The sequence below is a fragment of the Paracoccus sp. S1E-3 genome (assembly GCF_013868135.1).
Taxonomy (GTDB): domain Bacteria; phylum Pseudomonadota; class Alphaproteobacteria; order Rhodobacterales; family Rhodobacteraceae; genus Paracoccus.
This window is the reverse complement of record NZ_JACEMU010000004.1, coordinates 446,974-504,334: the sequence shown is the minus strand read 5'-3', so window position 1 is coordinate 504,334 and position 57,361 is coordinate 446,974. Positions and strand designations below refer to the sequence as shown.

Here is a 57,361-nt window from a genome sequence, read left to right as displayed (position 1 = left end):
CCGGAACAGCGTCGTCGCGCACGACGACCCGCGGTGTCTTCACCAGCCCGGCCTCGATCGCGTCGTTCAGGCCGAAATCCGAGATGATCCAGTCGAACAGAGCCGTATCGGTGCTCTTCTTGCCAGTCGGCGCGAAGGGCGTGGCCGAGAGGTCGAAGCAGCGCTGGATGCGCCGGGTTTTGTGGATGCGGTCGAGGCCTTCGATCCAGCGCGTCGCCTCGTCGAGGTCGATGCCATGCTCCTCGGCATGCTTCTTGCTGATCTTCACCTCGGGCGGTTTGCGATAGGCGTGGTGCGCCTCGTCGTTGATGACGATGATGTCCTTGTGCGCCGCCAGCTTGCCCAGCACGCGCCGCGTGAAGGCCTCGTCGGACTCGCGCCCTTTCTTCACCACCGATCGGTCGGCTTCCTTCAGCGGCATCAGCGTGTGCCAGTTCTCGATCAGCACCTCGGCTTGGTTCAGCTTCTGGCGCAGGGCCTCGGACGGGCACAGGTTGAACTCGTCGTAGTAGCTGCCCTCGCTGGGCAGCAGCACCTGCAGCCGCTCCTTCACGGTCAGGCCGGGCGCCACGATGAACACCGCGCGGCTGAAATCCTTGTTCCGCTTCGGATAGGTCAGCGCGTTCAGCACCTGCCAGGTGATGATCATCGCCATCACCGTGGTCTTGCCCGCGCCCGTGGCCATCTTGTTGCACAGCCGCTCCCACGTCCCGCCGTCGCCTGGGATCGCGATGCCCTGCTTGTAGGCCTCGGCCCCCTCGACCCACCAGATCAGCGTCTCGATGGCCTCGAGCTGGCAGAAATAGAATGGATGCTGCCGCGCCTCACGGTCGTGCCAGTGCTCCAGCAGCTTGCGGGTAACGATGGTCACGCCGGGCCAACCGTCGTCGCGCCACTGATCCACGCGGGTGCGGATCGTGTTCACCAGATCAAGCACCTCGGTGCGCTTAGTGTTGTTGCGCGCGTCGAAAACCTCATAGCTCGCAGGCCGCCGTTCTGGCTTGATCTCCAGATTGCCGCCCTTGGCCTCGACCCAATGCTGCGCCGGGCAGACGAAGGGAGAATTGATGATGAGGGACATGGGCTTATCCCTCCAGCGACATGATCTTGAGCGACTCGATCCCGCGATCATCGACGATCTTGACCGCGATCCGGCGGTTCTCTCCCGCCTCGAAGGGCAGCGAGACGGTGCCGTGGAACTGCTCCAGCAGGTCCTCGTCCAGCTCCGCCCGCACGGCCTTGCGAAGGCGGTTCCAGCCGCCCTTCGCGTCCGCCATGGGGAAGAACACCTGGTGCGGCATCAGCGAGCGGTTGTCGTAGTCCACGTCCAGCGACCACATCGCGATCTGCTTTTTGCCGCCGGACACGAGGTCGCCGGCCTTCGGATCGAAATAGTCGAAGCCGTTCACCTCGACCTCCCACAGTCCATCCTTGCGCTTGCGCAGCTCCACGTCCGGCTGGCCCATCAGCCAGAAGGACTGGTTCGAGGCGCGCTTCTTCTTCAGATCCTCGGTCAGAAGGTCGGTGTTCATCTGCGCCTTGAGCAACGTGACACCCGGCCAGTTCACCTCATCGATGTCCTTCGCGGCCTCCGGGTCGAAGGTGAAGGCGCAGAACAAGATGAATTTGGGCGACGGGCGCAGGGTCTCTGCCTCGGTTAGCGCCAGTTCCACCTGCCGCTGCTCCAGGGCCGCGTGCTCGGGGCCGAAGCTGACAACGACGCGTTCGCCCGTTTCGGCCAGCGACCCGCTGGCATGAATGTATTTGAGTCCCGGTAACGTCTCGAACTCGGCGAAGCGGAGCATGGCGCCGCCCTTGCCGCGCACGCCGGTCTTGAGCAGTTCGTCGCGCCAGAGCGCCTGGCGAGAGGTCTCGCCAGAGCGGGCGACGGTCTCATCGGCCTCTTGCGGCGGGATGCTCTCGTCCAGCGACAGGACGGTCGGCGCCGGCACCGCCTCGACCGAGAACGGTCCGCAGATGCGCAGCTTGGATCTGTCAATGCGCGGCTTGTCGTAGAGCGTCTCCTGTTCGGCATGGTCGGCGATGGACTGGTCCATGCGGCGCTGCATCGCCTGACGGGCGGCGTGGAAGGCGTCGAAAGGCGCGCGGGCGGCCTCGGGCCAATCGTCGGGCCAGTCGAAGGGCACCTCCCATTCGTGCAGGGTGTCGCCCTTGGCGAAGTCCACCGGCTTGCCCTTGCGCACGCCCTGCGCGGGCTTGAGCGGCTTCGCCGGGGCGGCGGTCAGCGCGGCGTTCAGGTCGGCCAGCGCCGCCGCGATCTTCGGGTGATCCTCGTCATGGATCGTGTCGATGTCGGGGTTGTTGGCGATGGATTTGAGCGTGATATGCGGCACGGTTTCATAGTCGAAGCCGCCGCCGAGACCCTCATGCGGATAGCGGAGCGCGTAATAGTCGAAGCTGGCGGTCATCAGCCGCTGCTTGGCCAGCGTGATCGCCACGCGCGAGGTGTCGCAGGTGATCCAGCGCCGCCCCCATTTCTCGGCGACGAAGGCGGTGGTGCCGGAGCCGCAGGTCGGATCGAGCACCAGATCGCCGGGATCGGTGGTCATCAGGAGGCAGCGTTCGATGACCGCTGCTGCTGTCTGAACAACATACATCTTGTCCGGGCTTCCGGCGACATCTGACCAGATGTTCGAAATCTCGTATGCTGGAAAGTCGTCCAGAAAACGCTTGTATCGGAGAGTTGTAGCACTTCCGCTTACACGCCCTGCCGCAATGATCCGCTTGAAGCCGATCTCACCGGTTTTCCAGAAGCCCCCAGACGGCCCCCATTGCTTTCCCTGAAAGTCCACGGGGAATGAGCCAGGCGGGCGGTTCGAAACAAGGGCCGTCCATTGATAGTGACGATCATCGTCGTCAATCAGATTGTATCTCGCACCTGAGCCATGCCCTTCACCGGCGACTTTCTCGCGGTAGATCTGTCGGTATTTCAGCTTGGCCTTATCTCGGGAATACCAAACGGCATAGTCCGCAATATTGGCGAGGTTCTGAGATGCTTGACCACCAGTTTTCTGGATTACGATGTTGCTGATGAAGTTTTCAACGCCGAAAATCTCATCCATCATTTCCCGAACATGGTGCAGGTTCTCATCCGAAATCTGCACGAACACCGACCCGCTCTCGGTCAGCAATTCCCGCGCCAGCATCAGCCGATCGCGCAGATAGGTGAGGTAGGAGTGGATGCCGAGTTCCCAGGTGTCCCGGAACGCCTTGATCATCTCGGGTTCCTGGGTGAGGTCGTCGTCCGAGCGGTCCTTCACGTCGCGCTTGTTGGTGAAGGGCTGAAAGTTCGACCCGTATTTGATGCCGTAGGGCGGGTCGATGTAGATCATCTGCACTTTGCCGCCCATGCTCTCCTTGGTCAGGAGCGAGTTCATCACCAGGAGGCTGTCGCCCGCCACCAGCCGGTTCGACCAGCCCTTTTCATGGTGATAGAAATCCAGCGCCTGGCGCAGCGGCAGGTTCTCGAACGGCGCCGCGAACAGGTCCGGCTGCCGCCACTGCGTTGCGGATTCCTTGCCTTTCAGCCGCCTGGCCGCATTGGCAAGGATCGTCGCCGGATCCACGCGTTCATGGACATGGAGCGAGACGGTATCGACCGCGACGCTCGTCCGCTCCGCCTTGCCCGTCCAGTTGAGATAGGGTGCCTGCAGCCGCTTCAGCTCCTGCAGCGCGTCCCGCATCCGCTCGGGATCGTCGCTGGCCAGCGCGTCGTCGATCAGCTTCTCGATCCCCGCCCGCGCGCTGTCGAAGTTCAGCACCGGATCGAGATGCGGGTCGTAGGTCCAGACCGACTTCTCGCCATCCGGATCGGTGCCGGCATGTACCATCCCGACCTCGGGGTTGTTCACCCGCGTCTCGCCGTGGCGGTAGCTGAGCACCTGCGCGGGCCCGTCAGGCTTCCGAGCAGCCTTCTTCCTGCCTGCCGTCGCGCGTTGCCGCGGCGCAGCCAGAGTCGTGGGGGTCAGTTCGAACCCGTCCACCTCGTCGTCGCTGTCATCGTCCTCGTCCGAGGCATCCTCGTCCTCGTCACCCTCCATGTCGCCTGCCACCCGCATGATCGATCCGCCCCGCCCACGGCCGCGGGCCAGTAGCCCTTCATCGACCAACGCATCGCGCGCGGCGGCGTAGTCGTCATCGGTCAGGCCCGGCACACGCTCGCGCAGCAGCGCCATCATCGCGCCGTTGCCGATGGAGGAGCCATCTTCGGGGGTCAGGGAAAGGATCAGGTCGGTCAGGCTGTCGGACATGCGGGACGGGCACTCACGAAAAGGGCTTGTTTTCCAGAAGACTATCGCGCGAGTCTTTGTTTTGCACGCCCGATTCCGCCGCTTGCGCCGGACATCGCCCTTCATTGGCCCGAGAATTCATGCTGTACGACCGCATCATCAAGCAGGGGACGATCAACGAGCCGAAGGGCAAGCCGGCGCCGGACTTTGCGCTGCCGTCGACGGTCAACTGGATGCGTGCCCTGCGGACCCGCGTCGGTGGCGACCAGCGTGACGCCGTGGCCGTCCCCGCTCTCGCGCCAGACGGGCTCGCCCTTGCGCGTGTCGGCGTCGACCTCTTCGAGGAAGCCCTTGGCGAGCATCGCGCCGACCACCTTGGCGGCAGCGCCGCCGCGCAGGCTGTCGGGCAGCGGCAGGGCGATGTGCTCGGGCCGCTGGGCGGCGGTGCTCAGGATCAGGGCTTGGGTGTCGGAAAGCTTGGTCATCGTCGTCTCCCGTATCGGGGCGCGCGGGATGCGGGCCCTTCTACGAGGTCGAGCCCGCCAGTCGGCGGGCGGGACCGGGAGCGGGTCGTCTCACTCGGCGTGTTCGCCTTCGTGGAAGGCCATGTCGGTGATCTCGCGCAGCTTGGCGCGGTAGTGGTTCAGGGTGCCGACATGGCCCCAGTTGATCTCGTCGGGGCTGGTCTCGAAGTGGTCGGCGCTAAGGGCGGCGAGCCGCTCCAGCATCGCGTCGATCTCAGTCTTCGCGGCGATGAAGGCGTCGAGGGCTTTCGTGTTGTCGGTCGCGCGGCGGGTCATCGTGGTGGCTCCGTGGTGAGTTGCATCGTCCTTGTGGAGACACGTTCGCTCTGTCCGGGACGCTTATCAACTCGATAAGCACATGATTTTGAATGATAATCGGAGCTGTCGATGCAGGGCATGAGCGAGCGCCAGTACGCCGCCCATGTCGGGCTGTCGCGGGGTGCGATCCAGAAGGCTAAGGCCGCCGGCCGGCTCGTCCTGCACGAGGATGGCAGCATCGACGCCGCGGCTTCGGACATGCGGCGTGCAGAGACGACCGACCCGTCGAAGACCCGCAAGCCGCCCGCGCCGAAGCTGAAACCCGTGCCCGAGGCCGCCGTCGCCGCCGTCGGCGACACGCTACGGGAACAGGGGCTGTCCGCCCCGGCCGTCGGCGGCGGTACGACCTTCCTGCAGGCCAAGACCGCGAACGAGGTGCTGAAGGCACAGGAGCGGCGCATCCGGCTGCAGAAGCTGAAGGGGGAACTGGTCGACCGCGCCCGGGCGGAGACGCTGATGTTCCGGCTCGCGCGCGACGAACGCGATGCGTGGGTGACCTGGCCGGCGCGCGTCGCGGCGCTTATGGCCTCGGAGCTCACCGCGGCGCTGGGGGACGCGTGCGAGGTGGAGGCGGCGCTGATGCAGAAGGTTCTGGAGGCCCATGTCCGCGCCCAGCTCGACAGCCTCGCGGAGATCCGACCCGGGCTTGGATGACGATCTTGTCGGATTCGACGGGTCCGCCGCGCTGATCCGTGCCTGGTCGCGGGGCCTGCGGCCCGACCCGGACCTGACCGTCTCGAGCTGGGCCGACCGCCACCGGAAACTCGCTTCGCGCGCCTCGGCCGAGCCCGGGCAGTACCGGACCGCGCGCACGCCCTACATGCGCGAGATCATGGACCGGCTCTCGCCCGGCGATCCGACCCAGCGCATCGTTTTCATGAAGGCCGCGCAGGTTGGCGCGACCGAGGCCGGCAACAACTGGATCGGCTTCGTCATCCACCAGGCGCCGGGGCCGATGCTCGCGGTCCAGCCGACGGTGGAACTGGCCAAGCGGAACTCGCGCCAGCGCATCGACCCGCTGATCGACGAGAGCCCCGAGCTGCGGGACCGTGGCCGAGGGCGGGACCGGCGATCTGTTCTACACCATGAACAAGGAGGCCGCGGGCGACGATCTCGGGCTGACGCTGCAGACCGGCTTTTCTACCCGCGCGCTGGTCGGCCTCTTCGGCTCCGACCGCTTCCGCCTCGCGGTCTCCGCCGACGGCAGCACCTTCTTCGACGGACTCAGCGTCGACAACGCCACCGGCATCGTCGATCAGCCCCGGCTGCCGCGCTTCAAGGCATACACGAACTACGACAACTACGTCGGCGTAGGGACCTGGACGAAGATCGGCCTGAACAACACCGACTACAACGATCAAGGCGGGTTCGAGGCCGCCAATAATCACTTCGTGGCCCCGGTGGACGGCACCTACCTTTTCGGCGCAACGCTGCTCTACAAGATCAACGCCAGCGCCACGGCCCGCATGCGCGGGCGGCTGGTGCTGAACGGGGCCACGGAAATCCGCGGCTCCCTCGGCGAAATCTCCGCCACCCACGTCTCGCTCGCAACCGCGATCTGGCTGCAGACCATGGTGCCGCTCACCGCGGGCGATACTGTCGAGCTGCAGGGGTATTTCCGGGTCGCGGACGGCTACTTCGCCGCCGATCACACGTCCTTCTGGGGCTGCAAGGTCGGCTGCGTCCGGTGCCGGCGGCATGCAGACGATCATCTTGATCGGTCGTCGCCTCTTGTCCGGCATCCGGCTCGACCACGAGCGGGCGGGGCGGGCGAAGCGGCTGTCCGTGTAGAGAGGGAAGGAAGAACCAGCGCCCTGGCCCGAGCACGTTTCCCATCGCCGCCGGCGGCGCGTTGGGAGCCGCGACCGCCGGCCCAGGCGCGTCGATGTTGATCGCCACCAGGTCGGGCAACGTCCGTTCATCACCCGGTGCGCCATGCGTTCGCAAGATCACCCCATCCTCGGTCAAATGGGTCTCGCCAAGGAACCGCCGCACTAGGAGTCGGGGCGACTCGTGCCCGTCGGCGAGCGCTCGAAGCCGAACCTCCGCGTCCGGCCCGCCATGGGAGAGCAAGTCGTCCACAAGGTCTCGAATGCTCGACAGGGGCGCCTCGCCGTGGACGCGGACGGCCAGCGGCGACGTTATGCCACCAAGACCGGGCGCGACCAGCCGCAGGCTAAGGTCGGTCTGGCCGACGTGGGCTGGCAGCACCCGCCAGTCGCGCAGATCGTGCAGCGTGATCTCGCGCTGTGTCTCAAGGATCGACCCGTCTGGCCTTGCCAGATAGGCCCGCGTGGCCGGGAGCGCGAGTTGCCAGTCCAGCGTCTCCGCCCCATCTGGCGCAGCGGCGCGCAGGCGGAGCCGCGCCTTGCGGACCCCGCCCGCGGGCAGCGGAACCTGGGCCGACCCAGCCTCATTGATCACCGCCGGCGTGGCGTCTTCCACCCGCAGGGTCCAGCCGGCAGGGAAGCCGGAGACGCTCAGCGCCTCGCCCCCGGCATCCATCGAGAAGCGCGCTGCCGGCGGCAGGATTCGTAGCCGGAGCCGTGCGCCCACGTTCCCGTCTTCTTCCGCGGCCACGTCGAGCGTGCCGAGGAAGCTCTCCTCCGGTGCTGATCGCCGCCAAGCGCCGCGCCCGCCGGAACGGTAGAGACGGCGCCGAGTCGGAAGGGAGACGAACCCGTGCCCCGCCCGGCGCAGGGCGATGTCGGGTAGACCTCGGAACACTGGCACCCCTCGCCCGTCGCGCACCGTGCTGTCCTGTGCACCGAAAGCGGCGATTTCGTCTCGCTCGGTGCGGTCCGCGCCCGTCTCGACCGCGAGTGACCAGTCGCGCACACCGATCCGCCCTTTGCCCTCAAGCCGCAGAAGCCGGCCCTCCGCGCTCTCGCCGCCCGGCTGGGCGACCAGACCCTCGCTGCAAGTCACCCGCGCATTCGCCCCCACGAGCGCCCAGACGAACGGGTCGTGGGTCCGCAGAGATGCGCTGCCGGCCCAGGCCAGCCGCCGCGCCGCGCCGTCGTCACCGCTTTCGGCCAACGTCCAGAGTGTCAGGCCCTCGGCTGGGTCGACCGCCCCTCCGCCGGGCAAGGAGACAGGTTGCAGCAGCCGGCCGTCAGCCATCGCCACCAGCTCAATCGGCGCCGACAGGGGGAAGGGGAAGCGGGCCGTCCGGCGTCCGCTGATCCTGGTCGCGCTCCAGCCGCCCTCCTCACGGTCGAGGGCTAGCATCAGGTCCGGGCAGGCCGCTGCCAGCGCGCCGGTCGGGGCGAGGCGCACGCGCGGATAGGCCGCATCGATACCGTCCATCAGACGCGCGGGCAGGCGGGTCGCTGGGGCGACGTCGACGAAGGCCCGCCAGGCGCCATCCTCATCACGCACCAGCTGGCGGCCCAACGGCTCATCGACCTCGCCGCCGGCCCGCACGGTCATCGCTTCGGCGAAGAGCGCACGGGCGGCATCCCCGTCGAAGCGTAGCGTAAGGCGCTCGCGCCAGGCCGGCTCCGCGCGGTCGAGCCAGCTCTCGACGTCGGCGGCGGCCAAATCGCGCGGTGCCCGGCCGCGCAAGTCGACAAGCTCGCGAGCGAACTGCACGAAAAGACCGTGGAACTCCTCGGTGCGATAGCCCATCGGCAAACGTTCCGCGCGTCTCCGGGCGAAGGCCAGCGCCTGCTCCTCTGGACAGCCTGCGCCGAAGCGCTCCAGATCGGCGACGAGGCCGACGAGCGCCGCACGATAGCCGCCTTCGTTCGCCAGAAGCCTCACAGGAAGCCCGCCCTCGGCGGCGAGCGTACGCAGGTACTGCACGCCCGCATCGCTGCTGCGGGGCGGCGGGCGACGCAGCTTCCGCAGTCCTCTGGCTGTTAGGTCACGCAGTGTAGCTTGGTCGAGACTGAGGCCGAGCTCATCCGTGAGGAAAGCCCAGGAGAAGGATCCGCCGGCGAAATTCCGTCGATAGTGCTCTGCTGCCCATAGGACGAAGGCCGCGGCCGTTTCACCGTCCCTCGATCGTCCAAGGCCGCTGCGGAGACCGATCTCGAGTTCGTCGAAGCGGCGTTCCGAAAGCCGGTACAGATGCAGCGGCCGACCGTCGATCTCGTCTTTGATCGAAGCAGCGAAGTCCATCGGCATCACGCTACCTCGTCCCTACAGTAACAGAGACATGAGGCTTGAGATCGTGCGATCTTTTGCTTGGCTTCCGAACACGCCGCAAGCGTTGCGCGAACTGCTGCAACGCTACCCGGGACACGGCCAAATTCATAAGTTCCGCCAACACTACTGATGATACCGTCTGTCCCTTCGAATCAGAGATTTGCATCCACTGTAGCAACGACTTCGCCAGTGGAGAACGTTGAATCCCGGTCCCGTCCACTCCGCCACTTGCCCTCGCGAAAGCGTTCTCCCGATCCGACTCCGGCCGGATTTTTCCGTTGTATTCGGGGGTTATGCGGGAGGGGCTGTTAACTGGCCCACGCCCCGAAGGGCGCACACGCGTTCTCTCCGGGCCGGTATTCTCCGGACCTGTTAACCGCCGCGCTTTCGGTGAACAGCTTTAAGTCATTGCTTTCAAGCGATCTTTCGAAGTCCGTGATGCACGCGATTTAGAAAATCCATCTGGATGGCGGATGGAACAGAGATCGAACGCCGCCCGTTGCTCGCTGGTTCGGCTGCAGCTGGGACCAATCTCACCCCAGCCGCTGTTCGTGCTTTGTGCTGAGTCAACCGCGTGTTACCGTTGTGAAAAAGTGTGAGGCGAGCAGTTGGCCCAGAAGTCAGACATCGAATGGACGGACGCGACGTGGAACCCGGTGACGGGCTGCACCAAGGTCGGTCCCGGTTGTGACAACTGCTACGCCGAGCGGTTCGCAGAGCGCTGGCGTGGAATCCCTGGACACCCCTACGAGCAGGGCTTTGACCTGACACTCTGGCCGTCGAGGCTGAAGCAGCCCGTGCTCTGGAAAAAGCCGCGGATGCCGGAGCTGCGACATGGCTGCCTGACTTCGCGATCCGCAAGCCGCGCGAGAACCGCATCAAGATGCGCCTCATTCTCGGAACGCACAGCGCTCATGGGGTCGAGGTCTTCCGAACTGTGCAGCAGAAGGTCGAGAAGGAAGGGTTGACCCCTTTGGAATTCCAGCGTGCTGACCATAGCTTCCAGCAGATCTGGAAGGCGACGGCAGTCTTGCCCGCTCCGGTGCACAGTGTGAGAAGGGCCCGCTTCCTGCCCTGAAGGGCCACTTGGACCGCGCGGTTCACCGCGATTTCCTGATAGTAGCGAAGGGGTTTGGCTCGGTCTGGAAAGGTGGGCGTCAGCAGCCGTTCGGCCACTTGGTCGTCGACAATGCCCTCGGCGCGGCGGAGCCGAGCCCAAAGGTCATCAGGCGCCGGGAAATCCGAAATCGTCCGCTCGATGCCGGTCGTGTAGTCGAACTCGACAATCTCGATCCCGTTGGTCGAATACGCGAACCGAAGTCCAAGGATTTCTGCATATTCCTTGGCTTGTTGGAGGCCCTCCGCGGCGTGCCGGTAGCGGGATTTGGCCTCAACGACGGCGATCGGGAAATCCGGATAATATCGGAGCAGATAGTCTGAGCGCTTCTGCTTGCCACGGCGAGCCTTGCCGCCGACAAATACAACTCGGCCGTCAGTAAAAGTTCTCTGCTCGTTTATCGCGTGCGGGCGATCATCCCAGCCTGCTTCCTGCAGCTTCGGGACGACAAACTTCCTGCAGGTGTCGGCTTCGTTCATATCGGAAATTCTTCAAGGTGCGTCTCGGCGACTTCCTGAGATAGGTACCCAGGGACCTTCGCCGCTAGCTGTGCTGATTTCTTTGACGTACTTGTAAGAAGTAGCACTGGCGCGCCCGCCTTGCGTTCGAGATACACACCAATGAGGCGTCTTAGCGTGTCTAGATTCGCCCAGCCATCTCCATCAGGTCCTCTAGGCTCCAATGGGATACGCTTGTATTCGATTCCTCTTGCTCGAAAATCCGAAAATGCTTCATCGGTCGATGAAAATATTGAGAAAAAGTCCGGAAAAGTCCTCGTATCAATTATAAGTAACGGGTTCTTCTCTTGGATAGCCTTCCTGAATGAGTGAGCAGAAATCTCAGCAATAGGCACCAGAACAATGCGAATTTTATCAAAGCTGTCGAACAATTGCAGCTGACGTGCGTTTTGAAACCCCCACTCGTCTCTTTGCGTGTTGGCTACCTCTGACGGTGTTGAGCTGTATACTAAATGGAGCTTGCGATCACGCACTGTCGACCTCCAAGGCTAGCTCAGCCTCCATGGCCGAATACGAAACCTTATAGACTTCCGTCGGTCGACCCCAATCTGGGGTGCCAAATACAAATTCGCCCGTTATTTTATCCTTGTAACTTCTATCTTTCAGAAAGACCCTTCGATAAAGCTGGGGCGCAACACCAACAAAAGGTCGAAACAAGACATGAGTGCCTCCCTGCGATGGAGGTGTCCAATCGTTGGATTCGGTCGTTATCGAGTCACTGTGTAGTTCAGTGGCTTTGCTCTTGGGATACGGCTCGATGAACTGCACCTCATCGATTCCTGAAGCCACGATGTGGCGTGCGCAGTAATGGCAAGGATAAGTGGTCACGTACATTCGGCAGCCGCAAGGAGACGTGCCAGAAACTGACGCGGACAATATTGCGTCCATTTCCGCATGGACAGCGCGGCTGAATTCAATCAAGCCACCAATTCTTGTCCCGCGAATGCGCTTGAGCACTTCAAACTTATCTTTGCCCTCCATCAGTTCGGGAAATTCTTCAAGCAGCTCCTCGATGATCTTATTTTGCTCACGGTTGCTGCTACAGAACACTGAGTCACGGAAAGCGCATCTTTGATCCCCTTCGAGCTGTATTGTGAATCCCTCTCCGTACAAGCCACCTCCGGCTTGCGGCACGTCGTTTGTACCGGTTGCAACAATATTGCCGTTGGCATCCACGAGCGCAGCGCCAACCTGTCGCGACAAGCAAGCACTTCTCATCTGGGCGGAGCGTGCATGATGCATGGCTGTTTCGGATATGGTGGGGCGGACAATCTTGGACTGCGTGATTAGATTTACGAAGCGGCGAAGCTGATCATTCATGCCTGTAAAAGCAAGATCGTCGCCAGCATCGATTGAGTTGTCGACAAAGAAGTCAGCTTCATGAAATGTATCCGAGACATGTTGTCCATGCTTCTCGGGCGCATCTTCATCCCGTGTCAAGAAATCCCGGACCTGCTCCTTTACTGTCGGTTCACCCCATTGGGATCGATCGAAAAAGTTTTCACGGATTCGCTTCTCCCGTTTTACGGGATCACATACAATTCCAAGCAACGTAAAGGCATCTTGGTAAACCTCGCGGAGTATGGCGACTTCCGCAGGGTGTCGGAGCGAATCAATTATATAGGCCCTATGCTTCCCGTCAGGCTCTACTGGGGCACCCGAGAAAGTTTGCCCTTGAAGCGTCGCTCGCAGTTCGGCGATCTGCTTTAGGGCGAGACGTGCAATGGCTGAATGATCCTCTGGGCGAGAGTACAACTTTCCCTCCCGAAGCTCGTCACCGCGGTCCTGCATCATTTCGACATTTTCGATGGATTTACGCGCACCAGTTGGCGGCACGGGCCGCCCAGCGCGTTCGGCAGCGGCTCGAATTAGAGAGCTAGCCTTTACTATTTCGACCTCAAAGTCAGTCTCCTCGAGAAACGCCTTAAGGATCTTTGCCGCAGTCCCAGAACCGGACCCGGCGGGGCCAACTATGGCAACAAATACTTCATTGGTGCGCAAGCCCTTTAGGACATCTTGCCCGGAACGCTTGTCGACAAAAATAGCTGATCGAGCGTTTTCTTGAGGTTTAGGATCTGATGTCATGGTTGCCTGTAGGACCCATCGTTGTCACTCTTTTCTTCCTTCTTAGCTGAAGTCGGTGCGACTCGTCGATGGAGTTCGTGCGGGTCAGCCCTTGTCCATCGGTTTGGAGCTGCTGGTCCCACTCAACCGGGAAAGGCTCCCGCAACCGCTCCAGCGTGACCTCAGGCACCTGCTTCCCTTCCAGGATCGCTTCTACGATGTGTGGCGCAAGCAGTGTCATTCGAAGACTGCGGGAGAGGAAGGAAGACGCGATCCCCTCGCGCTCGGCCAGTTCGGTGATGGTGGCGAATTCGCCCGACTCCAGCAGGCGCTTCCAGCGGAATGCGCGGGCCAGCGCCTTGACCAACGTGCTGTCCGTCCGTCTTTGATGCGAGACGTCGTCCGGCAGCTGCATCTCCTTCCGTCCACCGCGCCTCACGATGCGAAATGGGGCGTGGAGCGTCACTGTCTCGGGGATGGGCGTGCCGCGGGTCATGCGGCCGCCCCCATGTCCCCAGCCAACATCTCACGCGCGAGGCCGCCGAGGCCGTCCACGCGCAGCCGGACGTTCAGGCCATCGGTGCCGACGTCCACCCGCTCGACCAGCAGCGCCACGATGCGGGCCTGCTCGGCGGGGAAAAGTTCGTCCCACAGCGGGTCGAGCTGCTGAAGCGCTGCGCGGGCGTCGGCCTCGGTGAGGTCGTCGGCATGGGCGCGCGCCGCCTTCCACGTCCCCGCAACGATCTCCGGCTGGCGGAACACGGCGCGGAGCTGGTCGATGACAGCGCCCTCGATCTCGCCCGCAGGCACGCGGCCGACCGGACACGAACCAGCACCATGCTTCAGCACGGTCTGACTGACATAGTAGCGGTAGAGACGATCCCCCTTCCGAGTATGCGTCGGTGAGAACGCGGCGCCATCGGGCCCGAACAGCAGCCCCTTCAGCAGCGCGGGCGTGTCGGCGCGTGTGCGGGCGGCGCGCTTCCGGGGGCTCTCCTGCAGCATCGCATGGACACGGTCCCACGTCTCTTGGTCGATGATGGCGTCGTGCTCGCCGGGATAGCTGTCGCCCTTGTGGACCGCCTCGCCGATGTAGGCGCGGTTGCTGAGCATGCGGTAGATGTACTTCTTGTCGATCCGGTTGCCGCGCGGTGTCCGGATGCCGCGTGCGCCGACTTCTCGCGCCAGTTCCGTGCAGGATCCGATCTTGAGGAAGCGCGCGAAGATCCAGCGCACATGCGTGGCGCTATCCTCGCGTGGGCGCTCGAGGGTTGCATCGAATGGCAGCGGACGGGGCTGCGCCCACCGCCCGCCGTGATGGCCGCCACCGAGGATTACTTCGAGGCCGAGGACGCCATCGGTCGCTGGATCGACGAGCGCTGCTCTGTCGGGTTGCACCTCAGCGCCAGCACCTCCGCGATGTTCGCCGACTGGAAGGCGTGGGCCGATGCGAACGGCGAGTTCGCAGGCTCGGTCAGAAGGGTAAGCCGGAAACGGCGGAATATCACTGCGAGGGCTGCGACGCGGCAATCACGGAACACCACAAGACGGCGATGCTGGAAGGCGGCGAGTGGCGGGCGACCGCCACGGCCGCCGATCCGACCACGGTCGGGTATCACCTCTCGGCGCTCTATTCGCCGATCGGCTGGCTGAGCTGGGAGCGGATCGTTCGGGCATGGGACGCAGCTCAGGGGTCGGACGAGGCGATCAAGGCGTTCCGCAACACCATCCTAGGCGAGACATGGGTCGAGACCGGGAAAGCGCCCGACTGGCGGCAGCAGGAGACCAACAGCGCGCCATCCCCGCGAACAGGCACGGAAGCTGTTTCCGAGTCGGGATTTCCATTGATCGGGAAAATGGAAGCACTCGCCCATCCGCAGGGCCTTCGATGGGGGCCTCTGCAAATGTTGACCAGGTGTTGACAAGAATTTCAAAAGCAAAAACCCGACGGTTTAAGTCGGGCTCCAACATTTTGATATCGTTGATTTGTTTGGTTGCGGGGGCGCGCTACCTACGAGACCGACACTCGATCCAAGCGGCCATCTGACCGACCGTATATAGCCGCCTGAAAGCACCTGAGGCGTCCGATCAATCGTGTTGAAATCTCCGCACGAAACGCGGAAATCCCAACATGACTTATACAGGATCGCAGTTGGCAAGCTGACTTAGATAGTGGTCTAGATGGGACGCCAGCCGAATACCCCATCTGAACAACCAGGCAGCATTGCGTTCATCAGGGCGGTTTGCAGCATCTGTCGCTGATCCGCCTCGGGGATAGCCAGCAAATCCGCAGGCCCGAAAATCGCACGATGGGTCACGAAACCGCTGAGAAGGCTAAGCGCGAAATGCGCCCGTCCCGGATCCGCATGGCCAAACGCCCTGCTTAGAGGCAGGGCTAGTGACGTGCCAAAGAATTGCGCAATGATCGCCCGCGCCTCGCTGCAGAGGATGGACTGTGTCAGTAAATGAAGCGGCCTGACATCTTCTACCTTGCGCGGATCACGCAGGAAGGCCAGATCGCAGATCCGGTTGATCATGGTCGCGCCATCGGGGTCCCCTGCGGCGATGTCATCGAGGGGCGCAAGCGCCAGCAAGGCCTGACGGAATATCTCGGCCTTCGACCCGAAGGCGCGATGGACATAGGCCACATCGACCCCAGCCGCGGCGGCGATGTCGCGCAGGCTGGTGTCGGAATAGGGCATCCGCGCGAAAAGCAGCATCGCCGATGCAAGAATGCGTTCTTTCCCGGTTGCCTGCCCCGGCATGCGGTCGGTCGAGTTGGCTGAGTTGAGCGTCCTTGGCATGGGTGGCTTGTGTTCGTCCGGTGGCTTCGACGCGAAGAAACTGAAAATGCTGCCCCGGAGCAGAGGTGCGGCAAAATGCTGCCCCGGAGCAGAGGTGCGGCAAGGTGCAGCCCACACCGGGTCGTGTTGTTTAGCTGGTTTTTCAACAGCAAACAACCAGCAGCCGCTTTTGCGCGACAATACAGGTTTTCACCCTGTCATCGAGCGTTGACAACAGGGGAGCGTAGGGCGAAAACCGCATCGGGACATGCGCGAAGCATCCATCAGCACAGCAATCAGAGGCAGATCATGGCAAAGCCCGGCAGAAACACCATTATTCTGGGCGGCCTGGCCGTTGTCGCCGTGCTTGGCTGGCTGGCCTGGGACCGGCTGCAACCCGCCGGTCTGCCGGCGGGTTTTGCCAGCGCCAATGGCCGGATCGAGGCGACCGAGGTGGATATCGCGGCGCTCACCGGCGGCCGAATCGCCGAAATCACCGCTGCCGAAGGTGACATGGTCAGCGCAGGCGATGTGCTGGTGCAGATGGACGTGGTGCAGCTGAACGCACAAAAACGTCAGGCCGAAGCGCAGCTTGCCCGCGCCGAAATCGGCGTCGAGACAGCAAGGGCGCTGGTCGCTCAGGCCGAGGCACAAGAGCGCGCGGCCCGGGCCGCGGTTGATCAGGCAGGCTCGGTTGCCGATGCCGCGTCGCGCAGGCTTGAACGCTCTGAGCAGCTTGCAAAGACCAGTGCGATCTCGCAGCAGGTGCTGGATGATGACCGCGCCCGGGACGCCCAGGCCCGCGCCGGTGTGGCCTCGGCCGAAGCCAGCCATGCGGCAGCGCTGGCGGGGGTCAGCAGCGCGCAGGCGCAGGTGGTCGATGCAAGTGCGGCCGTCGAGGCGGCAAAGGCGTCGATTGATGCGATCCAGGCCTCTCTGGACGACGCCACGCTGAAAGCGCCGCGCACGGGCCGGATCCAGTATCGCATCGCACAAGAGGGCGAGATTGTCGGCTCTGGCGGGCGGATCCTCAGCCTTGTCGATCTGGGCGATGTCTATATGACGGTTTTTCTGCCGACATCGCAGGTCGGCCGGGTGCAGGTCGGATCAGAGGTGCGCCTTGTCATGGATGCGGCGCGGGAATTCGTGATCCCGGCCACGGTTTCCTATGTTGCCGATGTGGCGCAGTTCACGCCAAAGACGGTCGAGACCGCCGATGAGCGCGAAAAGCTGATGTTCCGCGTCCGTGCCCGCATCGACCCCGAGCTGCTGTCGCGGCATATCGAATATGTCAAAACCGGCCTGCCGGGCATGGCCTATCTGCGGCTTGATCCGGATGCCGCCTGGCCTGACTTTCTTTCCAATGTCGTGAAATGACCGGCTCAGTTGCCGGGGTCTCCGGCCTGACGCTGCGCTATGGCAAGGTCACGGCGCTTGACAATGTGACGCTGGAGATCCCTGAGGGGCGCATGGTCGGGCTGATCGGGCCAGACGGGGTCGGAAAGTCCAGCCTTCTGTCGCTGCTGGCCGGGGCACGTGTGATCCAGCAGGGCAAGGTCGAGGTTCTGGGCGGCGATATGCGCGATGTGGCGCATCGCAACCGCGTCTGCCCCCGCACCGCCTATATGCCGCAGGGTCTGGGCAAGAACCTCTACCCGACGCTTTCGGTCGAAGAGAACCTTGATTTCTTCGGCTCGCTTTTCGGTCATGACAAGGCCGAACGCGAGCGGCGGATCACCGATCTGCTGGCTGCGACCGGCATGACGCCGTTCCGGTCGCGCCCGGCGTCAAAGCTGTCGGGCGGCATGAAGCAAAAGCTGGGTCTGTGCTGCGCGCTGATCCATGATCCCGATTTCCTGATTCTTGACGAGCCGACCACCGGCGTCGATCCGCTGTCGCGCCGCCAGTTCTGGGATCTGATCGACCGAATCCGCGCGACACGGCCGGGGATGAGCGTGATCACCGCCACCGCCTATATGGAAGAGGCCGCGCGCTTCGACTGGCTGGTTGCGATGAATGCGGGCCGGGTGCTGGCCACCGGCACCACCAACGATCTGCTGTCGCGGACCGGGGCCGACACGCTTGATGCAGCCTTCATCGCGCTTTTGCCCGAAGAAGACCGGGGCGAAGACAGTGCCGTGGTGATCCCGCCGCGGACCACCGATGACAGCGATATCGCCATCGAGGCCGAGGGGCTGACGCAGCGCTTTGGCGATTTCGTGGCGGTCGACAATGTTTCCTTCCGCATCCCCAGGGGTGAGATTTTCGGCTTTCTGGGTTCGAACGGCTGCGGCAAGACGACGACGATGAAGATGCTCACCGGGCTTCTGGAGCCGAGTGAGGGCCGGGTAAAGCTTTTCGGCCATGAGGTCGATGCAAGCGATCTGTCGGTGCGCCGCCGGGTCGGGTTCATGTCGCAGGCCTTCTCGCTCTATTCCGAGCTGACGGTGCGTCAGAACCTTGATCTGCACGCGCGGCTTTTCGATATGGCGGCCGAGAAGATCCCCGCCAGGGTTGACGAGATGATCGCCCGGTTCGATCTGGGCGACGTGACCGACAGCCTGCCTGAGGCGTTGCCGCTGGGTATCCGCCAGCGGCTTTCGCTGGCGGTGGCGATGATCCATGCGCCCGAGATCCTGATCCTTGACGAGCCGACCTCGGGGGTGGACCCGGTGGCGCGCAACGGCTTCTGGCGCATTCTGGCGGAACTATCGCGCAAGGATGGCGTGACGATCTTTGTCTCGACCCATTTCATGAACGAGGCGGAATGGTGCGACCGCATCAGCCTGATGCATGCGGGCAAGGTGCTGGTCTCGGACACCGCCGAGGGGATCACGAAAGCCAAAGGTTGCGCCACGCTGGAAGACGCGTTCATCGCCTATCTTGAAGAGGCGATTGGCGAGACGGCACCCGCCCCCGCCGCTGCGCCCGAGGCCGCGCCCGAGGCCCCCGCAGCCGGGGTGACCCATCACGCGCAGCAATCCGGCTTCAGCCTGCGGCGACTGCTTAGCTATTCGCAGCTGGAAAGCCTGCAATTGCAGCGCGATCCGATCCGGCTGACCATGGCGTTGGTCGGCAGCCTTCTTCTGATGATCGTGGTGGGGCTGGGCATCAACATGGATGTCGAGGATCTGACCTTCGCCGCCCTTGACCGCGACCAGACCACCACCAGCCGCAATTATATCGCCGATATTGCGGGATCGCGCTATTTCATCGAACAGCCGGCCCTGACAAGTTACGACGAGATCGACGCAAGAATGCGCTCGGGCGAGCTGGCGCTGGCGATCGAGATCCCGCCCGGCTTTGCCGCCGATATCGCGGCAGGCAGGGATGTGCAGGTCGGGGCCTGGTTCGACGGCGCCAACCCCAGCCGCGCCAATACGGTGCAGGGCTATGTGCAGGGCATGCATGCCGACTGGATCACACGTCAGGCGCGTCAGCTTTACGGTGACAAGGCGAGCGGCGGCAGTTTCGAACTGGTGACCCGATACCGCTACAACCCCGACGTGCGCAGCCTGAATGCGATGGTCCCGGCGATCATCCCGCTGCTTTTGCTGATGATCCCGGCGATCCTGACCACGCTTTCGGTCGCGCGTGAACGCGAACTGGGCTCGATCATCAATTTCTACGTCACGCCGGTGACGCGGCTGGAATTTCTGCTTGGCAAACAGCTGCCCTATATCGCGCTGGCCATGCTGAATTTCTTCCTGATGATGGCCATGGCGGTCACATTCTTCGCAGTGCCCTTCAACGGCAGTTTTCTGGGCTTTACCCTTTCGGCGCTGATCTATGTCACCGCGACCACGGCGCTTGGTTTTCTGGTGTCGGTCTTCATCGCAAGTCAGGTCGCGGCGCTGTTCGCGACCGCCATGCTGACGATGATCCCGGCGGTCAGCTATTCGGGTTTGATCTACCCGGTCTCTTCGCTGTCGGGTTTTGGCCGGGTTCTGGGCGAGATCTACCCCTCGACCTGGTTTATCACCGCCGCGCGGGGGGCTTTCTCCAAGGCCTTCGGAATGGCGGAACTGGCCGGGCCGATGCTGGCCATGGGCATCGCCATTCCGGTGATTATCGGGCTGGCGGCGGCCTTCCTGGAAAAACAGGCGAAGTGAGGGGCGGATGAACCTGCGCAACACCTTCAATCTGGGCGTCAAGGAATTGCGCGGGCTCTGGCGCGATCCGGTGATGCTGGTGCTGATCGTCTATTCCTTTTCGCTCTCGATCTGGACCTCTGCGAACGTCTCGCCCGAGGCGCTGACGAATGCCGCGATCTCGATCGTGGATGAGGATCAGTCGCATCTCTCCGCCCGCATCACCTCGGCCTTTTATCCGCCCTATTTTGTCGAGCCGCAGATGACCACGACGGCCGAGATGGATCGGCGGATGGATCAGGGGCTGGATACTTTTGCGCTGAACATCCCACCGGATTTCGCGCGCGATGTGCTGGCCGGAAAAAACCCGGCGATCCAGCTGAATATCGACGCGACAAGGATGAGCCAGGCCTTCACCGGCGGCGGCTATATCCAGCAGATCGTGTCCTCCGAGGTTTCGGAATATGTGGCGGGCTACCGGGCCGAGACCGCGCTGCCGGTCGATCTGGCGCTCCGCGCGCGGTATAATCCCTCGCTGGATCCGAAGTGGTTCGGCGCGATTTCCGCCGTGATCCGGTCGATCACCATGCTGTCGCTGGTGCTGACCGGCGCGGCGCTGATCCGCGAAAAGGAACATGGCACGGTCGAGCACCTGCTGGTCATGCCCGTCACCACGACCGAGATCATGTTTTCCAAGATCTGGTCGATGGGGCTGGTGGTGCTGCTGGGGTCGATCTTTTCGCTAAGTGTTGTGGTGCAGGCGCTGATGGCGGTTCCGGTGCAGGGCTCGGTCGTGCTGTTTCTTGCGGGCGCGGTGCTGATGGTTTTCGCCATGACGGGGCTTGGAATTTTCCTTGCCACCATCGCCGGGTCGATGCCGCAATTCGCGCTTTTGCTGATGATGGCGCTTTTGCCGCTGCAGGTGCTGTCAGGCGCGATGACGCCGCGGGAATCCATGCCAGAGATCATCCAGACCATCATGCTTGCAGCCCCCAACACGCATTTCATCATCCTCTCGCAGGGCATCTTGTTCCGAGGTGCGGGGCTTGACGTGGTCTGGCCCCAGTTCGCGGCGCTGGCGGCGATCGGGGTGGCGCTGTTCTGGGTGGCACTGATACGATTCAAGAAATTCCTGCGGTAAGGCATATGTTGGGCCGCCTGCTTCTGATCCTGACGCTTGCGCTTGCAGGCTGCGCTGCGCGTCCGGGGCCGGAAGTTCTGGCCCCCGATGCCGGTGCCCTGCCCGAGGGCGCCCGCCTTGTCCGGGTGCTGACCATGACCACCCGCGCGCCCGAGGCAAATCTGCCGGGGGCCTTTGGCGACTCTCGCTCCATCCGGCCAAGCTGGCTGGAATACGAGGTCTCGGTGCCGCCTGGCCATCGGCCGGGAAAGATTGAATGGCCGGATCGCAATGGCAGCAGCGCCGACCGGAATTTCGTGATGCGCAGCCGGCAGACGCTTAGCCGTGACGCCTTTGCAAAGCGTCTCTCGCGCGAGGGGGTCGGGCTTTATGTCCACGGCTTCAACACCCGCTTTCATGAGGCCTTGTTCCGTACCGCGCAGCTTTCGGTCGATGCGCATATCGAGGAAAAGCCCGTCCTTTTTACATGGCCCTCGGCAGGCTATCCGGGCGCCTATCTGGCTGATCGTGACGCGTCTGACTTTTCCCGCGCGGCGCTTGCCGATCTGCTGCGGCTTTTGACAAAGGGTCGGTCCGCTTCCGACGCGGTGCCGGTGCTGGCTCACAGCATGGGCGCGCGGCTGACGATGGAGACGCTGGTGCAACTGCGTCTTGCCGGGCGGGACGATGTGCTGGACCGGATCGAGGTCATCCTTGCCGCCCCGGATATTGATATCGATCTTTTCCGCGCCCAGATGGTCAGCCTTGGGCCGATGAAGCATCCCATCACGGTGCTCGTCTCCTCGGACGATCTGGCGCTGAAACTGTCGTCGCGGCTTTCGGCACGTCGGATACGGCTTGGGCTTGTCGATGTGCGTGATCCGGCGGTCCAGCGCCTGGCGGTCGCGACCGGAATACGGATCGTGGATATTGCCGATATTCCGACCGATGATCCCGCCCACAGCCGCTATGTCGGCCTGCTTTCCGGCGAGGCCGGGGCTGTGGTTGAAAACACCCTTTTCGGTGAGGTACGCTTGGCTGGGGCCTTTGTCTTCAATCAGGTCGGTGGTGTCTTCACTGGCATCGGTGATGTGCTGGCGGATTGAGGCCGCGGCCTTGGCCCGGCGTTGGTGCCAGCGGAATTGGCCGGGTCATGGCCTCGACGTCGCGCGGTTTTGCCGGTAATCGTCCATGATGATCAGGGCAGGGACAGGGGATTCCGTGTCCGCCGCCGGACGCCGATGCTTTGCCTGTTCAGTCCGGGGGCGGCTGTTTCGGCGGTTTGACGGCGCTTTACGACATGTCGTCGGCATCGGGCCTTGGGCGCAATGCCTATGTTCAAGAAAAATCTTGAACTCTTTGATTTCGATCAACACTCGTTGATAGTTCTGTGCTAACTTCCGCCGGTAAATTGGAGACGCGACATGGCCCTTACTCCCAAATCAGATGGCTCGGGTGCAACCGGCGATGAAAGCCTTGGCATCGAGGCTTTTCAGGCCGTTGACCGCATACGAGAGGCGCTCTCGGGACAGCTCAGCGGCGGGGTCTCGCCCGGCTCGCTGATGATGGCCTATGTCGACTGGGCCTTTCATCTGGCGCAGGCACCGGGCAAGCAGATGGAACTGGGCGTCAAGGCGGGCCGCAAATGGCAGCGTCTCATGGCGCATCTGATGGCCTCGGCGATGGATCCGCAGGCCGCGCCGGTCATCACGCCCTTGCCGGGCGACCGCCGTTTCGCCGGTGAAGCCTGGGCGAAACCGCCCTTCAGCTGGATGTCGCAGGCTTTCCTGCTGCAGCAGCAATGGCTGCATAACGTCACCCATGAGGTTCCGGGCGTGACGAAGCACCACGAGGATGTGGTGTCTTTTGCCGCGAAACAGATCCTTGATGTCTGTGCGCCTTCGAACAACCCTTTTACCAATCCCGAGGTTGTGGCACGGACCTGGGCTACCGGAGGCATGAACCTTGTGAAGGGCTGGCAGAACTGGCTGCAGGACGTCGTCCGCCAGATCCGGCAGGAGCCGCCAGAGGGTGTCGAGGCCTTTACACCGGGTCGCGATGTGGCGGTGACGCTGGGCAAGGTAATCTTCCGCAACCACCTGATCGAACTGATCCAGTATACGCCCACGACAGAAACCGTGCACCCCGAGCCGGTGCTGATCGTTCCGGCCTGGATCATGAAATACTATATCCTCGACCTCAGCCCGGAGAATTCACTGATCCGCTGGCTGGTGGCGCAGGGCCACACGGTTTTCGCCATTTCCTGGCGCAATCCGGGTGCAGAGGATCGTGATCTGACGCTGGAGGATTATCGCCGGCTGGGCGTGATGGCCGCGTTGGATGAGATCACCCGTCTAATGCCCGATCAGAAAATCCACGCCACCGGCTATTGTCTGGGTGGCACTTTGCTGTCGATCGCGGCGGCTGCCATGGCGGGGAAGGGGGACGCGCGTCTCGCCTCGCTGACGCTGCTTGCCGCGCAGGTCGATTTCGCCGAACCGGGCGAGCTTGCGTTGTTCATCGACCCAAGCCAGCTGCATCTTCTTGAAAGCATGATGTGGAACCGCGGCTATCTCTCTGCCGATCAGATGGCGGGGGCGTTTCAGCTTTTGCGCTCGAATGACCTAATCTGGTCCCGGATGGTGCGCGATTACATGATGGGCGAGCGGACGGCGATGAATGATCTCATGGCCTGGAATGCCGACAGCACCCGGATGCCCTATCGGATGCATGCCGAATATCTGCGCAGGCTTTATCTGAATAATGAGCTTTCTTCGGGACGCTTCACCGCCGGGGGCAAGACAGTTCTGTTGCAGAACATCCGGGTGCCGATCTTTGCCGTCGGGACCGAGCGCGATCATGTCGCACCCTGGAAGTCGGTCTACAAAATCCACCAGTTCACCGATTGCGAGGTGACTTTCGCGCTGACGTCGGGCGGGCATAATGCGGGGATCGTCTCTCCTCCCGGTCACCCGCGCCGCCGCTACCGGCTGGCGACCCGCGCCCATGACGACGCGCTTTTGCCGCCCGAGACCTGGGTCGAGGCCAATCCTGCAACCGAGGGTTCGTGGTGGACGCCCTGGCAGGCCTGGCTTGCCGCGCGTTCGGGTGCCCCCGCCGCGCCGCCCGCAATGGGCAACGCGCTGGCAGATGCGCCCGGCACATATGTTTTCCAGAGGTGACAAGATGACCGGCACTCTGACCAACTATCTGTTTCACCAGATGAAAATCGGCGACCGCGCCAGTCTTGTCCGCCACGTCGGTCCCAAGGATATTGAATTGTTCGCCGCTGTTTCCGGCGACGCCAACCCCGCGCATCTGGATGCCGGTTTCGCCGCCCATGGGCCGTTTGGCCATGTCGTGGTGCACGGCATGTGGACTGCGGCGCTGATTTCGGCGGTGCTGGGCACCCGCCTGCCGGGGCCGGGGACGATCTATCTCGACCAGCAGATCCGCTTTAACAAGCCGGTTTCGCCAGGCGATACCATCACCGCCGAAGTTGAAGTGGCCGAGCTGATCGAGGGCAAGAACCGTGTCCGCCTGACGACCACCGCCCGCAATCAGCGGGGCGAGGTGGTGCTTTCGGGCGAGGCGCTGGTGCTGGCCCCGGTCGAGCAGGTGACCTGGGTGCCGGGTGACCTTCCCGAGGCGGTGGTCTTGCCGAAGGGGCGCTGGCAGGGCTTTGTCGAAGAGGCCCGCGCATTGCCCCCGGTGCGGGCGGCGGTGGTGCATCCCTGTTCGAAATCCGCGATCCTTGGCGCGATCGAGGTGCGCGACGAAGGCCTGCTTGACCCGATCCTGATCGGTCCCGGCGCAAAGATTCGCGCGGCGGCCGCCGAGGCCGGGGTCTCGCTTGACGGCTTCCGGATCGAGGAGACAGAGCACAGCCATGCAGCGGCGGCGCGGGCGGTGGAACTGGCGGCCTGTGGCAACGTCCAGGTGCTGGTCAAGGGCAGCCTGCATTCCGATGAACTGCTTGCGGCGGTGGTTTCGAAAAGCGGCGGCCTGCGCACCGAACGCCGGATCAGCCATGTCTATGCGATGGATGTGCCCGCCTATCGCAAGCCGGTGATCGTCACCGATGCCGCGATCAATATCGCACCGACATTGGAGCATAAGCGCGACATCTGCCAGAATGCCGTCGATCTGATGCGGCTTCTGGGGCGCGATCAGCCGAAGGTCGCGGTGCTGGCGGCGGTCGAGACGGTGAACGCGACGATGCCCGCCACGCTGGATGCCGCCGCGCTGACGGTGATGGCGGCTCGAGGCCAGATCACGGGCGCGCTGGTTGACGGGCCGCTGGCCTTCGACAATGCGATCAGCCCCGAGGCGGTGGCGACGAAGGGCATCGTCTCGCAGGTGGCGGGCGAGGCCGATATTCTTCTGGTGCCGGATCTCGAGGCCGGGAACATGCTTGCCAAACAGCTGATCTATTTCGCGGGCGCCACGGCCGCGGGGCTGGTTCTGGGCGCACGGGTGCCAATCGTTCTGACAAGCCGGGCGGATCCTTTATCGGCCCGCATCGCCTCGGCTGCGCTGGCCAAGCTGGTCGCGGTCCGCAAAGCGGAGGGGAAGGCGTGACCCGCGATCTGATCCTGACATTCAACACCGGATCCTCGACTATCAAGCTGGGGTTTTACGCACTGGAGGCCGCCGCGCCGCGCCCGCTGGCGTCGGGCGTGATCGATTTCCGCGATGAGCCTTTCGAAGTGCGCCTGACGCGCGAGGGCAAGACCTTTTCAGGCCCGATCACAGCGGATCCCGGCGATCTGACAGCCGTGCTGAACCAGGCTTTTGCCTGGCTGGCCGGGCATTTCAATCTTTCGCGCCTTGCGGTGATCGGCCATCGGGTTGTGCATGGCGGCGATGTCTTCACAGGACCAGCCCGGATCACCGATCAGGTGATCGCGCAGATCGACGCGCTGGCGCGGCTTGCGCCGCTGCATCAGCCGCAAAGCCTTGCGCTGATCCGGGCGATGCGGGGGCTTTACCCCGATGTGCCACAGACAGCCTCTTTCGACACGGCGTTTCATGCCACCAACCCGCCCCTGATCCGCCGCTTTGCCCTGCCGCGCGCGCTTTATGATCAGGGGATCAAGCGCTATGGCTTTCATGGTCTCTCCTACCGCTATATCGCCGGGCAACTGGGCGATCTGGCCACCGATGCAAAGGTGGTCGCCGCACATCTGGGCAGCGGCGCAAGCCTTTGTGCGATCCGGGGCGGCAAGAGCATCGACAGCTCGATGGGGTTTTCGACGCTGGACGGCATCCCGATGGCGACGCGTTCGGGTGCGCTGGACCCCGGCGTGATCCTGCATCTGATGGGCGAAATGGGGCAAAGCCTGAAACAGGTCGAGACCATGCTCTATCGTGAAAGCGGCCTTCTGGGCGTGTCGGGTTTCGAGGCTGACAGCCGCGAGCTGATGGCCAGCACGCGCCCAGAGGCTGCCGAGGCGATCGACCTCTTTTGCCTGCGCATCGCGGGCGAGGTGGCACGGTTGGCGACCAGCATGGGCGGGATCGATGCGCTGGTCTTCACGGCAGGAATCGGCGAGCATCAGCCCGGTATCCGCGCCCGTGTCGCCGCGCGGCTGGCCTGGCTTGGGGCAGAGCTTGACCCCGATGCCAATGAAGCAGGGTCGCGCAGGATCAGCACCGCCGCCAGCCGGGTGCAGCTTCTTGTCATTCCGACCGATGAGGAAAGCATCATCGCCCAGGAGGCCGTCAGCGAAGAGGCAGCGACATGATTGATCTGAAAGGCAAACGCGGCCTCGTGGTTGGCGTGGCGAATGAGGCCAGCATCGCCGCCGGTTGCGCCAGGGCCTTTCGCGCGGCGGGGGCAGAGCTGGCGCTGACCTTTCTTAATGAAAAGGCCCGGCCATGGGTCGAACCCGTGGCGCAGGAAGTGGGTGCGCCGCTGTTCCTTCCTTGCGATGTGCGTGAACCCGGCCAGTTGGAAGCCGTGTTTGACCGCATTACCGCTGAATGGGGGCGGCTTGATTTTCTGCTTCATGCCATCGCCTTCGCCCCGCGCGAGGATCTGCACACCAGCGTTGTCAACGCTTCGGCCGAAGGTTTTGCGACGGCGATGGATATCTCTTGCCACTCCTTCCTGCGCATGGCGCGGCTGGCGCGGCCTTTGATGCAGGCGGGTGGTTCGCTGATCACGGTCAGCTTTTACGGCGCGGATCGGGTGGTCGAGAATTACAACCTCATGGGTCCGGTAAAGGCCGCGCTGGAGGCTTCGGTCCGCTATGCGGCGGCCGATCTGGCGGGCGAAGGGATTCGTGCCTTTTCGCTTTCAACCGGTCCGGTCAAGACCCGCGCCGCCTCGGGGATCGACCGGTTCGATGCGCTGATGGATAAGATTCGCGCCCGTACGCCTGCGGGAAAACTGGTAAGCATCGAAGAGATCGGTACGCTGGCGGCCTTTCTGGCAACCGAGGCCGCAAGTCCCATGAGCGGATCGGTGGTCTATGCCGATAACGGATTTCACACCACCGCCTGAGGCAGGCGCGGGGCCCCGCCCTTGACCGGAAGGCGGATCCGGGGCAAAGCGGAATCAACATCAGTTGACAGCATTCTGACAGGCGCCGCCGCGTGACCTTCTTTACGGTTCATCCCTTCCATTCCTTCAATCTTGCCGTGGTCTTGCTGATCGCGGGCAAGATCCTGACCCTGAACATTGATCTTCTGCGCCGCTATTCGATCCCCGAGCCGGTGGCGGGCGGCTTTCTCTGTATCGCGGTAACGGGGCTCCTCTGGGCGCTGTTCGATCTGAAGGTCTCATTCGAGGTGGGGATCCGTGATTTCCTGCTGCTGGTGTTCTTTGCCGGTATCGGGCTGAAATCCGATATCCGCACGCTGCTTGCGGGGGGCAGGCCGTTGGTGATCCTGTTGATCCTTGCGACCAGCTTCATCCTTTTGCAGAACTTCGCGGGGATGGGGCTGGCGAGGCTCTTTGGAATGGAGCCGAAGACCGGGCTGATGGTCGGCTCGGTTTCGCTGACCGGCGGCGTTGGCACCACGCTGGCCTGGGCACCGATATTCGCCGAAAAGCTGGGGATCACGAATGCGCTGGAACTGGGGGTCGCGGCCAATACTGTCGGGCTAATCGCGGCCTGTGTGATCGGCGGGCCGATTGCGGCGCTCCTGATCCGGCGGGGCGGGCTGAAGGCGGAAAACAAGCGCGATCTGGACATCGGCGTTCCGAATGAGGGGCGCGCGGTCCGGATGGATTACTTCTGCATCCTCTGGTCGATCCTGGCGCTGAATGTCACCGTGCTGATCGGGCTGGCGCTGCATGAGGCGATCACGGCGGCCGGCGTCACGCTTCCAGCCTTTGTCAGCTGCCTTGTCGCGGGGATCGTGCTGCGCAACCTTTTGCCGCTGGCCCCGAGGCGGTTAGTGCGGCGGATCTGGCCTGGGGTCGATGATGCGCTGGCGCTGATCTCGGATCTGTCACTCGGGCTTTTCCTGATCATGGCGCTGATGGGCCTGCAGGTCTGGGAGCTGAACGGCGTCCTTCTGTTCATTACCGCCGCCCTTGTGATGCAGATCCTGCTGACGGTCGGATTCACGATTTGGGTCGTGTTCCCCGCGATGGGGCGCGATTATGAGGCGGCGGTGATCTCGGCCGGGTTTGGCGGTATCACGCTCGGCTCAACCGCCACCGCCATCGCCAATATGACCGCCGTGGCGCAGCAACATGGCGCGGCGCACCGGGCCTTTGTGATCGTGCCGCTGGTCTGCGGCTTTTTCATCGATATCGTCAACGCGCTGATCATCTCGGCGCTGGTCGGCTAGGGTGTGTTGACGTTCACCGGAGTCGGATGACGGTTGCGGCGAGAGCAATGAAGGCGCTGAAACTTTCATCAGTCTTGCAGCAGCGCATGGCGATGCCTCTGTATTCCTTGAGCCTGCCGAAGAGGTTCTCGATCAGGTGCCGCCACTTGCAGGTTTCGCGGTCGAATTCGGCGGGGAAGCGGCGGTTGGACTTTGGCGGAATGACCGGCTCGATCCCTGCACCGGTTAGCGCCTCGCGCAGCCAATCGGCATCGAACGCCCGGTCGGCAAGAAGTTGGCCACACGTCAGGCCATCGATCAGCGCCCCTGTGCCGCGCAGATCATGGGCCTGTCCCGGCAGCAGCCGAAAGTCGGTCAGGTTGCCGACCGCATCGGCCAAAGCCATGATCTTGGTTGTTATCCCTCCGCGAGAGCGCCCGATGGCCTGGCTTTGCGTCCCCCTTTTGCGCCCTGTCCGTGGCGGTGAACCTTGACGATGCTGCCGTCGATCATGGCGTATCCAAAATCGGCATCTTCAGCCAGGGCTCGGAACATGCGGTAGAACGCATCGGCCTTTACCCATCGCCGGAACCGCTTGAACACTGAGTTCCACTTGCCGAAATCCGCCGGCAAGTCGCGCCATGGACAACCGGTCCGGACTATCCAGAGACCCGTTCTGCGGAGCCGCCTTTGTGTTCCGAGCGAAGCGGGCGGATCGGATCAAGCTCTTGATCTGGGATCAGACCGGGATAGTGCTGGTTCACAAGCGGCTCGAGGGCGGCAAGTTCGTCTGGCCACAGGTGCGCGACGGGGTCATGCGCCAGACGCTGATCAACGATGATCTCGACGCCTTCACCCGGATCCCGGCAATGTACGGCAATTCCATCGCGCAGCTGGAGTCGGACGTGGTCTGGGGCATCATTACCTCGAACCCGGCCATGGCCGACGGCAACGCGCTGTTCCACACCACGCACAAGAACCTCGCGGGCACCGGCGCGGCGCTGGCGGTCGATGCGGTGGGCGCGGCGCGGGCGGCGATGGCCAAGCAGACGGGCCTCGACAAGAAGACGGTGCTGAACGTCCGGCCCGCCTTCCTGATCGTGCCCGCCTCGTTGGAACTGAAGGCCGAGCAGCTGGTCGCGCAGAACCTCGTGCCCGCCGCGACGTCCAGCGTGGTGCCGCAGTCGATCCGCACACTGGCGCCGATCAGCGAGCCCCGGCTCGACGCGGCCAGCGAGACCGCCTGGTATCTCGCGGCCAGCCCGAACCAGATCGACACCATCGAGTACGCCTATCTCGAGGGTCAGCAGGGCGCCTACATCGAGACGCGCAACGGCTTCGACGTCGACGGCGTCGAGATCAAGTGCCGCCTCGACTTCGGCGCCAAGGCGATCGACTGGCGCGGTCTCTACAAGAACCCGGGCGCGTAACGCACCCATCCTGAACCCTGACACACGGGCGGTCCTGACGGGCCGCCCTTCGTCTTTCCACGAGGATCACGTCCATGAAAAACTTCGTCCAGCCCGGCAACACCATCACCCTGACCGCGCCCTATGCCGTCGCCTCCGGCGATGGTCTGCTCGTCGGCTCCATCTTCGGCATCGCCGCCGGAGCGGCCGCCCTCGGCGAGCCCGTCGAGACCTCGCTCGTCGGCGTGTTCGACATCACCAAGGTCGGCTCCCAGGCCTGGACCGTCGGCGCCAAGATCTATTGGGACGACACCAACAAGCGCTGCACCACGGTTGCCACCGACAACACCCTCATCGGCGTGGCCGTCGAGGCGGTGGCGAGCGGCGCGAGCGATACCATCGGCCGGGTACGGCTGAACGCGGCCTTCTGATGAGCGCCTTCGCTGCCGCCGTCGGTGCGCTCTTCGCCGATCCGAACATCGGCCGGGACGCGGTCTACATCGCCGACGGCGGCACGCCCGTCCTGGTGCGCGTCGTCGCCCGGCGTGCCGATGCGGTCACCGACTTCGGCGATGCGCGGCTCTGGTCCGAGACCACGCGGATCGACCCGCTTGCGCTTCAGCTTGAATGAGCGCCGGTTGTAGACGTTGTTGCCGATGTATTTCTCATTGGTCAGGATCTGATGGACGGTCGCGCGGGTCCAGGCCCGCCCGAGATCGGTGAGGATGCCCCGTTCATTCAGTTCTGCCGCAATTTCGCTTTCCGACAGGCCCTTCTTCAGAAACTGGCTGTAGATCCAGCGCACCGTCCGGACCTCATCGTCTGGTCCGGGAACCAGCACAACGCGATCCGTCTGAAGGCTCTTGTGCTCACCGCGCTTCAGTTCGGTTTTCACTTCGCCCCGCTCATTGAGAAGGGCGCGACGCAACCCGAAGCCCGCCGGGCCGCCCTGACGATAGCCGAGCTCAATCAGACGGCATTGGCCCGCGAAGACCTTCACTGAAAGCTCACGGCTGTATTCGCCCGCCATTGCCCGCTTGACGCTTTTGACGATGGTGGAGGTCGGAGAACCATCGTTCTCGAATTGCTCGGCGCAATAGGCGACCTGCATTCCCGCCTTTCGGCAGCGATATTCGTAATAGGCAGATTCGTCGGTGTCCTGAAAACGTCCCCAGCGGGTGACGTCATAGACCAGAATCACGCTGAACTCGGCCACGCCGGATTCGACATCGGCGATCATCTGCTGCAATGCCATCCTGCCGCCGATGATCAGGCCGCTCTTCGCATCATCCGAATAGGTTCTGACAATCCTGATGCCGCGGCGTTCGGCGTATTCGCGGATGGTCTGCGCCTGGTTCTGGGTTGAATACTGTTGATGCTCGGTCGACATCCGGACGTACTCCGCAGCCAGCAGCTGCTCGGACGGCTCGGTTTCTACTTCGGATAATAGTGCTTTTCCCCGAGCCACGCCCGCCTCCCAAGAAATCATGTGGGCTGCTTCGAGCTGATGGCCCTCTACCGCAGGTTGGGCGCAAATACGAACTGCCGCTTTTCATGTCCTTCCCAGAGTATTATCGGAGGAGGACGCAGAGATGCGGACCAAGACGGGCACATTTGTGCCGAAAACGGGCACAAATGTGCACCTTGAAGCAGATGTCGCCGACTACCGGACCGCCATTGCCGCGGCGCTTCGGGACGAACTCGGCCTGACGCATCGGGCAGTCAAGACGGCGATGCGGTGGACGGGCGCCAGCGAGCGGACCGTGAAATACTGGATCGCGGGCGAGCGTGGACCCAGCGGAGAGCATCTGATCGCACTGGCCAAGAACTCGGATATCGTGTTCCACATGGTCCTGATGCTGGCCGATCGGCACGACGACGCGGATGCCGAGTAAGGTCAAGCCGCCACAGCGGCGGCGGGGGCCAAATTGATTCACCGCCGCCAGACTTGATGTGTAGTGTTTTTTGGTTATATTGAATACACGCCAAGCATGAGGAGCCGTCAATGTCCCGCACCACGACCATGACCGTCCGTCTGAGCGGTGCGCTCAGCGATTTCGTCGCGGCCAATGTCGGCGAGAACGGCTCCTACGAGAACATCAGCGAATACGTGCGCGACCTGATCCGGCGAGACAAGGAGCGGGCCGAGCAGGAGGTTTTCGACCGGCTGAAGGCCGAACTGACCCGCGCCTTCGCCGCGCCTGAGACCAGCTACAGGCCGCTGACGGCCGCCGAAGTCATCGCTCGCAACCGGGCCTGACCAGATGGCGATCCGGGTTCAGGAGGCGGCATCACTCCGCCTCGATGAAATCTACCGCTATACGCGCGACCGATGGGGCGAGGTTCAGGCGGACCGCTACATAACCGGCATGTTCGAAGCGTTCGAACGGATCGAGGCCCATGGCGTCGCCGCAAAGCCTATCCCGGCAGAGTTCGGCGTCGAAGGGTTCTTCTTTCGGTACGAGCATCACTTCGTCTATTGGCGCCGACTGTCCGACGGCGATATCGGTATCGTCGCGATCCTGCATGAGCGCATGCATCAGATCGACAGGTTCAAGGAAGATTTTCGCGACTGAATTGGCAACCGCTTACGCCCGTGATGCTTGCATGCGCCGTCGGCGGTTTCCGCTGGTGGAGAAGGTTGGACTTCAGGCCCGCGCCCTCCGCCACTTGCCCCAGCGAAAGCGTTCTCCCGATCCGTCTGCGGCCGGATTTTTGCGTTGTTTCGCGGGTTATGCGGGAGGGGCTGAGCACTGCCCTTGCAGCCAGGTGGCCTTGAAGCGGTCTCTCAGGGTCGAAATTCTCTGGACCTGATGACTGCGCCGATTTGGTGAATAGCCTTCAAGCACCTGGAATATAAGGGTTTTTCTGAGGCCAGTGCCGGACACTTCGACGCCGGTGGCATTCGCAAGATGGAACATAAATCGAACTAGTACCATCAGAACAGTTCGGTACTTCCGTCGTCGCGGATGCGCACAACCGTCATCAACACGCCGACCGTCACCTTCGCCAATGCAGTTGCACAGGTCGGCATGCCCCAGGCGAACCTGCCATAGCGGTCGGAGACCACCTCCGCAGTCTCGATCATGCTCATGTAAAGCGCCGGCAGATGTTCGACCAGCCAGGGATCCTGCATGCGGTAGGAATTGTAACGCTCGGTGCGGACCAGGCTGACCGATTCGCTGCCGCCGCCGACGGCGATCTGCATCCCGTCCGCGACGATCTGCTTCGCGGCCGTCGCAATCGCCATCAACCCGCTTGCGCACATGCGGTCGATGGTCGTGCCCGGCACCGTCACCGGCAATCCGGCCCGCAGCGCGCCCTGCCGGCCGATGTTGGCGCCCGAGGTGCCCTGCTGCTGGGCCGATCCCCAGACCACGTCCTCGATCTCGGCCCCTTCGATCCCCGCGCGTTCGACGGCATTGGCGATCACATGGCCCACCATCGCCTGCGCCTGGGTGTCGTTGAAGGCGCCGCGGAAAGCCTTGCCGATCGGCGTTCGGGCGGTGGATACGATGACGGCTTCTCTCACGATTTTTCTCCCTCAACATGTTCTTCGGCCCGATGGATATAACGCAGCGTTGCGACCCCGTGGGCGATCAGGGTGCCGTCGTCGTGATGGACCTCGGCCTCGGCCGAGAAGATCTTGCGGCCCGAGGACAGGACGCGCCCCACGACGGTCAGCCGGCCCTCGCGCGCGACACCGGTATAATTGACCGTCAGTGACAGGGTGACCACGCTGCGCGCGGCCGTGCCGTCCGGCCCGACGACGCCGGCGGAGGCGCAGGCCGAATCGATCATGGTCGCCATGATGCCGCCATGGGCGCCGCCGCCCGGATTCAAATGCTCCTCCCCGACATCCAGTTCGGCGCGAAACAGCCCCGGCTCACGGGTCAGAACCCGCAAGCCGATCATCTGCCAGAAGCGAGGCTCGGGGCGCGCCGCGGTTCGATTCATGACCCCTCCGCCTTTGCCGGCGCGTCGACATAGCCCTTGCGATAGCGCATTGCGCCTTGCCCCGTGGCGACCAGGACGCCCTCGTCGCAGCGAAGCTCCACTTCGGTGAAGAAATTGCTCTGCCCGCCTCCGACCTTGCGGCCGGTCGCGATCAGCACAGTGCCCTTCGGCTGGCCGACGAAATTCACCGCCAGCGACAGCGTCATCGCCATGCGCCGAGGCTGGCCGGGCGGCATATAGCTGCCGGAAAAACCGGATGCCGTGTCGATCAGCAGGCAATAAATGCCGCCATGGGGAATGCCGTGCCGGTTGGCGTGAATCTCGTCGAGCTTCAGGCGAACCTCGGCGAAATCCTGTTCCCATCGCGTGATCGAATAGCCCAGCACCTTCTGGAGGGGATAGGGTTCGATATCGAGGGTCGTTACCTTGCCATCTTCTTCGCTCACGCTTCCCCCTTTCCGGGAATTGATTCCCGCGCGCCTGTTGCGTGGTCTGGCCGGGATGTTCATCCCTTCGCCCGATCCCGCATGCGGCGCATCCTCCTTCTGGAGATCAATATACCAATTATGCGAATAATCAACCCGCATATCGAATATTCAATTGACCTGCCTCCGATCGACTCATAGGGTGTCCAATGAGGCGTTCCCGCTCAGATCGGGGAACCGTGCACGGCTTGGAGGAGGACGTGATGGCAGAGCCCGTTTCGACGGAACGTATTGGAAATGTCGCGATCGTCGAGATCGACAACCCTCCGGTCAACGCATTGGGCAGCCTGATTCGCCAGCATCTGGAAGACCATGTCCGGGCGGCGCTGGAAGATGACGGGGTGGATGCGGTGGTGCTCGCCGCGCGCGGTAAGCATTTCTCGGGCGGGGCGGATATCCGCGAATTCGGCCAGCCCTCGACCGGCCCGGACCTGCCCGGTCTCATCGCTCGTCTGGAAGCTGCCGACAAGCCCATCGTTGCGGCCCTGAAGGGTACGGTTTTCGGCGGCGGCTTTGAACTCGCGCTCGGCTGCCATTACCGCATCGCCGACAGCAGCGCGCGCTTCGCCCTGCCCGAGGTCCGGCTGGGCCTGCTGCCCGGTGCCGGCGGCACGCAGCGCCTGACACGGCTGATCGGGCCGGAGGCTGCAGTCAAGCTGATCGTCACGGGCGAGCCGATCGACGCGCGCGAAGCGCTGTCGTTGGGGATCGTCGATCGTCTGGACGATGGCGATCCGCGCGAGGCCGCGATTGCCTTCGCGGGGGAGATCGCGAAGACCCGCCCGCTGCCCCGCGTCTCGGAAATGACCGACCGGATCGCGGCCGTTGACCCTGTCGCCTTCGATGCCGTCGCCGAACGGTTTCTGGCGGCGAACCGGGGACTGACGGCGCCGCGGGCCTGCGTCGCCTCGGTCCGCAACGCCTTTACACGGCCCTTCGCCGAGGGGCTGGCGGAAGAACGCCGGATGTTCGCCGAGCTGCGCGGCAGCGACGAAAGCCGGGCGCAGCGTCATCTTTTCTTCGCCGAGCGTGCGGCGCTGAAGGTGCCGGGCCTTGATGCGACGGTGAAGCCCCGTCCGGTGCAGAAGATCGCGGTGATCGGCGCGGGCACGATGGGGGGCGGCATCGCCATGTCGCTGGCCTCGGGCGGCTATGACGTCACCATCGTGGATCAGAGCGACGATGCGTTGACCGCGCGGCTTCAGGCCATTGCCGGGCTTTACCGGAAATCCGCCGCGCGCGGGGCATCGGCCGCCGAAGGCGAGACGGCGCTGGCGCGGATTTCCAGCACGACCGATTTCGCCGCTGCCGTCGGAGGCGCCGATCTGGTGATCGAGGCGGTGTTCGAGAGGATGGACCTGAAGAAGCAGATCTTCGGCGAACTCGGCACGCTGACCAAACCCGGCACGGTGCTGGCCACCAATACATCCAGCCTCGACGTGAACGAAATCGCCGAGGCGTCGGGCCGGCCCGGCGATGTGCTGGGGATGCATTTCTTCTCGCCCGCCAATGTCATGAAGCTGCTCGAGGTGGTGCGCGGCGACAAGACCGACCCCGACGCGCTTGCCACCGCGATCGAGGTCGGGCGCCGCAGCGGCAAGATTCCGGTCACGGTCGGCGTCTGCTTCGGCTTCGTCGGCAACCGTATGATGGCCGCGCGCACGCGCCAGCTTGACGCGATGCTGCTGGAAGGCGCCTCGCCGGCCGAGATCGACGCCGAGGCGCGGCGCTTCGGCAATGCGATGGGCCCCTGCGCGGTCAGCGATCTGGCGGGATTGGACGTGGGCTATCTGGTCCGCAAGGAAAGCGGCCGGCGCGCCTATGTCATCGACGCCATCGCCGAATCCGGGCGGCACGGGCAGAAGACCGGTAAGGGCCTCTACCGCTATGACCCCGGCGACCGCCGACCCATCCCCGACCCCGAGGTCGACACCTTCATTGACGCGCTTGCCCTGCAGGCGGGCGTCACCCGCCGGCCGATCCCGGATGACGAGATCGGCGAGCGGCTGGTCTATCCGATGATCAACGAAGCCGCCCGCATTCTCGAGGAGGGTATCGCCGCAAGGCCCTCCGACATCGACCTGATCTGGATCAGCGGCTACGGCTTTCCGCGCACCAAGGGCGGGCCAATGTTCCATGCCGACACGATCGGCCTGCCGACCATCGTCGCCCGACTTGACGAACTGGCCGAACGGACGGGATCGGAGGAGCTGCATCCCGCGCCGCTGCTACGCCGCCTGGCCGAGCAGGGCGGCAGCTTCGGCGACATGAACGGCAGCTAGGCGATGGAGAACCCAAAGCCATGGGCGGGGCACATGCCGCCCGGTGTGAGGACCGATTTCGCGCCGCGTCCGATGACCGTCCCGCAATTGCTTGCGGAGGTCGCAGCGCGCCAGCCCGACGCGCACTTCGTCGAGTATTACGATGAATGGGTCACTTACGGCCAATTCGTCGCGCAGGTTCGACAGATCGCAGGGGCCCTATGGCGGGCCGGTATCGGGCATGGCGATGTGGTCGCGCTATACCTGCCGAACACGCTGTGGCATCTGCGCTATTTCTTCGGCATCCTTGCCACGCGGGCGGCCGCCACACATCTGAGCCCGCTCGACGCGCCAGCCGAGCTTCTGCACAAGATGCGGGATTCCGGCGCGCGCATGCTGGTCACCATCTCGGCCGAACCCTTCCGCACCCGCGCCATCCAGTTGGCCGAGGCGACCGGCGTCAAGGTGGTGATGTGCGACGACCCCATCGCGCTTGAAGGGGCCGACCACCGGGTGCCGGCCGGATTGACCGATCATGTTGATTTCGTTGCCGGCGCGGATGAGGCGCCCCTGATACCCGAGGGGGCTGGGCCGGGCGATCTCGCGCTGTTGCAATATACGGGCGGAACGACGGGTGTGACCAAGGCGGCGATGCTGACGCAGGGCAATCTCTCGGCTTCGGCGCAGAGCTTTGTCGCCTTCTACGGCCACGAGGACCAGTCGGGACCGGGTCGAAAGGTCCTCACCTATTCGCCCCTCAGCCACATTCTCGGTCTTTCGACCCATATGCTGCGGCGGATGTGGGAGGGCGCAACATTGCACCTGCGTCAGCGGTTCAACGCCGAGGAGGCGGTCGACCTGATCCGCAGGCACAAGATCAACAGTTTGGGCGGGGTGCCGACCATGTGGCTCGCGATGACACAGGTTCCCGGCATCAAGCGCGCCGATCTCGAATCGCTGATGTTCGCAGGGACCGGCGGCGCGCCGCTGGCACCGGAACTTTACCAGCGCGTTTACGAACTGACCGGTCTCAGACTGCGCGGCGGGTATGGCCTGACCGAAACCTCGCCCGCCGGCACCCAGATCCCGCCGGATGTGCCCGAGGAATGCCGCGACACGATAGGTGTTCCGCTGCCCGGCGTCGACGTGCGCATCGTCGCCGTTGACGACCCCCGCCGTGTTCTCGGCGTGGACGAAGTCGGCGAAATCGCCATCCGCGGCCCCAATGTGACCGCCGGCTACTGGAACAAGCCCGAGGAAACCGAGAAGGCCTTTTGCGACGGCTGGCTGTTGACAGGCGATATCGGCCGCATGGATCGGCTGGGCTTTTTCTACATCGTCGACCGCAAGAAGGACATGGTCGTGTCCTCGGGCTTCAATGTCTATCCGGTGGCGGTCGAGAATGCGATCACACGTCATCCTGACGTGATCGAGGCGGTGGCGATCGGCGTGCCCGATGATTATCGGGGCGAGTCGGTCAAGGCTTTCGTCGTTCAGCGTCCGGGCAGCACGCCCCTTCGACTGGAGGATCTCAACACTTTCCTGCGCGACTATCTGGGTCCGCAGGAATTGCCCCGCGCGCTGGAGATCAGGGCGGATATTCCGCGCACCCCCGTGGGCAAGGCCTCGCGCAAGGCGTTGCGCGACGAAGAAGCGGCGCGGCGCGCCAAAGCCGAAGGAAGATGAGCGCATGGACCTGAACTTCACCCCCGAGGAAGAGACCTTCCGACAGGAGATCCGGCAGTTCATCGCCGACAACCTGCCCGAGGAAACCCGCCGCCATATGAGCCAGCTGCGCCCTCCGACCCGCGACATGGTCCATCAGTGGGTTCAGGCGTTGGCGTCGCGGGGTTGGTCCTGTCCACGCTGGCCCGTGGAATACGGCGGGCCCGGCTGGGACGCCGTGCGCCAATACATCTTTTTCGAAGAGATTCAGGCCGCGCCCTCGCCCGACATCGTCAGCTTCGGCACCAACATGGTCGGGCCGGTGATCTTCACTTTTGGCACGGAGGCGCAGAAGGCCCATTACCTGCCGAAGATCGCCACGCTCGAACATTGGTGGTGTCAGGGCTTTTCCGAACCGGGCGCGGGGTCCGACTTGGCGGCGGTGCGCACCAAGGCGGTCCGGGATGGCGACGGCTGGGTGATCGACGGGCAAAAGACATGGACGACCTATGCCCACCGCGCCAACATGATCTTCGTGCTGGCCCGCACTGATCCCCACGCGAAAAAACAGGAAGGCATCTCGTTCTTTCTTGTCGACATGTCGCTGCCCGGCGTCAGCGTCCGCCCGATCCAGACCATCGACGGCGATCGCGAGATCAACGAGGTGTTTCTGGACAACGTGCGCGTGCCCGCCTCATGCCTTGTGGGCGAGGAAAACAAGGGTTGGGACTACGCGAAATTCCTGCTTGGCAACGAGCGGACCGGCATCGCGCGTGTCGGCATGACGCGGGGTCGGCTGCAGATGATCGAGCAGCTTGCCGCCGAGCGGATCGTGGACGGGCGTCCGCTGATCGAACATGCGCGTTTTCGCGACCGGCTGACCGAGCTTCAGGTCGAATTGAAGGCGCTGGAGATGACCGTCATGAGGGTGCTGTCAGCCGAGCAGGCCAAAGGCAAGCCCAATCCGGCAACCTCGGTTCTGAAGCTGGTCGGCGCGGACATGCAGCAGCGCATGACGGAACTCTACCTTCAGGTCGCGGGCGAAGATGCGGTGGCGTGGCCCGATCAGGACGGGACCGGCCCGAACGGGATCATGGGTCCCGACTGGGCCGATGCCGCCCCCGCCGCCTATTTCAACATGCGCAAGGTCTCGATCTACGGTGGATCGACCGAGGTGCAGAAGAACATCATCGCCAAGGCGATTCTGGGGCTGTGAGATGAATTTCGAGTTGAGCGACGAACAGCGGATGCTGAAGGACAGCCTCTCGCGCTTCCTGAGTGACCGTTATGACTTCAAGGCCCGCGAACGGGTGATCCGCGAAGGCGGTCTGGACGGTGCGGTCTGGCGGGGACTGGGCGAGCTTGGTGTCTTCGCGCTGCCCTTTCCCGAGGAGGACGGCGGCCTCGGCGGCGGCCCGGTCGAAATGATGATCGTGGCCGAAGAGATGGGGCGGGCGCTGGTGGTCGAACCGTGGCTGGCCGCGATCGCCGAGATCGCGCCATTGCTCGTTTCGGCCGACCCGGCGATCCGCGCAGATCTGGCCGCCCGGATGGCGGATGGAAGCCTGCGGATCGCCTTCGCCCATCGCGAGCCGCAGGCAGAGGCCGAGCGCCCGGCGACGACCTTTGCCGATGGCAAGCTGTCCGGCACCAAGGCACGGGTGATCCATGGCGCAATGGCCGACGCGTTCATCGTCTCGGCCTCGGTCGACGGGGGCACCGGGCTGTTCCTTGTCGAAACCGCCGATCCCGGCGTCACTATCCGCAGCCAGCCAACCCAGGACGGACGGCGGATGGCCGAGATCCATTTCGACGGCGCAGCGGCCCGGCGGCTGGATCAGGGCGATGCCGAAACTCTGATCGCCAATGCCGCAGCGGCGGCACTGGCCGCGACTTGTGCCGAGGCGGTGGGCGCGATGGATGCCGCGCTTTGGCTGACGACCGATTATCTCAAGACCCGAGAACAGTTCGGCAGGCCCATCGGCACTTTTCAGGGGCTGCAACATCAGGCAGCCGACATGTTCGTGGCGTTGGAACAGGCCCGCTCGATGGCAATGTATGCCGCCGTGATGAGCGAGCGCACCGGCGCCGAACGCGATGCCGCGTTGTCGGCGGCCAAGGTCCAGATCAACAGGTCGGCCAAGAGGATCGGCCAAACGGCCGTGCAGTTGCATGGTGGTGTGGGTGTGACGATGGAATATGCGATCGGGCATTATTTCAAGCGGCTGACGATGATCGAGCTGACGCATGGCGATCTCGATCACCACATGGATCGGCTGGCCCGGCTGGGCGGGGTTCCAGCGTGAACCGTCAGCGAGGGCCAAGCCGCATCACCGATACCCGCGCGCAAATCCTGCCCCGGCGCGGAAGAGTGCGGTGCAGCGCCAAGCCGTCGACCCCCTGAGCGCTGCCAGAACGGTGGAAACCGACGCAGGGCAGGGACGACACGACCGATAACGCGACTATTCCGGGCGAACGGGCGCTGCTCTTGGCTCTCGCCACGCTTTGGCGGACCTCATACAGCGTCATCAAGATCGGTATGGCCTACATCCCGCCCGCCTTACTGATCGTCGCGCGGAGGCTGCGCGCGGGGGCACGGATGCCGGGTTGGCGGCTTCCCTCAATTCCGCCACGCCATTTTCGCCTTTCTCATGACCGTCCTTATCTCTCGACCCGAAACGGTGGCAGTTCAGAAGCTTGTGGGTGTCCCGCCGAAGGCCGGGTCGCTGATCTGCGGGGCGTTCATCCTGCTGCCGATCAGCCCGGAAACTCGCGGCCGACCGCAGCCTCGCCAAAGATGCTGATCGCCCGTCGAGCCGTTTCGGCGGCGCTGACTTCGTGATCTTTTCGGATTGGGGCGCATGCTCGGCTCGGTCGGCATCACCGCGCGGATCTGTCCGCTGGTCCGTTCGCTGTCACCTTCGGCGTTTTCTTTCTTGGCAAGACCGCCCGAAGCGCGGGCGGTCCCGTCATTCGCCCGATGCGGCTTCGTGAATCCCGGCCGCCCAGGTCGATCCCTTGCCGCCAAAGCCGCGGCGCGCGCGTTTCGTCAGCCAGTGCGCGGCCTGCGGCGGCGACAGCGCATAGTTCGGATCTGCACCCAGCTTTTGCGCCGCATCCAGCCCCCAGTTGGGGTTGTACAGGAACTCGCGCCCGATCGCGACCAGATCGGCTTGCCGCCTTTGCAGAATCTCCTCGGCCTGATCGGCATGAATGATCAGGCCCACCGCCATGGTCATGATATCCGCCTCGCGCCGGATCTGTTCGGCATAGGGCACCTGATAGCCGAAGCTGTTCAGTCGGAAGAAGTTTGGCACTGCCGATGTCAGTCCACCAGTCGAGCAGTCGATTACGTCGACCCCCAGCGGCTTCAGCCGGCGGCAAAGGCGGATGTTCTCCTCGGGGCCCCAGCCGGCCTCGTCCTCGATCGACAGCCGCACGAACAGCGGCTTGCCGGCGGGCCAGTTGGCGCGGACTGACTCCACCACCTCGAGGAAGAAACGCATCCGGTTTTCCTCGGAGCCGCCATATGGGTCGGTGCGGGTATTGGCTACGGGCGACAGGAACTGATGCAACAGATAGCCATGCGCGCCGTGCAGTTCGATCGCGTCGAAGCCGGCCTTGTCGGCGCGCGCGGCCGCTGCGCCCCAAGCGTCGATGGCGGCCGGAATCTCGGAAAGTTCCAGCGCGCGGGGCATGGCGGACGTCTCGCTGAAGGGCAGCGCCGAGGAGGACACGACATCCCAGCGTTCCCATTCGTCGGGCGGACAGCAATCCGCGGTCAGCGCCGCCTGGCCCTCCCAAGGGCGCGAGACACGGCCCTTGCGCCCCGAATGGCCAAGCTGGATCGCAGGCGACGCGCCGTTCGCGCGGATGAAATCGGCGATGCGGCGCAGGGGCTCGACATGCTCGTCCTTCCATATCCCGAGATCGCCGATGGTCCCGCGGCCGCGTTCCTCGACCTTGGTCGATTCCAGCATGACCATCCCCGCCCCGCCAAGCGCCCAACGCCCGGCATTGACCATGTGCCAATCCGTCGGAAATCCGCCGATGGCTGAATACTGGTGCATCGGCGCGGTGACGATGCGGTTCCTCAGCAGCACGTCGCGGATGTGCATAGGCGTGAAGAGCAGTATTTCCGTCATGATTTCGTCCTTACTCTTTCGGTCGCGCGCGGCCGTATTTCAGAAGCCGTAAAGCGCGCGCGGATTCTGGACCAGAATCCTGTGCAGCACGTCTTCATCCGTCACCACGCGGCGCAGAAGTGCGATGAGGTTGTTTTCCTGCGGCAGCGTCTCGGGTGTATGGCCGACATGCGGCCAGTCCGTGCCCCAGACCAGCCTGTCGGGATTGGCCTCGACCAGGGTACGCATGAAGGGGTCAACGTCGGTATAGGGTGCGCCAGTCTGGGTGTTGCGGTCGGCGCCCGAGATCTTTGCCCAGTAGCGGCCGGTTTTCAGCCGTTCGACCAGATCGCGCGTGCCCGGGTTATCGACGCCCCACGCGACCGGGGTGCGGCCCATGTGGTCGACCACGTAATCGAGCGGCAGCTTTTCCAGGCGTGGCGCAATTTCGGCCAGGTCACCGACCTCGATCCACAATTGCGCGTGCCAGCCGCGTTCGCCCAGCCGCGGCGCCAGCGCCTCGAGATCTTCAAGCGTCATGCCGCCCGCCGCGACCTTCTTGCCGTTCATGCGGAAAAGGTTGATCCGCACCCCGCGGAATCCCGCGTCGTTCAGTTCGTTCAACCGCTTGTCGGTGACATCTTGATCAAGGATCGCGACCCCGCGCAGCCGGTCGGGATAGCGGCGCAGCGCATCATAGGTCGCGGCATTGTCCGGACCCGCGCCGAGCGCGTGGACGATGACGCCCCTGGCGATGCCATGACGATCCCAAAGATCAAGCAGCGCCTCGACCGGGTGTTCCTCGGGCGCGGAATACATGCCGGCGTTGTAAGGCGGAAAGCGATCGAAGGGACCGTAGATGTGGACGTGGCAGTCGCAGCTTCCCTCGGGCAGTTTCAGGGTCGTATCAGCGGATTCGCCCGCGATAGTCTTTGCCTCTCCGGCCGAGTTGTCCCGTCCCGCGGCGTGTTCTTCTTGGTTCAATTCCAATCTCCCATCTTCAGATCGTCGACTATGGTTCATCTGCCGAGAAAATTTCCGGGGCGCCGTTCAGCCGAGGATTTCACCCCCTCGCGGAAATCCTCGGTCTCGCGCAGCCAGGACTGTTCTTGCAGCTCATGCTCAGTCGCCCGCGCAACCCGCCCGGCCAGACCGGCGCGCAGCGTGGCGCGGGTCGAGATCAGGGCCAGCGGCGCGCATTCGGCGATCTCGGCGGCCAGAGCCAGTGCGGCCGAACGGATCTCGGCCTGCGAAACCAGTTGGTTGACCAGACCGATGGCCAACGCCTCCTCGCCGGTGATCCGGCGGCTGGTCAGGAACATCAGCGCCGCACGGTTGTCTCCGATCAGGTCGGGCAACGTAACGGTCAGGCCGAAGCCCGGATGAAAGCCGAGCCGCGTGAAATTCGCTGAAAACCGCGCCTCCGGGCAGGCAATGCGGAAATCTGCCGCGAGCGCGAGACCCAGCCCCCCGCCGATCGCCGCGCCCTGAATGGCGGCGACGATGGGCTTGCGACTGCTGAACAGCCGTTCAGCCTCGTGATAAAGGGCAGCAGTCCGGGTTTTGCGCGCCTCGGGCGTCGCCTCCTGTCCCGCGGCGAAATCGGCGCCGGCGCAGAAAGCTTTGCCTTCGGCGGCAAGCACCACGGCGCGGCATTCGGGATCGGCATCCGCCGCGTCCAACCCATCGGCGATGGCGCGGATCAGATTCAGGTCGAAATAATTGTAGGGCGGGCGCCGGATCTCCAGCACTCTGACATGGCCATGCGCCGCGATGTGCAGGTCGTCAGGCATCAGCGCAGCCCCAAACCGCGGGCGATGATGCCGCGCAGGATTTCCGTCGTGCCGCCTTGGATGGTCAGCTTGGGGGCGATACGCATCTGCTGGTTCAGTCGCTCCTCGAAACCGCCATCGCCTTCGTCATCATGCAGCGCGGCGAGCGTTCGGACCCGGTGCGGCAGCGCCTGTTCCCAGACGGTGCCAAGATCCTTGACGATCGCAGCCTCGACCACCGGTTCGACACCGTTTTCCAGCATGCCCGCGACGGAAACCGACATACGGCGCAGGGTATGAAGCTGGGCAACGAGTCGACCGATGCCTTCGGCCATCCGGGTGTCAGGTTCGGGGCCGGCCAGCGCGACAAGGTCACGCAGCGCGTCATAGGTTTCCAGAAACCGCTCGGGCCCCGAGCGTTCATAGGCCAGTTCGCTGGTTGCCTGTTTCCAGGCGCCGTCGATCTCGCCCAACAGGTTGTCGCCGGGGACGAACACATCGTTGAAGACGACCTCGTTGAATTCTCGCGTGCCGCTCATCATGCCGATGGGCTTGATGTCGATTCCGGGGGTCTTGAGGTCGATCACGAAGGAGGTCAGGCCATGGCGGCGGTTCTGGGTGGTCGCGGGCGACGTGCGGAACAGCCCGATCATGAAATCGTTGAGATGGGCGTTGCTGGTCCAGATCTTCGCACCGTTCAGCCGCCAGCCATCGCCGTCCCGGCGCGCCCTGGCCTGCGCCGCGAACAGGTCCGAGCCGGAATTCGCCTCGCTCATCCCGATGCAGAAGCTGGCCTCGCCCTTGACGATACGGGGCAGGATCGCCTGTTTCAGCGCCTCGGAGCCGTAGCGGATGATGGTCGGGCCGCTCTGCCGGTCCGCGGCGAAGAAGGGACGCACCGGGGCATTGGCGATACGCATTTCCTCGGTCACGACATAGCGTTCGAGAAAGCTCAGCTCCTGCCCGCCATATTGTTTCGGCCAGGTCATCCCGATCCAGCCGCGCGCGCCGACACGGCGCGAAAATTCCAGCGCCTCCTCGGGTGAGGTTTCCTTGCCGGGGCCGAATGTGCCGCGGGCCATCTCCTCCGCCAGGAAGGCGCGCACCTCCTGCCGCAGATCCTGACAAGCCTCGGGCAGGCGGATTGGGTCGAAACGAAGTGCGTTTGTCATGGCAGTTCCTATCGGGAGGCGAGCAGCGGCCACAACGCATCTGTGCCCGAGGCACAGACCGCGCGGCCAAGGGCCAGCGCCCAGTGGCTTTCACCGCCGAAATCCTCGCGCCATGCAAGCGCGCGCAGGGTGTAGCGGTGCAGGACATGTTCGTCGCTGATGCCTATGGCACCGTGGACCTGGTGGGCGATCAGTGTGCCGGTCTCGGCCGCTTCGCCGCAGCGGATCTTGGCGGCCGCGACCTCCAGCAGCAGCGCCTCGGCCGGCTGGCCGGTCGCCAAGGCGTCGGCGGCGGAACATGCGGCGCTGACCGCGGCGGCGGTCTCGCCACCCAGACGCGCCAGCATGTGCTGGACGGCCTGAAACTTGCCGATAGGGCGGCCGAAGGCCACGCGCTCGGTCGCATAGCGCACCGAGAGGTCAAGCACGGTTTCCAGCGCGCCCGAGATCAGTGCGGCCCGCGCCGCGACCCCCATCTGCATCAGGTCCTGCGGATCGAAATCGTCGGGCAGCGGCGCCTGCGCGATGGGCTGCACGCCATCGAAGGTCAGGGTAGGGGTGGGGTCAAGCGCGAGGCTGCGTCCCACCCTCTCCGTACAATCCTTGGGATCGACCAAAGCCACGATCCGCTGGCCCGCGCGCGAGGCGAGGACCGCGATCCGGTCAACGGCCATCCCGAAGGGCACCCGACGCGCCCGGCCTTCAAGGCTGCCATCCTCGCGAAAGCGGATGCGGTCGCGCGGGTCGGCCGGTGCCACGGACATCGCGCCGCCCGGCGCCTCCATGCCCGCCTGTGCCAGAAGCCATACTGCCAGCATCGTTTCGGCCAGCGGCACGGCAAGCGCAGAACGACCAGCCTCGCGCAACACCGCAAAGCCTGCCGCATAAACCTCGGCCCGGGTTTCGCCGAAGCCGCCCTGTTCCTCGGTCAGAAAGGCCGCTGGCAGGGCCGCCCCTTCGATCGCCGACCACAACGCCACGCGCCAGTCTTCGTTGCCGGACAGGATGATCTCCTGCGCGTCGGCGTGGTCGCGAAAGATTCTGGATGCGGTCTGGGCGACCAGTTCCGAATTGTCCAACAGATCTGCTCCTCAGTTCATCCGACCGGGTCGGCTGCAGGTTTGGCAGGAGGCTCCGGCGCGGGTTCGGGATCGGGTCCGACCACGCCGTCTGCCGCGAGGCGCGCCGCCTCTGCATCGGAAAAACCCAGTTCCGCCAGGATTTCACGGTTATGCTGTCCCAGTCGGGGCGAGGGGACTGGCGGCACCGGATCGGCGCCGTGCAGCCGGATCGGGCTGTCGGGCACGCAGATGCGGCCGTATTCCGGGTGGTCGATCCAGCGCAGCATGCCGCGTTCGTGCATGTGCGGGTCGTTCGTCACCTCGATCAGGTCGCGGACCGGGGCCGAGGGCACCTTGAAGCGGGCGAAAGTCGCCAACACCTCGGACTTGGTGCGGACCTGGGTCCATTCGCCGACCAGCGCATCGACCTCGTCCATGTGGCGAACGCGATTGACCTTGCGCGAGAAACGCTCATCCCCGTCCAGATCAAGCCGTCCGATTGCTTCGAGCAGCTTCATCCAGTGCCCGTCATTCAATCCGATCAGGGCGATATGGCCGTCGGATGTGGCATAGACATTATAGGGCGCAGCCGAGAGTCCGCCATGCCGGTTGCCGGTACGGGGGGGGACGACACCCTGATCGTACATGAAGGACAGGTTCGAGGCGAGCGTGGGATAGACCGCCTCCTGCATCGCGACCTCGACCAGCCGGCCACGGCCGGTATGCTCGCGCTCGTAAAGGGCGGTCATCACGCCCGCAAAAAGATGAATGCCGGACATGAAATCTGCGACCGCGGGGCCGGACTTGACCGGCGGGCCATCGGGAAAGCCGGTCACGCTCATCATGCCCGAGGCGGCCTGCACGGTAATATCCATGGCAAGGTTGTCGCGATCAGGCCCCGAGATGCCGTAGCCCGTGCCCGTGGCATAGACCAGCCGCGGGTTGATCTGAGACAAGACCTCCCAGCCGATGCCTAGCCGGTCCATCACGCCCGGCGCATAGTTTTCCAGAAGCACATCGGCATCAGCCACGAGACGTTTCAGGATATCCACGCCTTCGGGTTTTTTCAGATTTAGTGTCAGGTTACGCTTGTTCGCGTTCAGCAACGCGAAGGGCACGCCTGCGCCGCGGCTGATATGAATGCGCTGGCGCACCGGTTCGCCGGCGATGGGCTCGATCTTGATGACATTCGCCCCGGCCTTGGCCATCAGGAAGGTCGCGTAAGGCCCCTGATAGACCTGTCCCAGGTCGATGACCGTCACGCCGTCCAGCGGCCGATTGCGCCGCCCCTGGGTCTGCGCCGGCGCCGGCATCAGTAACCCCCCAGCATCATGTCGGGCAGGAAGGTGACCATTTCTGGGAAGATGATCATCAGCGCAACGACGATGATATCTGCGATCAGGAACCAGCCGATGCCGCGGAAGATCGTCTCCAGCCGCACGGTATCGCCGATCGCCGCCTTCAGCACGAAGACGTTCAGCCCCACCGGCGGGGTGATGCAACCGATCTCGATATATTTGACCAGCAGCACGCCGAACCAGACCGAGTCATAGCCAAGCGCCAGCACGATCGGCAGCGCGATCGGCAGGGTCAGAAGGAGAATCCCGAGCGGGTCGAGGAACATGCCAAGGATCAGATAGACCACCGTCAGACCGATCAGCACCACCGCCGGATGCGCGCCGAGGCCCGACACCCAGCTTGCCATCGCCGGTGCGATACCGGTCAGCGCGATGAACGAGACGAAGACCTTGGCCCCGATCGCGATAGCAAAGATCATGCTGGTGGTCTTGACCGTCTCAAGCAGCGCATCGGCGAATTGCGCCCGCGACAACCGGCCGCGCAAGAGGCCGAGAAGGATCGTGCCGGTTGCGCCGACGACGGCGGCCTCGGTCGCGGTGGCGATGCCGGTATAAAGAACGCCGATCATCAGTGTGAAGATCAACAGAAGCTGCGTTGCGCCCAACGAACTGCGCATTTTCTGGCGTAGGGGCATCCGGATATTGGCCGACGGCGCCAGCTCGGGCCTGAAACGCACGCGCAGCCAGATGACGATCATGTAGCTGAGCGCGGTCAGAAGCCCCGGCACGATGCCAGCGACCAGCAGCCTGCCGATCGATTCCTCGGCAAAGACACCGTAAAGAACCAGCAGGATGCTGGGCGGAATCAACGCCCCCAGCGTTCCGCCGACCGCGACCGTGCCGGTTGCCAGCGACTTGTCGTATCTGTACTTCAGCATTTCGGGTACGGCGATCCTGCCCATCGCCGAAGCCGACGCCATGGACGAGCCGGAGATCGCCGCGAAAACCGCGCAGGCGATGATGGTCGCCTGCGCGAGGCCGCCGCGCCAGTTGCCAATCCAGGCCCGCGCCGCGGCATAGGCTTCGCTGGTAGCACCCGAATGGAAGGCGACCGCCCCCATCAGGATAAAGATCGGAATAGCCACCAGCGAGAAACTCGCGATGAAGGAATAGGGCGTTCGCGCCAGCAGCGACATCACCGAGTTGAACGCCAGCGCAGCATCCCCCGACATCGAGAAGTTGAGCGAGAACAGCCCGATCAGCCCCGACAAAAGCAGGCTTGCAGCGATCGGAATGCGAAGCGCCAGAAAGAGAAGTAGTATCCCGAAGCCGGTCCAGCCGAAGGCAAGCGGACTCATCGCGAATCTTCCTTTGTGAGATAGTGGGAACGAGCGGGCTTAGCCCCCGAACTTGTCCTTGGGATAGCCGTTCGCCTCGACCTCGGCCGTGAGTTGCTCCTCAAGTTCGCGATAGCGTTTGGCCATTGCCTCGGTATCGCCCAGCTTCGCATTGGCCTTGGCCCATGCAGCAAGGGGGTCTGGAAAGATGCTCTTCCATTCCGCGATGTCTTCCTCGCTGAATTCGTGGAAGTTCACCTTCGGCGTGCCGTCGCCTTCAGCCAGCTTGCGATGAATTTCTTGGGCGCTGAGGTTGTAGTCCTGGATATATTTCAGATGCATGTCATCCATGGTTTCCTGAATGACTGTCTTGATGTCGTCGGGCAGCTTTTCCCAGAAGGCCTTGTTGATGATCTCGCCCTGTACCGACTGCCCGAGGGGAACATAGGTAAAGTTGTTGGCGACCTCGTTGTAACGATAGGGAATGATCGAGTTCTCGTAATTGGTAGAGGTGTCGATCACGCCATGCTGGAAGGCCTCATATACCTCGGCGAAGGGCACGCTGACCGGGATCGCCGATACCGCTTTCAGCGCTTCGGCCTGCGCCCCGACCGAGCGGATCTTGCTTCCCTTCAATTCGGACAGTTTCGTGATGGGCTTGGTCGACAGAAGACCGGCGCCACCGGTCGACAAACCGCCCAGCACGATCACACCCACGCGGTCAGTCTCGGCGTTGAATTCGGGGAATTCCTTCCGCAGCGTGCGCTGGATCATCATCGAGACATAAGGGTCCGACGATGTGAAGGCCTGGTTGCCGACGTTCCACAAGGGCAGGGGGCCCTTGAAATCGAGCGCGTAGATCTTGCCCATCTCGACCAGCCCGTTGGCGACGGCGTTCAGCGTGTCGGGGCTTTTGACCAGAGCGCCGCCCCAGAAGAACTGGACCTTGACCCGACCATTGGTGCGCTTCTCCAGCTCCTCGCCGAACCAGGCGACGGGCGCCGAAGTCGGGCTACCGGGGGGCTGGGACGTGGTATAACGGATCAGAATGGGTGCATCCTGCGCCATCGCAGCTGGCGCGGTGGACGCGAGCCCGAGAAAGCCGCAGATCGCGACAGTCAGAGACTTCAGTATCGACATGAGTTTCCTCCCTCTCAGTCTTTGTTTTGGACTTTGGCTTTCATTGGCCGGTCGATCAGGTCAGCCCCCGAAACCTTCGGTGGGAGGACCGATCGTCCAGCTATCGGTGGCGCGGCTCCTCCAGCGCCCGATTTCGCGCCAACGCGGCTTTGCCCGCCTTGGCCTTGCCTCTGCCGCCCGGCCCGGCGGAGCGAGAGCGACCCGGTTTAATTCCGCGATGGCAGCATCGCCGAACCCGGATTGATCGGCCTTCAGCAAATTGATGATCTTGTCGCGTTGCTCCAATCGATTGCTCTCAGTTTCCGGCGATGTCGCTGATAGGCCTGACCGTATCGCTTTTGCCGAACTTGCTGATGGCAAGGCCGATATCGATGACGAGCCGCATGACGAGCAGCCAAAGACCTAAGGCCGAAGCCCACCTCGCCGGCCAGAGAGGCAGGTCGAACTCGCCGACATAGACGTCACCGAAGCGGTAGGATTCGATTGCACCCTGCGTCATCCCCCAAGCCACGAGGCCGAAGCCGAAGGTCATCAGGACAAGGCCCAGCAGGTCCAGAAGCTGCCGTCCGCGCAAGGGTAGCCAGTCGGTCAGGATGGTGACCTCGATGTGGCCCTTGACCAGTTGGACATAGGCCAGCCCGAAGAAGACCGCGATGGCAGAGGCCATTTCGCTTAGCCCGTCGCTGTCGGGCACCGGTCGATTGAAGAAGAAACGGCCAAGGACCGAGCCAAGCGTCAGCAGAACGATCACGATCAGCAGCGCACCCGCGCACCATGCAAAGATGCGGTCGACAATCGCGAGGGGTTCCTTTTCGGGGTTGGTGGCGTCAACGCTCATACCGCTTCCCTTTGCTGCAGGGCACCGAACAGATCAGAGGCAGACATGGAATCCAGGTTCCAAAGCAGGTCGAATAACCGAACCGGGTCCGCCGTGCTTCGTCCGAAGGCAAGACAATCGCTGAATTTCGCGAAGATCTGCTCTTCTGTCAGCGGGTTTTCGACGTGGCCGCGTGCGCGAAAGATGTCTGGCGTCTCCAGAACGCTTCCGTCCGTCAGCTGCAGCCTGACCCGATCCGCCCGCGCCGCGCCGGGCCAGCCGGGATCATCGTCGGGCAAAGGAATGACCTTCACCTGCGCCATCAGCGCCTGCACATCGGGTCGGCGGACGAAATCGTCCTGCAACTGGTCCAGCCCGAGCTTGCCGGCAACAATGACGGATGCCAGCGCCGACTGGATTGAAAATTTCGCTTCGAGACCCGTCTGTGGCGCGGCGTTGCGCAGGATCGTTGCGTGGGTCTTTCCAATCGAAACCTCGATTTCCTGGACCATGTCGGGCCGGACCGGGTTGCGCTGAAGCAGGTCCAGCAAACCGTCGACGGCGCGATGGGCGCAGTAACATACCGGGTATTTCTTGATGCTCAGGCCCAGTTCCGCGATCCGCCAGCGCTCACCCAACTGGTCGGCGGATCTGTCGAGGTCCAACTCGCCCGCTGGTGAAAGCGCGCGCAGAAAACCCTGCGAATGCTCGATCGCGTCCGGCGATCCGGTCATACCGGATTTGGCCAGCCTCGCAGCAAGTATTCCCGCGCTCGCACTGCGTCCGGCATGGAACGGCTTGGTCATCGACCCGAAATTCGCCATCAGCCCCCCGGCCTGCGATGCGCCGATGGCGATCGCATGGCCCGCCCGCGCCGCGTCCAGCCGGTGCAGCGATGCGACGGCCGCCGCCGCCGCTATCGCGCCGAATACTGCCGTGGGATGCCAGCCCTTGATGTGGTGATGCCCGCTTTCGCGGAAGACCAGTTCGCCCCAGACTTCATAGCCGACAAGATATGCTGCCAGAATGTCGGCCCCGCTGGACGCCAGAACCTCCCCTTCGGCCAGCAGCGCAGGAACGAGCACGGTCGAGGGATGCCCGCGCAATGCGACGTCGTCATAGTCAAGTGCATGCGCCGCGGTTCCATTGATGAACGCCGCATTCAGCGCAGAGGCCCGCCCTCGACCGACAAGCAAATCCGCCTCGGGTGCGCTGCTTCCCAGAGTTGCGATCAGGTGGCCGACCACCGCCTCATCACTGCCCGCGACCATGGTACCAACCGAGTCGACGAAGCCGGTTTTGACCCATCGCGCCACGTCATTCGGGATCGCGAGGTCGTGGATGCTGGTCGCAAAACCGGCAAGGCTCTGTGTCAGAGGTGCAGGCACTGTCGTTTCCCTCCCAGGATCGCAAGCTTGGTATTATTCGCTATGCGATATTATTATTTATAATAGAGAATCCCACTTAGTCTGTAAACCCTATGACGTCTTCGTGAGGCTTCCCGTCCTCAGTCAGCCAGAAGTTTGCGGGCGATCAGCATCCGCTGGATTTCGCTGGTGCCGCCGCCGATCTGCGCATGGCGCAGATAGCGGTAGAACAGGGTCAGCGGCAGTTCGAGCGCCTCGCCCATCGCGCCGTGAATCTGGATCGCGTGATCGAGGCAGCGCGCGCCCCATTCGGTCGAGACCAGCTTGACCAGCGCCGCCTCGGTGCGCACATCCTCGCCTGCATCGGCGCGCGCAGCGATCGTGTAGGTCAGCGCGCGCAGCGCCTCGATGTCGATATAGATGTCGGCAAGCTTCCACTGGATCGCCTGACGGGTCGAGATCGGCTTGCCGAAGGTCACGCGCTGCTTCGACCACTCGACCGACATATCAAGCGCGCGCTGCATCTTGCCCAGCGCATAGGGCCCGCGCAGCAGGCGGTCATGGATGGTCAGCCATTTCTGACCCAGCGAAAAGCCGCTGCCGACCTCGCCCAGAACCGCATCTTCCGGCACCCTGCAATCGTTGAAGTTGACGATATATTGCGAAGGTTTCGGGCCGAGCCATGTCGGGATGCCCTTGGTGTCGATCGAGACGCCCGGATTGTTGCGATCGACAAGAAACATGGTGATGCCGCCGCGCTGGCGCTTGTCGGGATCGGTGACGGCCTGCACCATGATGATGTCGGATTCCGCCGCCATCGAGATCCACATCTTGGTGCCGTTGATGACCCATTCATTGCCGTCCCTGACGGCGCGGGTCTGCATCATCCCGCCGGGGTCGGAACCGGCATTCGGCTCTGTCTGGGCGAAAGAAGTGGTCTTGTCGCCCTCCATCACCGGGCGCAGGTAACGGTCGACCTGATCGCCCTTGCAGGCATAGAGAATGTTCGGAACGCTGGCGAAGGGGAACGGCACCGGCGTATAGTTGAACTCCTCGAGGATCGCGCATTGCGCCAGCATCGAAAGTCCGGCGCCGCCATATTCCTCATGTACCATCAGGCCCCAGAGGCCGGTATCCTTCGAAATTTTCGTCAGCCGATCCACGACCTCCTTGCCAAAGACGGCCTTCAGATTGACGGTCTCCTTGATCCCGTAGGCGTGCTTGTCGGAGGCCAGATATTGCGGCTCCAGCGGCAGCAATTCATCGCGGACGATGCGGCGCGCGGTCTCGCAGATGGCCTGAACGTCGGGGCTGAGCTGGAAGGCGGGTTCGTTATCGGTCATCGCGTTCATGGTTGATCCTCGGATGTCGGAAAATGTGATGTCAGTGCCGCATGGCGCTCAGGCTGCCGCCGACCTTGACAGAACCGGGCAGCGGGTGGCCGACGATGTCCTCGGCCAGCCGGCCGACCTCGATCAGCCGTTCCAGATCGATGCCGGTCTCGATGCCCATCTCGTGCAGCATGAAGACCAGATCCTCGGTGCAGACATTCCCCGCTGCGCCCGCATTCGCGGCGAAGGGACAGCCGCCAAGGCCGCCCACGGCAGCGTCGAAGGTCGCAACGCCCATTTCCAGCCCGGCATAGGCATTTGCGATCCCCATCCCGCGCGTGTCGTGCAGATGCAGCGCGATTTCGACTTCGGGATAGGCCTCGCGGACGGCTCCGACGACGCGCAGGATGCGTTCGGGAACCGCCCAACCCATCGTGTCGGCCAATGAGATGGTGCGGATCGGCAGGTCATGTTCGGCCGCCAGATCCATGATTGCCCGCATCTGATCCATGACCGTCCCGACCGGCACTTCGCCCTGATAATTGCAGCCGAAGGCCGCCATCACGCTGCCCCGGTCGATGGTCACGCCATTTTCCTTGAACAGCGCGATCATCCCCGCCTGCGCGGCGATATTCTCGGCCACCGTCCGCTGCTGGTTCTTCAGCAGGAACTGCTCCGAAGCGGTCAGCGAGATCGAGCCGCGGATGAACAGTTTCGGGTTGGCCAGTGCCCGGCGCAGCCCTTTTTCATTCAGCCATAGCGCGGTGTAACGAACACCCTCGCGCGGTGTGAACCCCTCGACGACCTCGGCGGCGTCGGCCATGCCGGGGACGCGCGCGGGATTGACGAAGGACACAGTCTGGATCTGCTGAAGCCCTGTATCCGACAGCGCGTCGATCAATTCGATCTTGCGCGCGGTCGGAATCGTCCCTTTCTCGATCTGAAAGCCCTCGCGCGGACCTTCCTCATTGATTTTCACGAATTTCGGAATATCGGTCATTGGTCTCTCGCCGGCCGATGAAGCCGGTCCCCATATTTGGCAAATGGCTCAGGCGACGGGCGGCTGGAACGGGTAGGGCACGGCCGGCCCGTCGCGATAGGGCAGCGCAACGGTCGCGGTGCCGGGCGTCGATTCCTTCTGCTCGTCGTTTCTGATTCCGAAATCGAGACGCACCAGCCCATAGGGTTCAAGCGGCTCGACATCGGTGACGCGCGCCCAGAGAGTCAGCGTTTCGCCCGCAAGATTCATGGCGCGGAACTGAAAGCCGATCTTCCAGACCCAGCCATCCGGTCCGGCCCAATCCTTGAAATACTGCGCCGCGAATTGCTGCTTCAGCGATCCGTTGACCAACAGACCGGGCAGCTTGTCGTGACCTTGCGCGAAGGGCAGATCGTAATGGATCTTGTGCCAGTTCTCCATCGCTGCCGACCAGCGCATCAGATGGGCGGTGGTCAGTGGCCCCTTGACCAGCTGCGGCAGTTCGTCCCCGATCGAGACCTCCTCGAACACGCGGCGTCGGACTTCGGTATGACGATCCATCATGCGGCTCTCCGGCGAAGCAGGGTCTTGACGACTCTCATCAGCGGCTCGCCCGCCTCGGTTTCATAAACTGTTTCGACCAGCACCAGCAGCATCGGACCGGATTTCGACTCGCGCTCGCGGATGTCGGCATAGCGGGACTTCTGGAACACCTTTTCGCCATGCCGGGCATAGCGGAACAACTCGATCTCGGCCCCGCCGTTCAGCAGCGCGAAGCCCGGCAGCGGCAGTTCCGGCAGGCCCGAACTGACCGCCGTGACCAGCCCGTCGAAATCGGGATCCTCGCCCCGCTCGGTCAGATAATCGGGTGAACCGAAGGGCAGCCGGAACATGAAGGCCGGGTAAAGCGGCGGGGCGGCGGCACCGCCGAAGCGGACGTTTTCATTGTCCATATAGGCGGGATCGGGGTCCATGATCGCCTGCGCATAGCGGCGGACCGCCCCGGTCTCGACCGTATCGACGGCTGCGGAGCGCCCGGTTTCGCGCCCTATGTAACTTTTCAGTTCTTCGGTCATAAGCGACATCAGCCGTTCCTTTTCTGTGTCTGCTTGACGTTTTCCTGGGTGGCACCATCTGGCGCCGCCTTGTCCGGCGCGGCGGCATAGGGCCTCCAGCCCGTGTCGAGACCCGCAATTCCGGCCGCAGCCAGCCGCGCGATTTCGTCCGGGCCGAGGCCGGCTTCCGCCAGAACTTCGGCCGTGTGCTGGCCAAGGCGCGGCGGCGGCAGGCGCACATCGCCGGGCGTTGCGCCAAACTTGATCGGCAATCCCGCCATGCGCAGCGGCGACAGGCCATCCAGCGCGATTTCTTGGATCATGTCGCGGGCCAGCACCTGTTCGTCGGTCACCACGCGATCAACCCGGTTCACCGGCGAACTGGGCACGCCCTGCTCCTCGAACCGGGCCTGCCATTCGGCAAGGGGGCGCTGTTTCATCACCTCCGCGATCATCCCGGCCAGCTCGTCGATATTGGCATAGCGCTGGTCGGCATCGTGAAAGCGGGGGTCGTTCTGCCACTCGATCCGCTCCAGCGCCCGGCAAAGCCCCTGCCACATGCGTTGGTTGAAGGCCGAGATCACGATCCAATGGTCGGCGCATTGATAGGCACGATAGATCGGCGAGCCGAGCGAGCCGCTGCCGCTTGGCCCCGGTGTCTCGCCGCCGGCGAAATACCGGGTGATGAAATGCGACAGCATCGACACCTGCCCCTCGAGCAGCGAGGTATCGACGCGCTGGCCCTTGCCGGTCATGTCGCGGACGCGCAGGGCCATAAGCGTGCCCATGGCCGCAAACATGCCGGCGGCAATATCGGCGACCGACATGCCCATCTTGGCGGGTGCGCGGCCCGGCTCGCCGGTTATGCTCATGCCACCGGAATAGGCCTGCATGAAAAGGTCGTTCGCCGGGCGTTCGCGCAGCGGGCCGCTGGCGCCGAAGCCGCTGATGGCGCAATAGATCAGGCGCGGGTTGCGTTCCGACAGAACATCATAACCAAGACCGAGGCGGTCGAGGACACCCGTCCTGAAATTGTGCACCAGCACGTCGGCCTGATCGATCAGCCGGTTCGCGGCGGCAACGCCCTCGGGTGATTTCAGATCCAGCGCGACGCAGCGCTTGTTGCGATTGGCCGCGGCGTAGTAATAGCCCAGCGCGCCGTCGAAGAAGGGCGGCCAGTCGCGGCTGTCATCACCCGAACCGGGGCGCTCGATCTTTACCACGTCGGCGCCGTAATCGCCCAGCAGCATGGCGCAGAACGGCCCTGCCATCGCTACGCCGATTTCGACGACCCTGATGCCGTCAAGCGGTCCCTTGGGATGGGTCTGGTTCGCTTTCACAGGTGCATCCATTCGTTGTGCGAATAATGAAAACCGTTTATTGCTGGAAGGATGCAAAAACCTCTCGCC

At 63.6% G+C, this 57,361-nt stretch carries 50 protein-coding genes and 5 pseudogenes (2 of these 55 running past the window's edge); 23 read left to right on the top strand and 32 right to left on the bottom strand.

Annotated features, from left to right (window positions below):
* The 4 genes from H1S04_RS02495 to H1S04_RS02480 all read right to left on the bottom strand — a co-directional run.
* Nucleotides 1–1,081: the beginning of a BPTD_3080 family restriction endonuclease gene (locus tag H1S04_RS02495; protein ID WP_181743968.1), read on the bottom strand. The gene continues 1,715 nt to the left of window position 1, outside the view; the window shows 1,081 of its 2,796 coding nt (coding positions 1–1,081); the start codon lies at nt 1,079–1,081; the stop codon falls past the left edge of the window.
* Nucleotides 1,082–1,085: 4 nt separating this feature from the next.
* Nucleotides 1,086–4,271 carry a site-specific DNA-methyltransferase gene (locus tag H1S04_RS02490; protein WP_181743967.1) on the bottom strand — a complete coding sequence of 1,062 codons (3,186 nt, stop codon included), beginning with the start codon at nt 4,269–4,271 and terminating at the stop codon, nt 1,086–1,088.
* Between the two features lie 101 nt (nt 4,272–4,372).
* A complete protein-coding gene (locus H1S04_RS02485; RefSeq protein ID WP_366521895.1) occupies nt 4,373–4,735 on the bottom strand; it encodes a hypothetical protein in 363 nt (120 codons plus the stop codon).
* Nucleotides 4,736–4,825: 90 nt separating this feature from the next.
* The gene (locus H1S04_RS02480; protein WP_181743966.1) at nt 4,826–5,050 is read right to left on the bottom strand and encodes a hypothetical protein; all 225 of its coding nucleotides are present in this window, start codon (nt 5,048–5,050) and stop codon (nt 4,826–4,828) included.
* A gap of 111 nt (nt 5,051–5,161) precedes the next feature.
* Here H1S04_RS02480 and H1S04_RS02475 point away from each other — a divergent pair, with 111 nt between their 5' ends.
* The gene (locus H1S04_RS02475) at nt 5,162–5,746 is read left to right on the top strand and encodes a hypothetical protein (protein WP_181743965.1); all 585 of its coding nucleotides are present in this window, start codon (nt 5,162–5,164) and stop codon (nt 5,744–5,746) included.
* Nucleotides 5,694–6,158, top strand: a pseudogene (locus tag H1S04_RS02470) (phage terminase large subunit family protein); the annotation flags it as partial. The gene H1S04_RS02475 and the pseudogene H1S04_RS02470, both read left to right, overlap by 53 nt.
* A 515-nt stretch (nt 6,159–6,673) precedes the next feature.
* Here H1S04_RS02470 and H1S04_RS02465 read toward each other — a convergent pair.
* A complete protein-coding gene (locus tag H1S04_RS02465; RefSeq protein ID WP_181743964.1) occupies nt 6,674–9,223 on the bottom strand; it encodes an STY4851/ECs_5259 family protein in 2,550 nt (849 codons plus the stop codon).
* A 677-nt stretch (nt 9,224–9,900) separates the two neighbouring features.
* On the opposite strand from H1S04_RS02465, the gene H1S04_RS18585 reads away from it, so the two are divergent.
* Nucleotides 9,901–10,212: a DUF5131 family protein gene (locus H1S04_RS18585; RefSeq protein ID WP_370470458.1), complete on the top strand. Its 312-nt coding sequence runs from the start codon at nt 9,901–9,903 to the stop codon at nt 10,210–10,212.
* On the opposite strand, the pseudogene H1S04_RS02455 reads toward H1S04_RS18585, so the two are convergent.
* The 5 genes and pseudogenes from H1S04_RS02455 to H1S04_RS02435 all read right to left on the bottom strand — a co-directional run.
* Nucleotides 10,208–10,840 (bottom strand): annotated as a pseudogene (locus tag H1S04_RS02455) (DEAD/DEAH box helicase family protein); the annotation flags it as partial. The gene H1S04_RS18585 and the pseudogene H1S04_RS02455 sit on opposite strands and share 5 nt — an antisense overlap.
* A complete protein-coding gene (locus H1S04_RS02450; RefSeq protein ID WP_181743962.1) occupies nt 10,837–11,352 on the bottom strand; it encodes a hypothetical protein in 516 nt (171 codons plus the stop codon). The gene H1S04_RS02450 and the pseudogene H1S04_RS02455, both read right to left, overlap by 4 nt.
* Nucleotides 11,345–12,964: an anti-phage dCTP deaminase gene (locus tag H1S04_RS02445; protein WP_181743961.1), complete on the bottom strand. Its 1,620-nt coding sequence runs from the start codon at nt 12,962–12,964 to the stop codon at nt 11,345–11,347. The genes H1S04_RS02450 and H1S04_RS02445 overlap by 8 nt, the downstream gene beginning before the upstream one ends.
* Nucleotides 12,948–13,439, bottom strand: a complete 492-nt coding sequence (locus tag H1S04_RS02440; protein WP_366521894.1) for a hypothetical protein — start codon at nt 13,437–13,439, stop codon at nt 12,948–12,950. The genes H1S04_RS02445 and H1S04_RS02440 overlap by 17 nt, the downstream gene beginning before the upstream one ends.
* A pseudogene (locus tag H1S04_RS02435) lies at nt 13,436–14,197 on the bottom strand (recombinase family protein); the annotation flags it as partial. The gene H1S04_RS02440 and the pseudogene H1S04_RS02435, both read right to left, overlap by 4 nt.
* A 224-nt stretch (nt 14,198–14,421) precedes the next feature.
* Here H1S04_RS02435 and H1S04_RS02430 point away from each other — a divergent pair.
* Nucleotides 14,422–14,721: pseudogene (locus H1S04_RS02430) on the top strand (terminase gpA endonuclease subunit); the annotation flags it as partial.
* Between the two features lie 399 nt (nt 14,722–15,120).
* On the opposite strand, the gene H1S04_RS02425 reads toward H1S04_RS02430, so the two are convergent.
* Complete coding sequence (locus tag H1S04_RS02425) at nt 15,121–15,927, bottom strand: TetR/AcrR family transcriptional regulator (RefSeq protein WP_181743960.1); 807 nt, start codon at nt 15,925–15,927, stop codon at nt 15,121–15,123.
* 108 nt (nt 15,928–16,035) lie between these two features.
* Between H1S04_RS02425 and H1S04_RS02420 the strand changes: the two genes are divergently transcribed.
* The 9 genes from H1S04_RS02420 to gltS all read left to right on the top strand — a co-directional run bounded on the left by H1S04_RS02420 (nt 16,036) and on the right by gltS (nt 28,743).
* Nucleotides 16,036–17,103, top strand: a complete 1,068-nt coding sequence (locus H1S04_RS02420) for an HlyD family secretion protein (protein WP_035745651.1) — start codon at nt 16,036–16,038, stop codon at nt 17,101–17,103.
* Nucleotides 17,100–19,838, top strand: a complete 2,739-nt coding sequence (gene rbbA / locus H1S04_RS02415; RefSeq protein WP_068767090.1) for a ribosome-associated ATPase/putative transporter RbbA — start codon at nt 17,100–17,102, stop codon at nt 19,836–19,838. Before H1S04_RS02420 ends, rbbA begins: the two co-directional genes overlap by 4 nt.
* 7 nt (nt 19,839–19,845) lie before the next feature.
* Nucleotides 19,846–20,958 (top strand): ABC transporter permease, encoded by a 1,113-nt coding sequence (locus H1S04_RS02410; protein WP_035745648.1) that lies wholly within the window; start codon nt 19,846–19,848, stop codon nt 20,956–20,958.
* Nucleotides 20,959–20,963: 5 nt separating this feature from the next.
* Nucleotides 20,964–22,043 (top strand): alpha/beta hydrolase, encoded by a 1,080-nt coding sequence (locus H1S04_RS02405; protein WP_181743959.1) that lies wholly within the window; start codon nt 20,964–20,966, stop codon nt 22,041–22,043.
* Nucleotides 22,044–22,361: 318 nt separating this feature from the next.
* Nucleotides 22,362–24,119: an alpha/beta hydrolase gene (locus tag H1S04_RS02400; protein WP_181743958.1), complete on the top strand. Its 1,758-nt coding sequence runs from the start codon at nt 22,362–22,364 to the stop codon at nt 24,117–24,119.
* Nucleotides 24,120–24,123: 4 nt separating this feature from the next.
* A complete protein-coding gene (locus H1S04_RS02395; RefSeq protein WP_088233858.1) occupies nt 24,124–25,518 on the top strand; it encodes a bifunctional enoyl-CoA hydratase/phosphate acetyltransferase in 1,395 nt (464 codons plus the stop codon).
* Entirely contained in the window at nt 25,515–26,684 is a 1,170-nt protein-coding gene (locus tag H1S04_RS02390) for an acetate/propionate family kinase (protein WP_035745643.1), read from the top strand. The genes H1S04_RS02395 and H1S04_RS02390 overlap by 4 nt, the downstream gene beginning before the upstream one ends.
* Nucleotides 26,681–27,445: an enoyl-ACP reductase FabI gene (fabI, locus tag H1S04_RS02385; protein WP_035745640.1), complete on the top strand. Its 765-nt coding sequence runs from the start codon at nt 26,681–26,683 to the stop codon at nt 27,443–27,445. The genes H1S04_RS02390 and fabI overlap by 4 nt, the downstream gene beginning before the upstream one ends.
* Before the next feature lie 92 nt (nt 27,446–27,537).
* Nucleotides 27,538–28,743 (top strand): sodium/glutamate symporter, encoded by a 1,206-nt coding sequence (gene gltS, locus H1S04_RS02380; RefSeq protein WP_036707945.1) that lies wholly within the window; start codon nt 27,538–27,540, stop codon nt 28,741–28,743.
* A 13-nt stretch (nt 28,744–28,756) separates the two neighbouring features.
* Here the strand turns inward: gltS and H1S04_RS02375 are convergent, their stop codons facing one another.
* Nucleotides 28,757–29,242 carry an IS5 family transposase gene (locus tag H1S04_RS02375; RefSeq protein WP_131023395.1) on the bottom strand — a complete coding sequence of 162 codons (486 nt, stop codon included), beginning with the start codon at nt 29,240–29,242 and terminating at the stop codon, nt 28,757–28,759.
* Between H1S04_RS02375 and H1S04_RS18580 the strand changes: the two genes are divergently transcribed.
* The 3 genes from H1S04_RS18580 (at nt 29,200) to H1S04_RS02360 (ending at nt 30,562) form a co-directional block, all read left to right on the top strand.
* Nucleotides 29,200–29,328, top strand: a complete 129-nt coding sequence (locus H1S04_RS18580) for a hypothetical protein (protein ID WP_255435433.1) — start codon at nt 29,200–29,202, stop codon at nt 29,326–29,328. The two genes, H1S04_RS02375 and H1S04_RS18580, sit on opposite strands and share 43 nt — an antisense overlap.
* Nucleotides 29,329–29,363: 35 nt before the next feature.
* A complete protein-coding gene (gene tnpB, locus H1S04_RS02365; RefSeq protein ID WP_081962565.1) occupies nt 29,364–30,152 on the top strand; it encodes an IS66 family insertion sequence element accessory protein TnpB in 789 nt (262 codons plus the stop codon).
* Nucleotides 30,153–30,226: 74 nt separating this feature from the next.
* Nucleotides 30,227–30,562, top strand: a complete 336-nt coding sequence (locus H1S04_RS02360) for a DUF2190 family protein (RefSeq protein ID WP_036707950.1) — start codon at nt 30,227–30,229, stop codon at nt 30,560–30,562.
* Between the two features lie 164 nt (nt 30,563–30,726).
* Here the strand turns inward: H1S04_RS02360 and H1S04_RS02355 are convergent.
* Nucleotides 30,727–31,620, bottom strand: a pseudogene (locus H1S04_RS02355) (recombinase family protein); the annotation flags it as partial.
* A 103-nt stretch (nt 31,621–31,723) separates the two neighbouring features.
* Between H1S04_RS02355 and H1S04_RS02350 the strand changes: the two are divergent.
* The 3 genes from H1S04_RS02350 to H1S04_RS02340 all read left to right on the top strand — a co-directional run bounded on the left by H1S04_RS02350 (nt 31,724) and on the right by H1S04_RS02340 (nt 32,707).
* Nucleotides 31,724–32,026: a helix-turn-helix transcriptional regulator gene (locus tag H1S04_RS02350; protein ID WP_181743957.1), complete on the top strand. Its 303-nt coding sequence runs from the start codon at nt 31,724–31,726 to the stop codon at nt 32,024–32,026.
* Between the two features lie 110 nt (nt 32,027–32,136).
* The gene (locus H1S04_RS02345; RefSeq protein WP_181743956.1) at nt 32,137–32,391 is read left to right on the top strand and encodes an addiction module antitoxin; all 255 of its coding nucleotides are present in this window, start codon (nt 32,137–32,139) and stop codon (nt 32,389–32,391) included.
* Between the two features lie 4 nt (nt 32,392–32,395).
* The gene (locus tag H1S04_RS02340) at nt 32,396–32,707 is read left to right on the top strand and encodes a type II toxin-antitoxin system RelE/ParE family toxin (protein ID WP_181743955.1); all 312 of its coding nucleotides are present in this window, start codon (nt 32,396–32,398) and stop codon (nt 32,705–32,707) included.
* A 362-nt stretch (nt 32,708–33,069) separates the two neighbouring features.
* Here the strand turns inward: H1S04_RS02340 and H1S04_RS02335 are convergent, their stop codons facing one another.
* Genes H1S04_RS02335 through H1S04_RS02325 form a run of 3 tightly spaced genes read right to left on the bottom strand, consistent with a single transcriptional unit; the run spans nt 33,070 to nt 34,597 of the window.
* Nucleotides 33,070–33,663, bottom strand: a complete 594-nt coding sequence (locus H1S04_RS02335; protein WP_181743954.1) for a hypothetical protein — start codon at nt 33,661–33,663, stop codon at nt 33,070–33,072.
* Nucleotides 33,660–34,088, bottom strand: a complete 429-nt coding sequence (locus H1S04_RS02330; RefSeq protein ID WP_181743953.1) for a PaaI family thioesterase — start codon at nt 34,086–34,088, stop codon at nt 33,660–33,662. Before H1S04_RS02330 ends, H1S04_RS02335 begins: the two co-directional genes overlap by 4 nt.
* Nucleotides 34,085–34,597, bottom strand: a complete 513-nt coding sequence (locus H1S04_RS02325) for a PaaI family thioesterase (protein ID WP_181743952.1) — start codon at nt 34,595–34,597, stop codon at nt 34,085–34,087. The genes H1S04_RS02330 and H1S04_RS02325 overlap by 4 nt, the downstream gene beginning before the upstream one ends.
* Before the next feature lie 179 nt (nt 34,598–34,776).
* Here H1S04_RS02325 and H1S04_RS02320 point away from each other — a divergent pair, with 179 nt between their 5' ends.
* The 4 genes from H1S04_RS02320 to H1S04_RS02305 are packed head-to-tail and all read left to right on the top strand — an operon-like array spanning nt 34,777 to nt 40,805.
* A complete protein-coding gene (locus H1S04_RS02320) occupies nt 34,777–36,855 on the top strand; it encodes a 3-hydroxyacyl-CoA dehydrogenase NAD-binding domain-containing protein (protein WP_181743951.1) in 2,079 nt (692 codons plus the stop codon).
* 45 nt (nt 36,856–36,900) lie between these two features.
* Nucleotides 36,901–38,520 carry an AMP-binding protein gene (locus H1S04_RS02315; RefSeq protein ID WP_181743950.1) on the top strand — a complete coding sequence of 540 codons (1,620 nt, stop codon included), beginning with the start codon at nt 36,901–36,903 and terminating at the stop codon, nt 38,518–38,520.
* Nucleotides 38,521–38,524: 4 nt separating this feature from the next.
* Nucleotides 38,525–39,715 carry an acyl-CoA dehydrogenase family protein gene (locus H1S04_RS02310; RefSeq protein ID WP_181743949.1) on the top strand — a complete coding sequence of 397 codons (1,191 nt, stop codon included), beginning with the start codon at nt 38,525–38,527 and terminating at the stop codon, nt 39,713–39,715.
* A gap of 1 nt (nt 39,716) precedes the next feature.
* Complete coding sequence (locus tag H1S04_RS02305) at nt 39,717–40,805, top strand: acyl-CoA dehydrogenase family protein (RefSeq protein WP_181743948.1); 1,089 nt, start codon at nt 39,717–39,719, stop codon at nt 40,803–40,805.
* Between the two features lie 663 nt (nt 40,806–41,468).
* On the opposite strand, the gene H1S04_RS02300 is transcribed toward H1S04_RS02305, so the two are convergent.
* From H1S04_RS02300 to H1S04_RS02225, 16 genes are all read right to left on the bottom strand, one after another.
* On the bottom strand, nt 41,469–42,644 hold the full coding sequence (locus H1S04_RS02300) for an NADH:flavin oxidoreductase/NADH oxidase (protein WP_181743947.1): 1,176 nt from the start codon (nt 42,642–42,644) through the stop codon (nt 41,469–41,471).
* 39 nt (nt 42,645–42,683) lie between these two features.
* The gene (locus H1S04_RS02295) at nt 42,684–43,613 is read right to left on the bottom strand and encodes an amidohydrolase (RefSeq protein ID WP_220185073.1); all 930 of its coding nucleotides are present in this window, start codon (nt 43,611–43,613) and stop codon (nt 42,684–42,686) included.
* A 29-nt stretch (nt 43,614–43,642) separates the two neighbouring features.
* Nucleotides 43,643–44,416, bottom strand: a complete 774-nt coding sequence (locus tag H1S04_RS02290; RefSeq protein ID WP_181743945.1) for an enoyl-CoA hydratase/isomerase family protein — start codon at nt 44,414–44,416, stop codon at nt 43,643–43,645.
* Complete coding sequence (locus H1S04_RS02285) at nt 44,416–45,567, bottom strand: acyl-CoA dehydrogenase family protein (protein WP_181743944.1); 1,152 nt, start codon at nt 45,565–45,567, stop codon at nt 44,416–44,418. The genes H1S04_RS02290 and H1S04_RS02285 overlap by 1 nt, the downstream gene beginning before the upstream one ends.
* 8 nt (nt 45,568–45,575) lie before the next feature.
* Nucleotides 45,576–46,646: an acyl-CoA dehydrogenase family protein gene (locus H1S04_RS02280; protein WP_220185072.1), complete on the bottom strand. Its 1,071-nt coding sequence runs from the start codon at nt 46,644–46,646 to the stop codon at nt 45,576–45,578.
* A gap of 17 nt (nt 46,647–46,663) precedes the next feature.
* Nucleotides 46,664–47,941, bottom strand: a complete 1,278-nt coding sequence (locus H1S04_RS02275) for a CaiB/BaiF CoA-transferase family protein (protein ID WP_181743943.1) — start codon at nt 47,939–47,941, stop codon at nt 46,664–46,666.
* Nucleotides 47,941–49,284, bottom strand: a complete 1,344-nt coding sequence (locus tag H1S04_RS02270) for a TRAP transporter large permease (RefSeq protein WP_181743942.1) — start codon at nt 49,282–49,284, stop codon at nt 47,941–47,943. Before H1S04_RS02270 ends, H1S04_RS02275 begins: the two co-directional genes overlap by 1 nt.
* 39 nt (nt 49,285–49,323) lie before the next feature.
* A complete protein-coding gene (locus H1S04_RS02265) occupies nt 49,324–50,403 on the bottom strand; it encodes a C4-dicarboxylate TRAP transporter substrate-binding protein (protein ID WP_181743941.1) in 1,080 nt (359 codons plus the stop codon).
* Between the two features lie 295 nt (nt 50,404–50,698).
* Nucleotides 50,699–51,241: a TRAP transporter small permease gene (locus tag H1S04_RS02260; protein WP_181743940.1), complete on the bottom strand. Its 543-nt coding sequence runs from the start codon at nt 51,239–51,241 to the stop codon at nt 50,699–50,701.
* Complete coding sequence (locus tag H1S04_RS02255) at nt 51,238–52,608, bottom strand: MmgE/PrpD family protein (protein WP_181743939.1); 1,371 nt, start codon at nt 52,606–52,608, stop codon at nt 51,238–51,240. Before H1S04_RS02255 ends, H1S04_RS02260 begins: the two co-directional genes overlap by 4 nt.
* Nucleotides 52,609–52,727: 119 nt before the next feature.
* A complete protein-coding gene (locus H1S04_RS02250; protein ID WP_181743938.1) occupies nt 52,728–53,939 on the bottom strand; it encodes an acyl-CoA dehydrogenase family protein in 1,212 nt (403 codons plus the stop codon).
* Between the two features lie 31 nt (nt 53,940–53,970).
* Nucleotides 53,971–54,918 carry a hydroxymethylglutaryl-CoA lyase gene (locus H1S04_RS02245; RefSeq protein ID WP_181743937.1) on the bottom strand — a complete coding sequence of 316 codons (948 nt, stop codon included), beginning with the start codon at nt 54,916–54,918 and terminating at the stop codon, nt 53,971–53,973.
* 48 nt (nt 54,919–54,966) lie between these two features.
* On the bottom strand, nt 54,967–55,461 hold the full coding sequence (locus H1S04_RS02240; protein ID WP_220185071.1) for a hypothetical protein: 495 nt from the start codon (nt 55,459–55,461) through the stop codon (nt 54,967–54,969).
* Nucleotides 55,458–55,982 (bottom strand): MaoC family dehydratase N-terminal domain-containing protein, encoded by a 525-nt coding sequence (locus tag H1S04_RS02235; protein WP_181743936.1) that lies wholly within the window; start codon nt 55,980–55,982, stop codon nt 55,458–55,460. Before H1S04_RS02235 ends, H1S04_RS02240 begins: the two co-directional genes overlap by 4 nt.
* Entirely contained in the window at nt 55,982–57,292 is a 1,311-nt protein-coding gene (locus H1S04_RS02230; protein ID WP_181743935.1) for a CaiB/BaiF CoA-transferase family protein, read from the bottom strand. The genes H1S04_RS02235 and H1S04_RS02230 overlap by 1 nt, the downstream gene beginning before the upstream one ends.
* On the bottom strand, nt 57,289–57,361 hold the final stretch of the coding sequence (locus H1S04_RS02225) for a hypothetical protein (RefSeq protein WP_181743934.1). Its footprint extends 128 nt past the window's final position; 73 of the gene's 201 nt are visible here — the last part of the coding sequence; the start codon falls outside the window, past its right edge; the stop codon is at nt 57,289–57,291. Before H1S04_RS02225 ends, H1S04_RS02230 begins: the two co-directional genes overlap by 4 nt.

Excerpts from the sequence above, each read along its gene's own strand:
- H1S04_RS02490 (WP_181743967.1), bottom strand. The coding sequence starts at position 4,271 with ATGTCCGACAGCCTGACCGACCTGATCCTTTCCCTGACCCCCGAAGAT.
- H1S04_RS02485 (WP_366521895.1), bottom strand. The coding sequence starts at position 4,735 with ATGACCAAGCTTTCCGACACCCAAGCCCTGATCCTGAGCACCGCCGCC.
- H1S04_RS02480 (WP_181743966.1), bottom strand. The coding sequence starts at position 5,050 with ATGACCCGCCGCGCGACCGACAACACGAAAGCCCTCGACGCCTTCATC.
- H1S04_RS02475 (WP_181743965.1), top strand. The coding sequence starts at position 5,162 with ATGCAGGGCATGAGCGAGCGCCAGTACGCCGCCCATGTCGGGCTGTCG.
- H1S04_RS02465 (WP_181743964.1), bottom strand. The coding sequence starts at position 9,223 with ATGCCGATGGACTTCGCTGCTTCGATCAAAGACGAGATCGACGGTCGG.
- H1S04_RS02445 (WP_181743961.1), bottom strand. The coding sequence starts at position 12,964 with ATGACATCAGATCCTAAACCTCAAGAAAACGCTCGATCAGCTATTTTT.
- H1S04_RS02440 (WP_366521894.1), bottom strand. The coding sequence starts at position 13,439 with ATGACCCGCGGCACGCCCATCCCCGAGACAGTGACGCTCCACGCCCCA.
- H1S04_RS02420 (WP_035745651.1), top strand. The coding sequence starts at position 16,036 with ATGGCAAAGCCCGGCAGAAACACCATTATTCTGGGCGGCCTGGCCGTT.
- rbbA (WP_068767090.1), top strand. The coding sequence starts at position 17,100 with ATGACCGGCTCAGTTGCCGGGGTCTCCGGCCTGACGCTGCGCTATGGC.
- H1S04_RS02410 (WP_035745648.1), top strand. The coding sequence starts at position 19,846 with ATGAACCTGCGCAACACCTTCAATCTGGGCGTCAAGGAATTGCGCGGG.
- H1S04_RS02405 (WP_181743959.1), top strand. The coding sequence starts at position 20,964 with ATGTTGGGCCGCCTGCTTCTGATCCTGACGCTTGCGCTTGCAGGCTGC.
- H1S04_RS02400 (WP_181743958.1), top strand. The coding sequence starts at position 22,362 with ATGGCCCTTACTCCCAAATCAGATGGCTCGGGTGCAACCGGCGATGAA.
- H1S04_RS02395 (WP_088233858.1), top strand. The coding sequence starts at position 24,124 with ATGACCGGCACTCTGACCAACTATCTGTTTCACCAGATGAAAATCGGC.
- fabI (WP_035745640.1), top strand. The coding sequence starts at position 26,681 with ATGATTGATCTGAAAGGCAAACGCGGCCTCGTGGTTGGCGTGGCGAAT.
- tnpB (WP_081962565.1), top strand. The coding sequence starts at position 29,364 with ATGGACAACCGGTCCGGACTATCCAGAGACCCGTTCTGCGGAGCCGCC.
- H1S04_RS02360 (WP_036707950.1), top strand. The coding sequence starts at position 30,227 with ATGAAAAACTTCGTCCAGCCCGGCAACACCATCACCCTGACCGCGCCC.
- H1S04_RS02350 (WP_181743957.1), top strand. The coding sequence starts at position 31,724 with ATGCGGACCAAGACGGGCACATTTGTGCCGAAAACGGGCACAAATGTG.
- H1S04_RS02345 (WP_181743956.1), top strand. The coding sequence starts at position 32,137 with ATGTCCCGCACCACGACCATGACCGTCCGTCTGAGCGGTGCGCTCAGC.
- H1S04_RS02340 (WP_181743955.1), top strand. The coding sequence starts at position 32,396 with ATGGCGATCCGGGTTCAGGAGGCGGCATCACTCCGCCTCGATGAAATC.
- H1S04_RS02330 (WP_181743953.1), bottom strand. The coding sequence starts at position 34,088 with ATGAATCGAACCGCGGCGCGCCCCGAGCCTCGCTTCTGGCAGATGATC.
- H1S04_RS02325 (WP_181743952.1), bottom strand. The coding sequence starts at position 34,597 with ATGAACATCCCGGCCAGACCACGCAACAGGCGCGCGGGAATCAATTCC.
- H1S04_RS02320 (WP_181743951.1), top strand. The coding sequence starts at position 34,777 with ATGGCAGAGCCCGTTTCGACGGAACGTATTGGAAATGTCGCGATCGTC.
- H1S04_RS02310 (WP_181743949.1), top strand. The coding sequence starts at position 38,525 with ATGGACCTGAACTTCACCCCCGAGGAAGAGACCTTCCGACAGGAGATC.
- H1S04_RS02305 (WP_181743948.1), top strand. The coding sequence starts at position 39,717 with ATGAATTTCGAGTTGAGCGACGAACAGCGGATGCTGAAGGACAGCCTC.
- H1S04_RS02300 (WP_181743947.1), bottom strand. The coding sequence starts at position 42,644 with ATGACGGAAATACTGCTCTTCACGCCTATGCACATCCGCGACGTGCTG.
- H1S04_RS02290 (WP_181743945.1), bottom strand. The coding sequence starts at position 44,416 with ATGCCTGACGACCTGCACATCGCGGCGCATGGCCATGTCAGAGTGCTG.
- H1S04_RS02285 (WP_181743944.1), bottom strand. The coding sequence starts at position 45,567 with ATGACAAACGCACTTCGTTTCGACCCAATCCGCCTGCCCGAGGCTTGT.
- H1S04_RS02275 (WP_181743943.1), bottom strand. The coding sequence starts at position 47,941 with ATGCCGGCGCCGGCGCAGACCCAGGGGCGGCGCAATCGGCCGCTGGAC.
- H1S04_RS02270 (WP_181743942.1), bottom strand. The coding sequence starts at position 49,284 with ATGAGTCCGCTTGCCTTCGGCTGGACCGGCTTCGGGATACTACTTCTC.
- H1S04_RS02265 (WP_181743941.1), bottom strand. The coding sequence starts at position 50,403 with ATGTCGATACTGAAGTCTCTGACTGTCGCGATCTGCGGCTTTCTCGGG.
- H1S04_RS02260 (WP_181743940.1), bottom strand. The coding sequence starts at position 51,241 with ATGAGCGTTGACGCCACCAACCCCGAAAAGGAACCCCTCGCGATTGTC.
- H1S04_RS02250 (WP_181743938.1), bottom strand. The coding sequence starts at position 53,939 with ATGAACGCGATGACCGATAACGAACCCGCCTTCCAGCTCAGCCCCGAC.
- H1S04_RS02245 (WP_181743937.1), bottom strand. The coding sequence starts at position 54,918 with ATGACCGATATTCCGAAATTCGTGAAAATCAATGAGGAAGGTCCGCGC.
- H1S04_RS02240 (WP_220185071.1), bottom strand. The coding sequence starts at position 55,461 with ATGATGGATCGTCATACCGAAGTCCGACGCCGCGTGTTCGAGGAGGTC.
- H1S04_RS02235 (WP_181743936.1), bottom strand. The coding sequence starts at position 55,982 with ATGTCGCTTATGACCGAAGAACTGAAAAGTTACATAGGGCGCGAAACC.